The sequence below is a fragment of the Providencia sp. PROV033 genome (assembly GCF_028484855.1).
In the GTDB taxonomy this organism is placed as follows: Bacteria; Pseudomonadota; Gammaproteobacteria; order Enterobacterales; family Enterobacteriaceae; genus Providencia; species Providencia alcalifaciens.
In genome coordinates this window covers 1-57,671 of the sequence record NZ_JAMPSW010000005.1, presented here as the reverse complement: position 1 = coordinate 57,671, position 57,671 = coordinate 1, and the positions used below count along the sequence as shown (strand labels likewise).

Sequence of the window (57,671 nt, the reverse complement as noted above, 5' to 3'; positions counted from 1 at the left end):
ATCGCTCCCTACTATTATCATGATTTGTGATTGAGTTTTGCAAGTAAGTCATCCACATAGTCACTCACAACTTTACTCGCTAAGCCATAATGGCGCTCTTCAAATTCACTTTCTACTTGGCTAGGTTCTAAGTTTAGCTGCACCGTATGAGCCCCTTGCAAACGCGCTTCATGCACAAAGCCCGCTGCCGGATAAACGTGTCCTGATGTGCCTATCGAAATAAACAGGCTCGCTTCCCCTAATGCTTGGTAGATCCTATCCATTTCAAATGGCATCTCCCCAAACCACACGATGTGCGGGCGTAAAGGTTGTGGAAATTGGCAACAGTGACAACGTTCCTCAACCGATAAATCCCCTTTCCACTCCAGAACTTGGTTCGACCAATTACAACGCACTTTGAGTAATTCTCCATGCATATGCACAACACGCTTGCTACCCGCACGCTCATGTAAATTATCAATATTCTGAGTAACGAGCAGAAATCTATCCCCAAGAGCGTGTTCTAATTTTGCTAATGCATAGTGCGCTGCGTTTGGCTGAATATCCTCTTGCTGTAACTGGCGACGACGTTCATTATAAAAACGCTGAACTAATTGGGGGTCACGCGCAAAACCTTCGGGTGTCGCAACATCCTCTACGCGATGCTCTTCCCACAAACCATCTGCTGAACGAAACGTTTGAATTCCTGACTCCGCAGAAATACCCGCACCCGTTAATACAACCACGTTAATATTTTGCATACTCAACAGTTTATTATCAATGTAGTAAGAACGATTACGAAGTCGCTGACGGCGTTTGCATTTGTTTTTACTTGCTTTTTTCATTCTACGGCGAAATCGCAACATCGGAAATTTCCTTTCATCCTTGCAATGAATTTGTCGAAATACAACTCTAGTAAAAAAATCTAATGACAATAATTATGTCATTTATACATAATTTGAATAGTAACATACTAGCATTCATCATCCTCAGCAAAGTAAAACAATTATCCCAATAATCTCGAGTTAATAACTTTTTTATTATCAAAAGGACATTTTTTTCACTTTTTGATGACAAAAAACTTTATCCTCATCACACCTAACCGCTAAAATACCCATCATCTCTCTATTTTTGATTTTTATAATTTGAAGGATTGGCATGGAAAAGTTTTTTGAAAGAATGATGTACGCATCACGTTGGATCCTCGCACCCATCTATTTAGGGCTATCGCTGACATTGCTCGCGTTAACCATTAAATTTTTCCAAGAAGTTTTTCATATCCTGCCAAATATTTTTGCCATTCCAGAGTCAGATTTAATCCTAACTCTGCTCTCACTGATTGATATGGCGCTGGTTGGTGGTTTACTGGTGATGGTCATGTTTTCAGGCTACGAAAACTTCGTCTCGCAGTTAAACTTGTCAGATCATCATGAAAAACTCAATTGGATTGGCACGATGGATGCCACCTCATTGAAAAATAAAGTGGCAGCCTCCATTGTCGCCATTTCATCAATCCACTTATTAAAAATTTTCATGAACCTTAAAAACGTCGAAAACGATAAACTTATGTGGTACGTGATATTACATCTGACCTTCGTGCTGTCGGCGTTTGTAATGGGCTATCTCGATAAAATGACCAAAAAAAACAAGTATTAATCACTAATACAGCTAATAGACAGAAAAGGAAGCCAATGTTAGCTTCCTTTTTGATTAACCTACAGTGTGTCCATTATTTTTTTAAGAATGGCAAAATGTGGCTCATTAATTGCTCAGGACACTCTTCTGTCACAAAGTGACCACATTCACCAAGTATCGTGCCTTGTAACTGAGTCGCCCGCCCTTGTAACGTCTGTTGTGGGGCATCTCGGGTTGCCTGATCTGCCCCTATCGCCAACACCGGCATAGTGAGCTTTTTTTGTGCTCGCAGTTTATTTTGCTCGATCGTCTGTGGAATAGCGCGGTAATAGGCAAAACCAGCCCGCAGCCCACCCGGTGAAGCATACGCATCAATATACGTCTGCGCGGCAACGCGATCACGGCGATAAGCCCAATTATCAAAAATAAAGTTAAGATACTCGCGCTCTCTACCTGCCGTCAGCGTTTCAGGTAAATCTCGCACTTGGTTAAACATAAAATGCCAGAGGAAAATATTCTCCTCAGGATCCACAAAAATCGTTGGTGCTGGCGCTAATCCTGGAATAACCGCTTCTGTTAAGGCTATCTTTTTCACGTCGGCAGGATAATCACTGGCCAGCGCATACCCCACCCACATGCCAATATCATGCCCTATTACCGAATAGTGAGGATGACCCAATTGTTTCATCATTTCGTGCAATGTCGTTGCGGCAGCGCCCGTATCATAGCCCTTGTCTGGCTTATCAGAATACCCTGTTCCCAGTGGATCGACAGCAATCGCGGTATAACCATTAGCAGCAAGTTCTGTCATCACATAACGCCATGTATACCACGTTTGTGGCCAGCCGGGGATCAATAAGACCGGCTCCCCTTCCCCTGCGGTAACATAGTGAAGGCGATGCCCATTCACTTTCACATAGTGATGTTGAAAGCTGGCTTCATTCGCCTCAATGGTTGGAAGCGCAGCACTTTTGACTGTTTGAGTTAGATTTCCTGCTGCTAACGTAGCTGTTGCTTGCAAAGAGAGCGTCATCAGGGAGACGAGCAACACCTTTTTAAATACCGAATTCATATTTGTTCCATACACTTTTATGTGAGTAAAAAGCCACTCATTCACGAGTCGCATCAATTGTTTGTCGATCAACAATAAATAGGTTAAAGGTTTTTTCAATTCTTTGTCAATCGATAAACAATAATTATTTGTCATTCGACAAAGAAGTGATAGTATGAATGCATTATCACTTAGAGGAGCAATTGTTATGGCAGGAAGACCGAGAGAGTTCGACCGTGACGCGGCATTGAATAAAGCTAAGCTTGTCTTTTGGCAGCGGGGCTATGAAGGCACGTCGATGTCTGATTTAGTGTCTGCACTGGGAATTGCATCTGCACGTATTTATGCCGCATTTGGCTCAAAAGAGAATCTTTTTCGTGAAGCTATTGACCTTTATCTTAATCAAGAAGGTGCTTTTGCAGATACTGCCCTGCAAGAACCCAATACCCGTTTCGCTATAGAGCAATTGTTAACCCAAGCCGTAGAAACCTATACCCAGAAAGAGCATCCTCAAGGCTGCATGGTGGTACTTTCACTCACTAACTATGCCAGTGAAAATGAAAATATCATGTCTTGGTTAGCCAGTTATCGACAAGCTCGTACTACGGCTATCATGCAGCGCCTAAAAGATGGCGTGATCGCGGGTGATTTACCTTCTAATACCGACACTCAAGCGTTAGGTCATTATATTGCAACACTATTTCATGGCATTTCCATTCAAGCGCGCGATGGAGTGAGTCAAACACATTTACTGGCCATGGTGAATGTTGCAATGCGTGGTTTTGATTCATTTACAGCAACATCAACACGCTAATTTTAAGCGTGATTTCTAGGATAAAGCACAATGTCACCATTAAATGCATCCGCCCATCATTCATGGGTATGTACATGGCTTTCTACCTCACAACCCACAACGGACGAAGCATTTCCATTTTCTCTGGAAATACCAACATCATTGTGCGAACAAACCTTATACCAAACATTACGTATCACGTTAGGGGGTAACAAACTGCGTTTTGTTTTCTCAAACCGCTATGGCTCTCAACCTTTAGTTCTAGGAGATAACGCCATTACCGTGACACCCCCTTTAGGAGAGTCATGGACGGCTCCTATTCAGTTTAATGGTCAAGCTCAGGTCACTATCCCTGCGGGGCAAGTGATATACAGTGATGAAATAGCGCATCCCATCGCCGATTTATCCGAGATAATATTGCTCAGCTACTTTCCTGAGCTCACTCCCGTGGAAACCTTCCATTGGGATGCTCGTCACTACGCTCAATTAGCATCAGGCAACTGTGTTCATAAAGCCTATCCCAATAACAGTATGCCAATCAGTTCGCGTTTATTATTAGAACGCGTTGATACTCAATCCGATACACATAATCAAACGGTTGTCGTGATTGGCGATTCGATGGTAGATGGTAACGGCGTCGAGATGAATCGTTATCATCGCTGGGTTGATTTCCTTGCCGAGCGTGCCATTTCTCATAAAACCGCCGTAGTCAATGCAGGGCAATCGGGGTCCCGTTTGCTAAAAGATGGCATTGGGATCAGTACATTATCTCGCTTTCATCGCGATGTTATTGACTTGGAGGGCGTCACCACGTGTATCGTTCAAGTCGGCTTAAATGATATTGGGCTCGCGCAAACAGCCCTCGCCCCAATAAACTGTATACCGACTGCCTATGAATTAATCGAAGGGTATCGGCAATTAATTCGCCAAGCTCATGAACATCATATTCGCGTAGTGGGTGTCACGCTCGTTCCATTACGTTCTACAGAAGAATATGGATTAGAAAATTTCTATACTCCCGAGAAAGAAGTCATTCGCCAAGAAGTGAATCAATGGATGCGTAACAGCGGTGAATTTGATGCTGTGATTGATAATGAACAATGGGTTCGCGACCCTCAAAAACCTCAACAATTGGCTTTAGTCTATGATTCTGGTGACCATCTCCACCTTAATTATGCTGGGCATATACTCATTGCCAACGCGATTTCCCTTGATGACATTATTGGTATTTAAAACAGCAAGGCGCGAACACTTCTTCGCGCCTCATTAACTAGCCATTCTTTGATATGGCTTAACATAATCTTCAGTCTCATTATCACCCTTTATGTTACTATGCTCCCACCCTAAATCATCTTGGATAGCGGAATGAGTGAACATTTCGTCGGTAAGTATGAAGCCGAAATTAAATTCATATTGCCCAATTCAGACACATTTCTGGCGCAACTTACCCAGGATAACGCTGAAGTATTTACAGTGAATAATCATGAAGTTGATGATTTTTTTGATTACCCTGATAACCCGTTAGCTACACAAAACATCAGTATGTCGGTCAGAGAGATGACCCCATCAGGAATTAAACTGTGGATTGTCAAAGGACCCAGTTCATCTGAATGTAAAGCGATAGATATCGCAGACTGCCAGCATGTCAAAAATATGCTGACCACATTAGGTTATCAGTGTTACCTCACCCTCGCTAAGCAACGAAGTATCTACTTTTTAGATGATATCCATATCACCATTGACTACTTAGAGGGCATTGGCTGGTTTGCTGAATTTGCGATTATGACTGATGATGAGAGTGAGTTAGACAACTTGTACATAAAGTTACTGTCCACCGCCGAAAAGTACGGTTTTAATGAGGACTTAATTGAAACGCGTAGCTACAAGCAGATCTATCTCGAGTGTATGGCTAAATAATGAAAGGCGGCGCGAATATCATCATCCGCGCCGAATAGATTACTGCCCGCTTAAAATACGGGCTGGGTCTAATTTACTGGCACGTCGTGCTGGGTACCAACTTGCCAATAAACTCAAAATCACTGTCGTGAAGAGAACATAAACCACATCCATCACATGCAGCTCAGAAGGCAAGAAATCAATAAAATAGACATCTCCGGATAAAATAGGATGACCGATAATCACTTCCAATCCTTTAATCAGCGTCGTCAAATTTAACGAAACTAGCACTCCCAACACCATACCGATTAATGAGCCAATCAATCCACCAATCAACCCATACCACAGGAAGATCGCACGAATTTGCCTATCTTTTGCCCCTAATGTCCGTAATACAGCGATGTCGCTACTTTTGTCTTTCACTGCCATCACCAACGTGGAAACAATGTTAAAGCACGCTACACCGATGACTAAAATCATCGCTAAGTACATGACGCTACGTACGACTTGAATGTCATTGTACATATAGCCGTAATCGCCAATCCAGCTTTTCACCACAACGTGATGCATGGTTTTAAGACCCGCGTCATACACCACTTTATCGGCTTCAAAAGGATCTTTAGCTTTAATTTCAAAGCCACTGATACCATTACCATAACCTAAATATTCCTGAGCATCCGCCAGCGGAACGAGAGCAAGTTGATGGTCAAGCAAACCACTTAAACGAAAAATACCCGTGACTTGAACACGAATGCGTCTAGGTTGTTGAATTTTCATGCTGTCATCAGTATTAGGGATCATGATAGTCACCCAATCCCCTACTTTCACATTCAACGAGTTAGCAACCCCTTGCCCCAAAATAATTGATTGTTTCCCCGCCTCAAAGTGTTGCCAAGCATCATTCAAAATAAACTCAGGTAACGCACTCACTTGCGATTCTGTTTCATGGGATACGCCCATAATCTGAATTGCTTTAAGATTGGCCCCTCGCTCAAGTAACCCCGTAAAATTCACATAAGGGCTAACCGCTTGTACACCGGGCGTTTTACGAATGACATTTTGAGCAAATTCCCAATCTTGATAAGGTGCTTCTACCGCATAAATTTGCCCATGCGGTACCACGGAGAGAACTCGGTTATTTAGCTCTCGCTCGAAGCCATTCATGGCACTTAAACCAATAATTAATACCGCAACACCCAATACAATGCCCAGTGTCGACACAATCGACACCAAAGACACCATCCCTGTCCTGCGGCGTCCTCGGCTAAATCGCAATGCCGCTAAAAGCGTCAGTGGCATGTTAATCATTACATTGCCCCCAACGTAATTTCCTGTTGCAGATGGCCATCACGCATTTCTAAACGACGGGATAAACGATTTGCAAGTTTCATATCGTGGGTAACCACCAAAAACGCCGTTTTTTGCTTGCGGTTTAATTCCCCCAGCAATTCAAAAATTGCATCCGCATTACGTAAGTCGAGGTTACCCGTAGGCTCATCTGCCAAGACTAATGCAGGGTCATTCACGAGCGCTCGGGCGATGGCCACTCGTTGACGTTCCCCGCCCGATAGCTCTGATGGGCGATGATTTGCGCGATGCCCAAGCCCTACTGCCGTCAACATTTCAGTCGCTTTCGCTAACGCAGTCGCTTTTGCCACACCACCAATTAACAGCGGCATTGCCACATTTTCTAATGCAGTAAAATCAGGTAATAAGTGGTGAAACTGATAAATAAAGCCTAAGTCTTTATTTCGAATAGCCGCACGCGCATCCGATGAAAGCTGGTTAATATGCTGCCCGCGGAAAATAACATTACCTTGAGACGGTGTATCTAGCCCACCCAGTAAATGTAATAAGGTACTTTTCCCTGAACCTGAACTCCCAACGATAGCCATTGTTTCGCCTTCGTTCATCGTGAAGCTGACATTTTTTAACACTTCTGTGGAGAGTGTGCCTTCTTGATAAATTTTGCTTAAATGTTCACAGACCAGAAGTGGTTGGTTATTCATATCGTAAAGCCTCAGCAGGTTGAACCGCTGCCGCACGCCAAGAAGGATAAAGCGTCGCCAGCAATGAAATCAGCATCGCGCAAAGCGCAATAATTAGAATACCCGGATAATCGAGTACAATCGGGAGTGTAACTCCACGTGGTAATAAGCCAATTAACGGCATAATGACATTTAATTGGCTCGATAGTAGCGTGCCCAGAACAGTACCAATTAAAGTACCAATAATGCCCGCACCTGCGCCTTGGATCATAAAGATAGTCAGAATTTTACTACGCTTTAGCCCTAAGGTTTTCAAAATCGCGACTTCGCCTTGTTTTTCCATCACTAATAACGATAACGACGTAATAATATTAAACGCTGCAACGGCAATAATCAGGCTCAGTAATAGCCCCATCATGTTTTTTTCCATTCTGACAGCTTGGAAAAACTCACCTTTGCGCTCACGCCAATCTGTCCAAACTAAGCCTTCTGGCAGCGTCTGCTTACTTGCCACATCCACTTGTAATGGTTCATCTAGGTATAAGCGCCAGCCTGTAATATTCCCCGCAGGATAACGCAACATACGCGCCGCATCCGGTTGAGCGACGATCAGCTCACTGGTATCTGCTTCCCCATTCGTTTGGAAAATGCCCGCAACCGTGAATAAGCGTTGGCTTGGTATGCGTCCCATTGGCGTGAGTTGACTGACGCCAGGAATGATTAAACGGATTTGGTCACCACGTTTCACACCGAGTGTTTCTGCCAGTCGATTCCCGAGAAAAACGTTATATTCGCCATCAATTAAATCGTGGCGATCGCCGCTGATCAGCTTATCCAGAAGCAATGAGGATTCATCAGAACGAATTCCGCTCATCATCCCCACCCCGACGTTCGTTCGGCTTTGCAAAACCACTTCCGATTGAACAATCGGCTCGATTTTTTTCACGCCGTGTAAATTTTTCAAGTCCGTAATAGGATGTTGATTAGGATCGATATTTCCGGTACTTGAAGTCAATATAGCCTGTGGCATATAAGCAAGTATGCTATCTTGTAACGAACGTTCGAAACCATTCATCACGGACGTTACGGTAATCAATGCCGCAACACCAAGCGTAATGCCAATCGCCGACAAGCTGGACACAAAACGTCCAAATTTATCGACCGCACGCCCACGCATATAGCGTAGACCTATAAAGAGTGAGACAGATTGATGCATGAAAACGTAATGTCCCTGTTGCCAAAGCGAAGTGTTCAGGGATAATAAAGGGTACGATAGATGAATGGAACCACCCAACCGCGCTTTTGTGGTTTTTTTTGTTATTAATACTATTTGTTTAGATCACTTTCAGACTACTCAATGAGTTCTGTGGGTCGTTTAATTAATTTTTAATTGCCTAACTAATCATTAATTAACTAGTTAGCTATGAGAAGCTGAATATTTCTATGTCGTCAAATTATCGTTATGAACTTCCAAGTCGTGCTGGAGATGTCCGCCATTTAGGCTGTTTAATCGGTGCTGCGGGTCCTTTAGAATGTGCAGAGATGATCGAGCGCCATCAAGGACCTGTCGTCATTGTCACCCGTGATATGCAAAATGCATTGCGTGTTCATGATGAACTTCAACAGTTTACCCAATATCCGATCGAAACCCTCTCTGATTGGGAAACGCTACCCTACGATAATTTTTCGCCGCATCAAGAAATCATTTCTCACCGTTTATCCACGCTATACCGCTTACCAACCTTGCAAAAAGGGGCGTTGATTCTGCCGGTCAATACCTTGATGCAGAAAGTCTGCCCTGTCGATTTCCTTGCTGGGCATGCTTTAGTGATGGCAAAAGGCGATAAGCTCTCGCGTGATAACCTTCGCGAAGAGCTGGATAAAGCGGGATACCGCCATGTAGAACAAGTGCTCGAGCATGGTGAATATGCGATTCGCGGGGCTTTGCTTGACCTTTTCCCGATGGGAAGCGATTTCCCCTTTCGTATCGACTTTTTTGATGACGAGATTGACAGCCTGCGCACCTTTGACGTGGATACCCAGCGTACCTTAGAAGAAGTTAATGCCATCAATTTACTTCCAGCGCACGAATTTCCGACAGATAAAGACGCTATCGAGCGCTTTCGTAGTCAATGGCGTGAACGCTTTGAAGTTCGCCGTGACCCAGAACATATTTATCAGCAAGTCAGCAAACAAACACTACCAAGCGGTATTGAATATTGGCAACCCTTGTTCTTTGCGGAGCCATTACCGTCTTTGTTTGAATATCTACCTGCCAATACCCTGTTTGTTTCACAAAACTTACAAGAACCCGCTGAACGCTTCCAACAAGATGCTCAGCAACGTTATGAAAACCGTGGCGTTGACCCAATGCGCCCATTACTTCCGCCAAGCGAATTATGGTTAACCGTTGAACAACTGAATCAAAACTTAAAAAATTGGCCTCGTGTTCAGCTTTCTACGGAAAAACTGCCTAAAAAAGCCGCTAATACCAATTTAGATTATCAGCCACTTCCTGATATTAGCACGCAAGGACAAGGTAAAAATCCGCTAGAAAAGTTGCGACAATTCACCGAACAATTTGATGGCACTATCGTGTTTTCTGTTGAGAGTGAAGGTCGTCGTGAAACGGTCAGTGAACTACTTGGGCGCCTAAAAATTCGTCCTGACATCATCAGCAATTACTTCAGCCAAACTCAAGGTCGATTTGCCATCACCATTGGCGCAGCAGAACATGGCTTCATCCAGCCCGAAAGTCACCGCGCTTTAATTTGTGAAAGTGACTTACTGGGTGAACGCGTGGTGCGTCGCCGCAGTGATCAACGTCGAACTATCAATACCGATACACTGATTCGCAACCTTGCGGAATTACGTCCTGGTCAGCCCGTGGTACATATTGAGCATGGGGTTGGTCGTTACCAAGGTTTAATCACCCTAGAAGCTGGGGGTATTCCTGCAGAATATTTAATTCTTACCTATGCTGGTGAAGATAAACTGTATGTGCCCGTCTCGTCATTGCATTTGATTAGCCGCTATGCAGGAGGTGCCGATGAAAATGCACCGCTGCATAAACTGGGTAGCGATAGTTGGGGACGTGCGCGCCAAAAAGCAGCGGAAAAAGTGCGTGATGTGGCCGCTGAACTTCTGGATATTTACGCTCAACGTGCTGCCAAAGCCGGATTTGCGTTTAAACATGATAAAGAGCAATACCAAGAGTTTTGCCAAGGCTTCCCATTTGAGACCACCCCAGACCAAGAGATGGCAATTAACGCGGTATTAAGTGATATGTGCCAACCGTTGGCGATGGATCGCTTAGTCTGTGGCGACGTTGGTTTTGGTAAAACAGAAGTGGCGATGCGCGCAGCATTCTTGGCTGTCAATAATAATAAGCAAGTTGCGGTACTGGTTCCCACCACATTATTAGCGCAGCAGCATTACGATAATTTCCGTGACCGATTTGCCAATTGGCCTGTGCGTATCGAAATGTTATCGCGCTTTAAAACGGCGAAAGAACAACAACAAATTATTGCTGAAGCCGCAGAAGGTAAAGTAGATATTTTGATTGGCACTCATAAATTGCTACAAAGCGATATTCAATGGAAAGATCTCGGTTTGCTGGTTGTGGACGAAGAGCACCGATTTGGCGTTCGCCACAAAGAGCGTATTAAAGCGATGCGAGCCGATGTCGATATTCTCACCTTAACTGCAACGCCAATTCCACGAACCTTGAATATGGCAATGAGTGGCATGCGTGATTTATCGATTATCGCCACCCCACCAGCTCGCCGTTTAGCCGTGAAAACCTTTGTACGCCAATATGATGATTTAGTCGTGCGCGAAGCCATTCTACGTGAAACTCTGCGTGGGGGTCAGGTTTACTATTTATATAACGATGTCGAAAATATCGAAAAAGCCAAAGCACGCCTTGAAACACTAGTGCCTGAAGCACGATTCGTTGTCGGTCATGGGCAAATGCGTGAACGTGAGCTTGAGCGTGTGATGACCGATTTTCACCATCAACGCTTTAACGTTTTGATCTGCACAACAATTATTGAAACAGGTATTGATATCCCAACCGCCAATACGATTATTATTGAGCGAGCCGACCACTTTGGTTTGGCGCAGTTACACCAATTACGCGGTCGTGTGGGTCGTTCCCACCACCAAGCTTACGCCTACCTGCTCACACCACATCCAAAAGCTATGACAACCGATGCGCAAAAACGTCTCGAAGCAATATCCTCTCTTGAAGATTTAGGTGCTGGATTTGCATTGGCAACTCATGATCTGGAAATTCGTGGTGCAGGTGAGTTATTAGGTGAAGATCAAAGCGGACAAATGACCACGATCGGTTTCACTCTATACATGGAGTTATTGGAAAGTGCGGTCGACGCCCTGAAAGAAGGACGAGAGCCGTCACTTGAAGATCTGACTCATCAGCAAACAGAGGTGGAATTGCGTATGCCAGTGCTACTTCCTGATGAGTATATCCATGATGTAAATATTCGCCTTTCATTCTATAAACGCATTGCTAGCGCCAAAGATCACGCTGAGCTGGATGAACTCCGGACTGAATTAATTGACCGTTTTGGGACATTACCGGATGCGGGTAAATTCTTGCTATCTACAGCAGGCATTCGTTTACAAGCTCAAAAGCTGGGTATGAAGCGTATTGAAGCCCACGAAAAAGGCGGCTTTATTGAATTCAATGAGCGCAATAAAGTTGACCCAATGTTCCTGATTAGCTTACTGCAAAATCAACCTAAAACCTTCCGTATGGAAGGTCCTGTTCGATTAAAATTCTTCCATGATTTATCGGACAGAGCCACTCGCTTAGCATTTATAAAACAGCTTGTTGCTGATTTTGATGAACATCAGCTAGCTTCATAGGCTCAATATTGAACAACAAAAAAGCCATCAATTCATGTTGAATCTGATGGCTTTTTTATACTGTCTGAATGTAATTTAGGTGAGATGATTACTTTTTATTGGAGTATCCTATTGCCTCTAAATGACCGAGCGCATCACTGTTACCTTGCGCCGCCGATTTTAGAAACCATTCCAAAGCTTGATGAGACTCAACCGATAAATGCTCGCTGGTTTCACACATCATCCCCATCATGTATTGCGCTTGTGAGTGCCCTTGCGTAGCCGCTTTCAAATACCATTCAATCGCTTTTGCCTCATCTTCTTCAACCCCTTCGCCTACATCATATAGGGTGGCAATTTGGTATTGTGCTTGCGCATCTCCACTTTTAGCGTTCAGCATTAATTCATTTAACGGTAGCAAGTCCGCTGAGGTAACACCCAAGAACCTCTGTAATTTTTTGAATAGGCTCGTCATTACGTTACTCAAATAACCCAAAGGTATTTTTACCTATTTTGACTTCAAGTATGGTGGACGGTTGATAGGATTTGGGTAGATCGTTAGGCTTCATACAATAGAATGGCAAAATATCTTTTGTACCTTCACGCAACGTTTCACACGCAGCGTTGCTCGAGATGGTTAAATCTAACTGCCCATTTTCATTTAAAGGAATAAACACCGTTGGTTCATACGGCATTCTCACTTTACCAATCGTATCGCCAATACGGTAGATAACATCATAGCCGACTATAATTTGTTCCAAACTTTTGGTGATGACGCAAGTTCTCGGTTCATGACTGGAAAATGGGGGGAATGATTTACCTTGTAAGGATTGAATCATTAAGATGGTTCTACATTCTCGCTGAGCTGGGTGCCAACGGGATAACGACTCTTGCGTAAATGAACCCAAAATCCCCGTCACTGAACAATTTTCATGTTCAATCATTCGCGTCGCACGAATAGGCTCAGTAGATAATACCGTCGCAATTTTCAGTTCATCACTGCGAACAAAAGAGAAATAACCGATAACAATTAAGCAAACGGCAACAAATGCGGCTAGTAACAACTTAATTTTTAGCTTCATTCTTTGCCCTTTGATTGAAAAGTGAATGTGATAGCTATTGTAGCCTATCTATTATCAACTACATTAATAACATACAATAAATATGGTTTTTTAGATTTGTCTGAATAGAAGACTTACATCTTATTTACTTGCGCGTAATAAGTTTACCGTGAATAAGCATAAATAATTAACCAAATCAGTTTCAATATATTACATAATTAGGGGAAAATTACCTACCCATTTGTTTTTAATAAATAAAATTAATTTTACCTATGAATGCGTACAGTGACATTATCCTAATTAATAATATGCTGTTTTTTTGTATTAAATCACACTTAACTCAAACTCATTGAGTTAATTAGCGACGTTTATAGTGTGTGTTTAATGGATAGTAATTAAAATATATGTGTCGTTTTTGATAAACCGCAATAACATATTTTAATATATGTTCATTCAGATTAGATAATGCACACAATTATTCACCAATAATCGTGTGCATTCTTATGATAACGGTACTGAAAATAATCAATAATCGCCGATTAATGTAATTTCAGTTTTGGTCGAATAATGCGGTTAATACTGCCGACAAGCATCATAAGGCCTGTTTTGATATAGCCATGCAGTGCGATCTGGTGCATACGATACAGTGAAATGTAGACAAAACGCGCAATACGCCCTTCTACCATCATATCGCCACGCATTAAGTTCCCCATCAAGCTACCCACGGTACTGAAACGAGATAATGAAACTAATGAACCGTGGTCTTTATAGATATAATTTTTTAATGGCTTATCTTTCATTAATGCCACGATATTGTCATAGCACAGGCTCGCCATTTGATGAGCAGATTGTGCTCTCGGTGGAACAAATCCGCCTTCCGGTTTTGCACAAGATGCGCAATCACCAATCGCAAAAATGTGCTCATCCAGCGTAGTTTGTAGTGTCGGTTTAACCACTAATTGGTTAATGCGGTTAGTTTCTAACCCAGCAATATCTTTCATAAAGTCTGGCGCTTTGATCCCCGCTGCCCATACCATTAAGTCCGCATAAATTTTGCCATCTTCTTTGGTATTTAAACCATCCGCATCGGCACTGGTTACCATGGTTTTTGTTAATACTTTCACGCCAAGTTTGTTCAGTTCTTGATGGGCTGCACTGGAAATACGTGGAGGCAATGCGGGCAAAATACGCTCCCCTGCTTCTACTAAAGTCACATTCAACGCATCTGTATCTAACCCTTTGAAACCATAGCTGGTGAGTTGCTCTACAGCGTTATATAACTCGGCAGAGAGCTCTACACCTGTTGCCCCGCCGCCTACAATCGCGATATTCACTTTCTCTTCAGCATTATCGCGTACTGAATAACGCAAGAACAGGTTCAACATTTCATCATGGAAACGATGTGCTTGGGTTGGGCTATCAAGGAAAATACAGTTGTCTTTGACGCCCGGCGTACCAAAATCATTGGAGGCACTACCCAACGCCATCACTAAAATATCGTAATCAATTTCACGTAGCGGGACTAATAGTTCTCCGTCTTTATCACGCAATTCACCGAGAACGACTTTTTTATTTTCTCTGTCAATATTCGTGAGAGAACCTAATTGAAAATGAAATGCATTATGTCTTGCATGCGCTAAATAGCTAATAGCATCAACACCATCATCGAGCGAACCCGTTGCGACTTCATGTAGCAGTGGTTTCCATAAATGGCTTGGATTACGGTCAATTAGCGTGATATCCGCACGTTTTTTGCGTCCTAACTTACGCCCCAAACGAGTTGCCAGTTCTAAGCCACCAGCACCACCGCCAACAACAACGATTTTAGGTTGAGTTAAGGTCATATGCCCCTCATATAAAATATATTAATGTTATTTAAGGTTTCTAATAACAAAAAACTTAAATAACGCTAATTCACCCTTTTTTATGTTGCTTAGTCGTGAAGAATATCATGCATGGACATTTGGTCATACCAAATGTTGATGCAAATCAATTTAGTTGATTATTATGACAACGATCACAATCGTCAAATCATTTTTTGAAAAAAAAGAAACGAGTCAGCGGAATGTCGATTTAAAACAAAAAAGCCCGAGAATGGCGTTATTCTCGGGCTTGAAACCTAGTATTTTGTGAGGGTATTTTACTTCAGTTTTTTAATACGCTCGTCCGTTGGTAACTGAACTGGCGAGTTATCTTTGAAGTATTTCATCAATGCTTCGTTGTCTGGCAAGCTATAAATACGATCTTTACCTTGTTTAAAGGCTGAGAAGCGGCTACCGCCTGTGGCTAAAAATTCATTTGCTGCAACACGATAGCTTTTCTTCATATCGATTGGCTTGCCATTTAATTTCATCGAGCCTGCAATCACTTTATCGCCTACCGCACGGCTGTCATCCCATTCGTAATAAAAACCGTGGGAAACCGGCATGACTTGCGGACGTTCACGATCCCATTGCTGTTCTAACGCTTGTTTAATTTGCTCACCTGTTAGAGATTGCGTCACCACGACATTTGAGAATGGCTGCACGGTAAAGATATCGCCGTAGGTCAGCTCCCCTGCTTTGAGATCAGCACGAATACCACCGCTGTTCATAAAGGCAATTTGGGCGCCGCCCGCATCTGGGGGGGCTGCGACATATAACTGTGCATCCGCAATAATTTTACCCAGAGTGGAATCTCCCCCAGCAGCTAATTTTTTATCTGCGGGAGCACTTAAGGTGCCCATCACTTGCTCTGCAATCGGTTTTGAGATGCGCTCGTAGTTCTGAATAAAACGGCTTAGTTTCGGGTCTTTACCATAACGGCTGGTTTCAACCGGAATGTTTTTCGCATTAATGCTGACAATGTCTTTGGTTTTTCTATCAATTTCAATATCCAATTGAGACAGCAACGTCCCGTTCGATTGCGCTGAAATGACTTTTTTACCATTGATGTCACAGTTATAGGCTTGGTGTGTATGTCCACTCACGACAAAATCCACATCGGCATCAAGCTGTTTAACAATCTCAACAATTGGCCCTTTGATATTATCGCAACGGTTAATGTCTTTCACTTTGGTATCCACTTGTTGAGTTGCCCCTTCGTGGATCAAGACACCAATACTACGAATACCCTGCGCTTTTAGTAGTTTAACTTGTTGGTTAATGGTCTCAGCTTCATTTTTAAATTCTAAGCCCGCAGTACCACTCGGCGTAACAATGGCTGGTGTTCCTTCCAGCGTTAAGCCAATGAATGCCATTGGCACACCATCAAACTGTTTCACGTAATAAGATGGGAATAATGTTTCACCTGTCTCTTTTACAATCACGTTAGCGGCTAAATAGTTAAAATCAGCCCCCGCAAAGGATTCTTTTCCTACACAGCCCGCCGTAGGATGGCATCCACCATTTTGCTTTCTCAGTAATTCAACTTTACCTTTGTCGAATTCGTGGTTACCCACGGCACTGGTCTCAAGGCCAATTGCGCTCAAAGCCTCAATGGTTGGTTCATCGTAGAACATGGAAGAAAGTAATGGGCTTGCGCCCACTAAATCGCCAGCACCCACAATAATCGTGTTGTCATTTTCTGCTTTTAACTGCTTCACTAATGTCGCAATCGACTCAATACCGCCAAGTTTGCCATCTCCAGGCGCTTGCAATGCGCCATGGAAATCATTAATACCAATGACTTGAACTTTAACCGTATCAGTCTGTTTCGTGGCACAACCTGCTAACAGGGCACCTGAAACCAGCAATGTCACTAAACTTATTTTATGATTCATTTATTAATTGCCTCTAATTACATTTTGAAGCGATAGGTCGTTGTCATCGAACCCGATAAAGAGTGTGCACGACGTGAGTCACCGTCATACAGTTTTGGTGTCGAGTTATCCGATTCTTGCTGATGGTGCCAGCCCATACCGCCACTTAATGAAACAGACAGATTTTCAGTCGGTTTCCAGTAAGTGAATACGCCCACTTGTCCTTGTTTTAAACGTTCGCCAGAATAAGAGAATTCACTGTAGTTGCTGTTTGCACCGACAGACCAAGTAGGGTTAACTTGATATTCGGCTTTTAATGCCAGCATAGTTTCGCCATCACGCACATAGTCGATATCCGCATAAGCTGGTGAGTTAAAACGACCACGTGTGTTACCGATTGGGTTACGGGCAAACTGACCTACACCATTTGTTTTATGTGCCGTCGTATGTGTAATACCCGTCATCAAAGTCCACGGTGTTTCCGGAACGCACCATTCAATTTCACCCGCATAGTGCCATGCACGTTTATCAAAGTTTTGTTTACCGCGTTTGGTGTCTGTCGATGTCCGTTTACCATCGCTACCATACTCATGACCATAAATCTGAGAAGATAATGTGATATCCGAGTTTAGCTTATATTTGATTTCTAAGCCTTGTTGACGGAAAACATCATCGGCTTGACCAATGAAGTAAGACGCTTTAAGTGGTTTCGTATTGTAATTAATCCCACCAGTCACGACATGATTGATGTCGTGACTGACGCCATTTCCGTCACGGAAATACATTCTGTCAATATTTGGACTATCTCGACGCATCACTTTGCCATCAAGATACAGTAAATCTAAGTTCCAATCACTAATGGCGGTATTGGTGTAGTAACCATTATAAGTGTTTAATGACAAACGTTGGGAGTTAGTAAAAATACCCTTGTTTTTCAACGTAAACCAACCTGCTTTACCGTTAAAATTAACAGGCTCTAAATCCAATTTAAATTTTGCATAACGCTGACCTATCTTGTTATAGCCTTTAGCCTCACCGTCATCGTTATATAAAATGGCTCGGGATGCGAAGTCTTTACTTGCCGCCAGTTTGATCGCGCCGTAATAGGATGCATCAAAGCCAATAAAGTCGGCAAAATATCCAGATTGGTAATCTAGTTGAATATTTTGCCCCCAAGCTTGCGCCACTTGCTTTCTGTAACGTTTTTCGTTGGCATCGTAACGATTTTCTGATTTTAGATATTTCCACATATTTCGAGTAGAAAGCTCTAATTCAGAGTCTGCAACAAATGAGTTTTCCATGATGGTATTTTCCCAATCGCCTGCATTAGCCCCAAATGCAACAAAACAAGATGGAAACAATATTAACGCTATTTTTTTGACTTTCATTTGAATTAAACCTAGTCGTGATTATTAGAATATAACTATCCGCATCCAATATTCATTGGATGTTATGACGCCTTACTACTTTCAATACGTAATAATTTATTTAGCTTTAATTACTGCAAGGATTTTTTAATTATTTAATTTGAGTTTCACCTTCTATTCTTTATAGCAAACTTAATTTTTTCGCTATGTAAGAATAAGTTTTAATTATTTTATAAGTCGAAATAATTCATCCAACCACACTTATTTAATTTAAGTTTTTACATGAATTCAAATTTATTTGGACGATATTTAGCCACACCCATCAAAGCGTGTTTGACATTAAATTTCATAATGAAAAGTATGCTAACGTAATTTTGTGTCAATTAATACGATCGATATCACAACAAACTAGATGCCTTGCAAATCAGGTATCATTTGATGTGATATTAATCACTTTATTGCTTGTCCGTAATTAACTAACACGCCATATTTAAACAATTTTTTTGCTAATTTAATCACTCTATATTTAATAGAATCTTCCACAAAAAAGTGAGAAATTCGGCACAATTAGAACAACAATATTTACCCATTATTAAAACAATTAATTTAAATACCTACGACGGTCAATCATTCTGTTCTTAAGCAATATACTCGTCTTAACAGCATAAAAATGTTTATCATTCCCTATACTTTAATATAATTTAATGCTTGAAAAACATTATTTCTAGGAAATATTCCTATAGGTAAAGTTATATTACGCGATATTAATGTATGATTTTCGTACATATCCTTAATGCTACTGCAATATTTCTAATCAAATATCGCAACCTATTTTTTTATTTGCTTTATTTTCCCAAAATGAGGTTACCCGTAACTTATTCAGCCTATTTAAGATAAAAAAAAACCGATGAGATAATCCTCTCATCGGTCTATTTTCAGTGTAATTTAATTAGCGATTACGATGCTCTTGCCATTTTTCATGTAAATCGACTAATTGATGATGACTCTGTTTCCAACGCTCCACTGATTGCAGCTCACTTAATGTATATTGGCGACCACTGTGGTAAAGCTTAGATGCTCGGCTGTCATCTTGTTTTGGTAAATTATCCAGTACGCTCACTGCACCTTCACGATTGTTGCAAACCAAGATCATGTCACAACCTGCATTTAATGACGCTTTTGCTCGCTCTGGGTAACTTCCCATAATAGCAGCCCCTTCCATGGATAAGTCATCCGAGAAAATAACCCCGTTGAAACCAAGTTGTTCACGTAACACGGATTTCAACCAGAACGGAGAGCCACTTGCAGGACGGTCATCCGCTTGAGTGTAAATCACATGGGCTGGCATAATAGCGTCCAATAATTCACGTTGAATAAAGTCTTTAAAAATAGACATATCTTTGCCACGAATTTGCTCTAATGAGCGATCATCTCGAGGTGTTTCTTTGTGTGAGTCCGCTTTAACCGCGCCATGTCCCGGGAAATGCTTACCGGTGGTTTTCATGCCTGCGCTGCGCATTCCTCGAATAAAACGCTCTGCCATCGTCATGGCGATTTCAGGATCGGCATGGAATGAACGTTCACCAATGGCAATACTTTCATGCCCTAAATCCAACACAGGGGCAAAGCTAATATCAATATCCATGGCAATCATTTCTGCTGCCATTAACCAACCAGCTTCTTGTGCTAATTTAGCACCATCCATTTGATTATTCAGTGCGGCAAACGCCTGCGCGGACGGTAATGCAGTAAAGCCGTCACGAAAACGCTGTACGCGACCACCTTCTTGATCCACCGCAATCAATAAACGGTGTCTTGATGCATCGCGGATTTGGCGAACTAATTCCCGCAGCTGCGCCGCATCATGGAAGTTACGGGTAAATAAAATTAACCCGCCTACCAGTGGATGAGCTAAAATTTCACGCTCTTCGTTGTCCAGCTCATAACCCTGAACATCCAGCATTATCGGACCCATAACATGCCTCACTTGATTAATTTTTAACAAATTCTTGTGTATTCACTGATGTTTTCTATTGCCCGATTACAGACCAAAATAGTCTCGTAATGGGGCTGAATCATTTAAAAACTGCGCGTGTTGACGCTGACACCACTGCACTTCATACCACATTAGCGTCATGTATTTAACCCATGGCTCCCATTGCTGGCAATGACGAGCCAAATGATGTTTATCTTTATACGCACCAAACGTTTGGCAATAATGCGTCAAGAAATAATCACGTTGCTCTAGCGTCAGACTATTGAATTGAAAATAAGTTTCTAATGATAAGCCAATATCCGTATTCGCCGCATATTCCCAATCCACTAACATCGTCGGCACTTTTTGCTGACAAAGTACGTTCCCTGAATGAATGTCCATATGTGCAGGTGCAAGTTTGATAACGTTTGGCATCGGGGCGTATAGGAAATGATGATGCAATCGTTTCCATCGCGAAGATATTCTTTTTTTATCAATTCGATAGCCATAATGCGCAATCTCATTACGTAACGGTAATCGGTAGCTTAATAACGTCTGACAATGAAGCTTGGCGACTATCTCTGCCAGTTGGTATTGAAATTTAGAGGAAAGAAATTGTGCGTGGCAAGGATGATCGCCTGCAACCCATTCGAGTAACAACCAATCAGCGTTTCGCCCTATCACATCAGGCGAGTAAGCAAAATGCTTGAGTTGTTTTAAAATACGCGCTTCTTTGCGCCGATTAACAAACAAAGCACTCTGTGCTTGCCCTTCTGCTCGGGCAATTAATTTGATCGTCGAAAACGTTTTCTCGGTTCTAGAAACGGGCTGACTTTCAAGTAAATAACTACCACCGGATAAACCCGCTAATGACGAAACTTCCCAGCATGATGGTAAAATAGCTGGGAAGCATTCACCGAGTAATGCAAACAGAGAGGAACGATTACTCAATACTCTGTTTTCCAGACCAAACAATCTCACCGGTTTGCACTTCCATTAACTGCATTTCAATGCTGCGTTCTTTCGTTGAGCCGGACATCACACTGTAAATCACATATTGTGCTTGAACATAGCGTCCTAACCCAATTGCTTTACTACGCGTCACCAGACTATCATCCTGCGATAATCCTAACGTTTTACGCGCGGCAGCGACAACACCTTGGGGGACGACCTTGAATTTATTGGTTTTCGTTACTTCATTAGTTAATGCCGCTGTCACAGCCTGTGAAGGTAGACTTCCACTGGTATTATTTTTCACGGAATCGACTAACAATACTTTGCCACTTTCAACACCATCATCCGCAACCATTTTATTCACCAATGGTTGTAATGCACTTGCCCAGTCCGTTGTTTGCTGCTTAGGCGGCATAGGTACCGTGTCGGTTGGTGGCGGTGTTAAATCAGGTTGTTTTTCAGGTTGTGTTCCTGGGGTGACGTCCGGTTGTACAGGGACAATAGGCGGTTTAGGTCCTTGCGGGACTGATGGACAACCAGCCAAAATAAATGCTGCCGCTGCGACCAATAAGATCCGTTTCATTGTGACTCTCCAGCCGTTGAAGGTAAGAAAACATAGATACGAGCATTGCGGGCAAGTGGAGATGTTGTCACCTCTTTCAGCATTACTGACGAATTCGCAGGAATCATCTGAGGCTGACTTTTCGTGGAATCCACTCTTAAACCTTGCTCGTCGTACCAAAAAATACGATACAGCACAGTTACCGGTGTTTTTTCAATATTGCTCATATTAATGGTCGTCGTAGCCGTTACGTTTCCCACCTTGACCACCGGTTTTTCTACAATCACTCCTGCCGCTAGCACGGAGGGTTCCATCACCACACGCTGCTGCTCATTAAACGATAACCCTGTTTTTTTGTTCCAAACACAGCCACTTAAAAAAGCGGTAAGTAAGCTGAGTATCGTGGCATATTTTAAGACTAATGCAGCGCGTTTCATGATGAGTTACTTAGCCAATAATGGACCTAATGGACGTCCACCCACTAAGTGCATATGAATATGAAAAACTTCTTGTCCTGAATGTTTATTACAGTTCATGATTAAACGGTAACCATCTTCGGCAATGCCTTCTTCTTTCGCAATTTTTGCGGCAACAGTAAATAAGCGCCCTAATGCTAGCTCGTCATCCACCGTCACATCATTCACTGTTGGGATCAGCTTGTTTGGGATGATTAAAATGTGAGTGGGTGCCTGAGCAGCAATATCACGAAATGCGGTGACGAGTTCGTCTTGATAAACAATCTCAGACGGAATTTCACGTCGAATAATTTTACTGAAAATAGTCTCTTCTGCCATGACAAATTCCTTAATAATTCAATAGTTATCTATTTATTGTCCAACGTGTAAATGAAATAAACGGTTGAAGTTTTGTGTCGTAATTTCCGCCATTTCCTCGACGCTCACTCCTTTGAGCACAGCCATATACTCAACGACATCACGCACATAGGCAGGTTGGTTTTCTTTGCCGCGATGCGGGACTGGTGCTAAATAAGGCGAGTCCGTTTCCACTAAAATTCTATCTAACGGTACAACTCGTGCAGCTTCACGGATCTGTTCCGCATTACGGAACGTAACAATACCGGAGAAGGAGATATACATCCCTAAGTCGAGTAAGTCTATCGCGGTTTGTTGGTCTTCCGTAAAGCAATGCAATACGCCACCACACTCATCCACTTTTTCTTCGCGTAAAATGGTAAGAGTGTCTTCCCGTGCCGAACGAGTATGCACAATAACCGGCTTATTCACTTGGCGACCAATGCGAATATGCTGGCGAAATGACTCTTGCTGCAACGCTGCATTTTCCTGCTGATAATAATAATCTAAACCCGTTTCGCCGAGCGCGACAACTTCTTGACCTGCCGCTAGCTGTGCTAATTTTTCAAAATCATAACCTTCATCCAAATTGAGTGGATGAATGCCACAAGAAAATGCCACATTGTCGTGTTTGCCAATTAGCTGTTTCATGCTTTCAAAGCCCGGTAACGTGGTTGCTACCGCTAACATAAAGCCGACATCTCGTGTGGATGCTTTTGCGATAACATCATCGACGTTAGTATGCAATTTTTCATAATCTAAACAGTCGAGATGGCAGTGTGAATCAACAACAAACATAATCTACTCTTTTTATCTTGAGGGTGAAGCGAATAACGCTTCCCAATGTAATAACTGATTAGCCAGAATCAATTCCTGATTTAATGCAGGTACTGTTAATAATTGGTGACGACAGCCCTGCCACTGGCTATAAACATCTAATAATTGTGAGCTACTCATCGATGTGGCAAGCGCGGTAACACAAGCAATTTTATCTTGGTTAACAAGGAACTGACCTGCTTTTTGTTGCAATTTTATCCCATCCGAAAGCAACCCTAATAACCAACTAATGCATTCTGGTGCATTGTCTGTGTTCAATGCAGGTAAAAGCCTTAAAAAATCCTTGTTCTGCAAGCTGCTCTCTAGCTCACTACACAATAGTTGACGTCGTTGCCATTGCGCCGGCTCAAGTAATTGCAATGCAGCAATCGGTGCGCCTTGGCATAGTCGTAATGCAGTGATTGCATCATCCACAGATAAACCAGTCAGCTGTTTTTGCAGCCAGTATAACGCGACTTGCTGATCGGGAGAGGGTAAAAAGTGGGTCAAGCAGCGACTTCTTAAGGTCGCTAACATGCTTTCAATTTTTTCACAGCCCAACAGGAAATAGGTTTGACTTGATGGTTCTTCCAACGTCTTTAACAATGCGTTAGCGGCGGCATCTGTTAATGCTTGGGCATTTGGAATAGAAACCACTTTTGCACCACTTTGTTGTGCATGACCGCTTAAGGTTTCAGTGAGTTTACGAACGGCATCAACGCTGATTGTCGCTTTACCTTTTTCTACTTCTAAAACATGGTAGTCAGGATGCGTGCCTGCCAGCATTAAACGGCAACTATGGCATTCGCCACAGCTTTTCAGTCCATCTCTATTTTGACAAATAAGCCAACGACTAATGCCATAACTTAAAGCGTCTGCACCATTTCCTTTCATGGAATGGATTAATAATGCATGGTGCCCACGCCCCGCTTGGTAAGCGCTAATTAATTGACGATAAGCCTCATTCAGCCATGGATACCAATTCATTATCAATGCCTTATTTTGCTAACCATGCAAGTAACGTCTTGCGGATATCAGCTTGCACTTGTTCAATATTTTGACTCGCATCGATGGTTAAGATAGATTCATCTGCCGCCGCCAATTCTAAATAGCGGGCCCGTGTGCGTTCAAAAAATGCCAATGATTCTTTCTCAATACGGTCTAACTCACCACGGGAACGTGCTCGTTGTAAGCCTAATTCGGGTGGTAGGTCTAAATAGAGCGTCAATGCAGGTTTAAACCCACCTAACACTAAATCTCTGAGTGACGCCATTAATTGGCGGTCAATTTCCCGCCCGCCACCTTGATAAGCTTGAGAGGATAAATCGTGCCTATCGCCAATAACCCATTTTCCCTCCGCGAGAGCAGGTTTAATAACGGTATCGACCAATTGGACTCGTGCAGCGTACAGCATCAGCAATTCAGCTTTGTCTGTAACTTTATCACCTTCAATACCTTGCTTAATTAGCTCACGCAGTTTTTCAGCGAGTGGTGTGCCACCAGGTTCACGCGTGAATACCATATCGTGAACACCCGCTTGGGTTAATGTTTCAACAACTGTGTTGATTGCCGTTGTCTTTCCAGCCCCTTCTAAACCTTCAATAACAATAAATTGGTTTTTCATTTCGTTTATCAATTCTTTTGCTCAATTTGTCGGTAAACCTTAACGGCACGGTTATGATCATTAAGATTACGACTAAAAGTATGTCCGCCAGTACCGTCGGCGACAAAGTATAAGTAATCTGTTTTCGCTGGGTGCGCAGCCGCTTTAATCGAAGCAAGCCCCGGCATGGCAATGGGTGTTGGTGGTAAACCATCAATTTTATAGGTGTTATACGGAGTATAGTTATCTAAATCGCTGCGATAAATTTTACCACGATAATTCTCACCTAACCCATAGATTACCGTTGGATCAGTCTGTAAGCGCATATTTTTCTTTAAGCGATTGACAAAGACAGAAGCCACTTGCGCTCGTTCATTATCCACCCCTGTCTCTTTTTCAACAATCGATGCCATGATCAACATTTCATAGGCATTCTTATAGGGTAGATCTTTATCACGACCTTTCCACTCGTCTTCAACGATCGATTTCATACGCTTATAGGCACGCTTTAATATCTCAACATCGCTAGTACCCGCAGTGTATAAATAGGTGTCTGGATAGAGCCATCCTTCAAGGTTGTCTCCCTCTTTAAAATCCAACATAGCGTATAGCTCTGTCGGTGTTGCATCTTGCGTTTTGTGCTCCAGATAAGGCGCATCTCGCAAAATGTTGCTCCAATCAGACAGCTTATTCCCTTCGATAAAACGAATATTAAATTGCGCTTCTTTACCACTTGAGATCAGCGCTAATAATTGCTCTACCGTCATGTTTGGCTGTAGCCGGTAAGTCCCTGCTTTGAACTGCGCCAATTCTGGGCGCGCTTTGAGCAGAAGCTGAAAATGATGACCTTCTTCAATGAATTTTTCTTTGATTAATAACCCTTCTAAAGCAACTCGCCCTGTACCAGCAGGTACTGTAAAAATAGTTTCTTGTACGATGTTGATTGGCTTTTTAGCATAATCAAGGATTTGGCGATATTGCAGGTACACAACAACTGCGCCGATAATCGCAAGGACAAAAACAATTAGTGTTATTTTTTTGGCTAATTTCATTATTGGTCACTTAAATGCATTGTTCGTCGATAAACGATAAGAGTGAAATTGTTATCGGATTTAAATTTGTCGCTGTAATAATAAATATTCAAACAGCTCTCTTGATTGGTATCTCACTGTTTTATTTTCTGAAAGTTGAATACTTTTCACCGGTAATATAGGCATTAACGCATTGCAAATAATGACTTCATCACACTGTGTCAAAATTGCGGGAAACCGTTCAACTTCGGTCAAATGGTACTGGCTATCTTTGAGTTTCGCTATGATCTTTTGTCTCATTAATCCATTCACACCAGACTGCTCTAGAATGGGTGTATAAACATCTCGACCGATGCGCCAAAAGATATTCGCGCTACAGCATTCAACCATCACGCCATGGGTATCTAACACGACCGCTTCATCTAGCTTAGCATCATCTATTTCTTGGCGGATCAATACTTGTTCTAAGCGATTCAAATGTTTCATACCCGCTAAGACTGGATTGCGACTTAATGGAATTCGGCTAAGCATCAAAGCTGCGCCTTGGCACTGTAATGTGGCATAGTGCTTAGGAAAAGGGGAAACCATTACCATAATGGTTGGCTGTTTGAAGCCTTGAGAACTGTAGCCGCGACCGCCAGCGCCACGACTAATCATAACCTTCACCACAAATTCATCATCAGTCTGTTGTTCACAAACCTGCTCAATATGCTGTGTCAATTGCTTCCAATCTACTGAAGGCAATTTGAGTCGCATTGAATCTTGCTGTAGACGAAGAATATGCTGTTCTAGCATCTTAGCTTGTTGATTCATACCATGGATAGTCGTAAAGCACCCATCACCAAAGGCGATAGCGCGATCGGTAATATCAATTTGCTGACAAGAAATGCCGTTAACCCAATAAGTCATGATTGTTTCTTATAATAAAGGCTGATAAATCAGACAGTAACATAGTGTTAATATCATAAACCAAAGCAAGGAGTACTGCAAAAAGAAGGCAAAAATAAAGCCCCAGTACCAAAGATACTGGAGCTTAGGAACTCAACGAATAATTGATTATTCTGCGTGATAGCGGCGGAAAATCAATGAACCGTTAGTACCACCGAAGCCAAATGAGTTACACAGAGCATATTCCATGTTCTCGACTTTACGTGCTTCACCCGGTACGAAATCAAGATTACAACCTTCATCAGGATTGTCTAAGTTGATCGTTGGCGGAATAATCTGATCACATAAAGACAGAATAGTGAAGATAGATTCAACCGCGCCTGCAGCACCTAACAGGTGGCCCGTCATCGATTTTGTCGAACTCACTAACACTTTAGTGTCTTCACCAAAGACAGACATAACCGCTTGTGCTTCGGCTAAGTCTCCTGCAGGTGTTGATGTACCATGAGCATTAATATAACCAATATCAGTTGGTTCTATGCCTGCATCGTTTAGCGCATTTTTCATCGCTAATGCAGCGCCTTCACCATTTTCTGGTGGTGACGTCATATGGTAAGCATCGCTGCTCATACCAAAGCCTGCGATTTCCGCGTAAATTTTCGCGCCGCGTGCTTTAGCGTGCTCGTATTCTTCGAGAATAATGATGCCCGCACCATCACCCAGAACAAAACCATCACGGTCTTTATCCCAAGGACGACTTGCAGCTTGTGGGTTATCATTACGCGTTGACAATGCGCGCGCTGCACCAAAACCAGCCACACCTAATGGTGTCGTTGCTTTTTCAGTACCACCCGCTAGCATAACATCCGCATCACCATAGGCTATCATCCGTGCTGCATGTCCAATATTATGAACGCCTGATGTACAAGCTGTCGCAATTGAAATGCTTGGACCACGGAGACCATACATGATGCTTAAGTGACCAGCAGCCATGTTGATGATTGTTGATGGTACGAAGAATGGGCTAACTTTACGAGGACCACCGTGCAACATAGATTCACAGTTATCTTGAATTAATCCCAACCCGCCAATACCAGAACCAATCGCTAAACCGATACGAGTAGCATTGGCTTCTGTTACTTCCAATCCAGAATCTTTGATGGCTTGATAGCCAGCTGCGATACCATACTGAATAAATGGGTCCATCTTCTTCGCATCTTTGCGAGAGATGTCAAAATCTTCGTAATTGAAATCTTTTACTAAGCCTGCAAATTTAGTTGCGTGGTTAGTAGTATCAAAATGATCAATTAGGCTGATACCACTCTGTCCGCCACAAACAGCTTTCCATGATGAATCAACTGTATTGCCGACAGGAGATAACATGCCAAGTCCGGTTACGACTACACGACGCTTAGACACGTATGTCCTCCAAGGAGGGAATTAGTTACATAAGAAACATAGGCGATCGAATGATCGCCTAGATAAGTTTTACTGCTATTACTCAGATGCTTTGACGTAGTCAATTGCAGCCTGTACTGTAGTGATCTTTTCAGCTTCTTCGTCAGGGATTTCGCAATCGAACTCTTCTTCCAGAGCCATAACCAGTTCTACTGTGTCAAGAGAATCAGCGCCCAAGTCATCAACAAATGAAGCTGTATTTACAACTTCTTCCTCTTTAACACCCAGTTGTTCAACGATGATTTTCTTAACGCGTTCTTCGATAGTGCTCATACTATTAAAATTCCTATCAAAACTCGCTTTCGCGATGGTTTTCGTAGTTTATGAAATACAGGAAAAGATACAACCCAATCCCGGCTGTTGAAACCATTATTTTGCATTATTTTGCATTAGATAACACAAAAAAATGCAAATGGTTCCCTCATTTCTTTAGATCATGTACATGCCACCATTGACATGCAATGTTTCACCTGTGATGTAAGCAGCTTCGTCAGAAGCTAAAAATGCTACAGCACTGGCAATTTCTTGTGCATCACCCAGTCTATCCGCAGGAACCTGAGATAAAATGCCTGCACGTTGTTCGTCTGTCAATGCCTTAGTCATATCAGTTTCGATAAAACCAGGCGCTACAACGTTAACAGTGATACCACGAGAAGCGACTTCACGAGCTAATGATTTACTAAAACCGATCAGCCCAGCTTTCGCTGCCGCGTAGTTTGTTTGTCCCGCATTTCCCATCACGCCCACAACAGATGCAATAGAAATAATACGCCCACAACGTTTTTTCATCATGGCACGCAAAACGGATTTAGACAAACGGTAAACGGATGAAAGATTAGTGTCAATAATATCTTGCCACTCATCATCTTTCATGCGCATCAATAAGTTATCACGCGTAATACCAGCATTATTAACTAAAATATCGATTTCGCCAAATTCCGCACGGATCTGGGTCAATGTTTCTTCAATTGATGCTGGATCTGTCACATTTAACGCTAAGCCTTTACCTTTACCTTTACCTTCTAAATAGGCAGTAATCGCTTCCGCGCCTTTTTCGCTGGTTGCAGTACCGATAACAGTCGCGCCGCGTGACGCTAAGGTTAAAGCAATCGCTTTACCGATTCCACGGCTAGCACCAGTGACTAGTGCAATTTTTCCTTCAAAGCTCATTGTCGTCCTCAGATAGTTTCTAAAGCCGAGTCTAATGATACAGGATCATTGACTGCAACGGCAGTTAAATTAGAGACAATTCGCTTGGTTAGACCAGTCAGAACTTTGCCTGGACCCATTTCAACCAATTGCTCAATGCCTTGTTCTGCCATGAATTCGACTGTTTCAGTCCAGCGCACCGGATTATACAATTGGCGCACTAATGCATCACGGATATTTTTTGCAGACGTCTCCATTTTAACATCAACGTTATTAATAACTGGATAGGTCGGCTCACAAAATTCAATTTTTTCTAATGCATCAGCTAATTTATCTGCGGCTGGCTTCATTAATGCACAATGAGAAGGTACGCTAACAGATAATGGTAACGCACGTTTGGCACCCGCTTCTTTACATGCTGCACCCGCACGTTCAACAGCCGCTTTCTCACCCGCAATAACCACTTGTCCAGGAGAGTTAAAGTTGACAGGGGATACAACCTGCCCTTGCGCTGCGTCTTGGCATGCCTTCTCGATAGATTCGTTATCTAAACCGATAATTGCATACATTGCGCCAGTCCCTTCTGGAACAGCTTCTTGCATCAATCGACCACGCAGCTCTACCAATTTGATAGCCTGTTTGAAATCAATCACGCCAGCGCACACTAATGCAGAATATTCGCCGAGGCTATGACCAGCCATTAAAGCGGGCATTTTGCCATTTTTTTCTTGCCAAACACGGAAGATAGCAACAGACGCTGCTAATAATGCAGGCTGAGTCTGCCATGTTTTATTTAATTCTTCTTCTGGTCCATTTTGGACTAATGCCCAGAGATCGTAACCCAATGCTTCAGAGGCTTCAGCAAATGTCTCTTTAACCAGCTGATTTTGTTCAGCTAAGCCAGCTAACATTCCTAAAGACTGGGAACCCTGTCCCGGGAATACCATAGCAAATTGTGTCATGTCTGTTTTCTCAGTAAATTAAAAACGAACGAGTGCAGAGCCCCAAGTAAAACCGCCGCCAAATGCTTCTAATAGCACTAATTGACCACGTTGGATGCGACCATCGCGTACCGCTTCATCTAATGCGGTAGGGACTGATGCTGCAGAAGTATTTCCGTGACGATCCAGCGTAACAACCACTTTATCCATGGTCATATCCAATTTTTTCGCTGTCGCAGAAATAATTCTTAAATTTGCTTGATGTGGCACTAACCAATCAAGTTCTTCTTTTGCAATGTCGTTATTTGCCAATGTTTCATCAACAATGTGGGCTAACTCACGCACTGCAACTTTGAATACTTCGTTACCTGTCATGGACAAGTATGCTTGATCATCTGAACAGCGACTGCGATTTGGTAAAGAGAGCAAATCACCATAACGACCGTCTGCATGTAAATGCGTAGAAATAATACCTGGCTCTTCAGATGCACCAATCACCACAGCACCCGCTGCATCACCAAACAGAATAATCGTCCCGCGATCATTCGGGTCTAAGGTTTTTGATAACGCATCAGCGCCAATCACCAGTGCTTTTTTGGTCATGCCCGTTTTAATAAACTGATCAGCAATACTAATAGCATAGGTGAAACCAGCACACGCTGCTGCAACGTCAAATGCCGCACAGTCATTAATTCCCAACATTTGCTGAATCTGGCAAGCCGCACTTGGAAATGCGTGTGTCGCGGAAGTGGTTGCAACGATAATTAAACCAATTTCACTGCTGTCGACTTGTGCCATTTCCAATGCATTTTTTGCTGCTTGGAAACCCATTGTGGACACATTCTCATCGTCAGCTGAAATTCGTCTCTCTTTAATACCAGTACGCGTTACAATCCATTCATCAGAAGTATCAACCATTTTTTCCAGATCAGCATTGGTACGAACTTGCGATGGCAAATAGCTGCCTGTTCCTAATATTTTACTGTACATAGGTTATTGATCACTCCTGGGTAAAACAATATTAAGTCGAGCTGTTATTCTTTCAGGAACTTGTCGCTCAATAGCCTGCACGGCACGATCAATTGCGGCTTTAAACGCGCTTTCATTCGCTGCACCATGACTTTTGATGACAATGCCTTTTAATCCTAACAGAGTCGCGCCGTTATACTGGTCGGGGTTCATATCCCCAAAACGCTTCATTAGCCGTTTTTTTAACCATTTCTTAGCGAGTTGCATAAACCAACTGCTTTTTTTGTTCTCTTCACCGGCTGATTTCAACAATGAAAGAATGACTCGAATAACACCTTCCATTGTTTTTAGTGAGACATTACCTGCGAAGCCGTCACACACTAATACATCCGTTTTTCCTGTCAGCAATTCATTGCCTTCAACATAACCAATGTAATTAATTGATGCCGTTTCTTTCAACAAAGCGGCGGCTTCGCGGATATTGTCCACCCCTTTACTCTCTTCTTCGCCAATATTGAGTAAAGCGACTTTAGGTTGACTGATGTTGGCAACTTCTTCTGCCATCACTGAGCCCATTACTGCAAATTGCACAAGCATTTCACTGCTGCAATTTACGTTAGCCCCTAAATCGAGGACAACGGTTTTACCTTTCTTTTGGTTTGGCAGAATAGTCATTAACGCAGGGCGTTCAATGCCTTCAATTGATTTTAACATCAATTTAGCCAATCCCATCAGCGCACCCGTATTACCTGCGCTCACGCAAGCTTGAGCTTGACCTGTCTTGACTAACTCCAACGCCACTCGCATTGACGTCCCTTTACTTTGGCGAATTGCGTGAGATGGCTTAGCATCGCTTGCAATAACGTTTTCAGCTGGGATAATTTCGATACGCGAAAGTTGCTCCGCACTTTGTTGTGCAAGCAAAGGATGAATGGCTTCGGGTTGACCGACAAGCAGTAATTTTAATGCTGGATTAGATGCCAGTGCCTGCAATGCAGCAGGCACCGTGACGCGGGGACCAACATCCCCGCCCATGGCATCTAACGCGATGGTTAGACTAGCCAAAGTATCAACAATTACTTGCTGATAACCTTACGGCCACGGTAGTAACCATCTGCAGTCACATGGTGACGCAGGTGAGTTTCACCGGAAGTTTTATCTACAGAAACTAGGGTAGCAGTCAGTGCATCATGTGAACGACGCATACCGCGTTTTGAACGAGTTGGTTTATTCTGTTGTACGGCCATTGACCTTACTCCTTAAGTACTTTTCTTTAAACTGGCTAATACGGCAAATGGATTTGGTTTCTCTACCTCAGGAGGTAGTTCACCATACACCATGTCCGCTTCGGACACTTCACAGTGTTCAGAATCATGAACCGGAACCACTGGTAGGGATAGAATTATTTCATCTTCTAACATTCCCAGCAAATTTATTTCACCAAATTCATCTACATAAACTGGTTCATACTGTTCCGGTAATGCTTCGGCCTTTTCGTCATTGACGACAGGACTAAAACAATACGATACGTAGACATGATGTTTGAAATTTTTTCCGCAACGTTGGCATTGTAGGGTGACATCCACTTCAGAATGCCCCTCTATGACCGTCAAGCGCTGATTATCAATTTTAAATGATAATTTGCTTTCAACATCACTATCTACACTGACTACTGATTCGGCAATTCGTGCTACTTGCTCAGGTGTGTAACTCCCGACATAGTCGAGGTTTTTCTGAGCTGCACGCTGCGCATCGATAGTCAGGGGTAATTTTACCTTTTGCATAAGGCGCGCATATTAACTTTGTAATGAACTATAGTCAAAGAAAAAGGCGGGATAAACTCGCCTTTTCACCAAAAAATCGCCGGTTAAGCGGATATAGTTTAAAATGAGTTAACCCTTTTGGCTACGAGTTTCGAGAAAAATCATGAAATCGATTATTTTGGCATCAACCTCTGAATACCGACAAGCGTTGCTGAAAAAGCTAGGCATCCCTTTTCTAGCGGCGGCGCCCAATATTGATGAAACCCCTATACTACAGGAATCGGCTCAAGCTTTAGTGATACGTTTATCTCACGAAAAAGCCAAGGCGTTGTCTCAACAATACCCTCAACACCTGATTATCGGCTCTGACCAAGTTTGTGTCATTGACGATAAGATCGTCGGAAAACCGCACAATTTTGAGAATGCGTTTAAGCAGCTCAAAGCTGCGTCAGGTCATCGAGTCACTTTTTATACTGGGCTTTGCTTATTAGATAGCACAACGGGTACATTTAATGTTCAGTGTGAGCCCTTCGATGTCTATTTTAGACAGTTAACGGATGAAGAAATCACCCAGTATTTACATAAAGATGAACCGTACCAATGTGCAGGTAGTTTTAAATCGGAAGGGTTGGGTATTAGCCTATTTGATAAGTTATCAGGACGAGATCCAAACACATTAATTGGCTTACCCACAATTTTATTGCTGGAAATGTTACGCCAGCATGATGTGAATCCACTCCTAGACTAGATGACAAGGTTAGCTGACATGTTGATGTCAGCTAATGCTTACACACCATTATTGTGCTTTTTTAGCTCTCAACACTTTGAGACACTGATTTAAATCATTATGCAGTGGCGCAACAACGCGCATTTCTTTCCCAGATTTTGGGTGAGTAAATTTTAGGGCATACGCATGCAGGAATAGACGTTTTAACCCTGTATCGGCAAGTTGACTATCAAACTGTTTATCACCATAACGATCATCAAAAGCAATTGGATGCCCCGCATGTAACGTATGGACACGAATTTGATGAGTACGACCAGTCACTGGACTCGCTTTTACCAACGTCGCGTTTTCAAAACGCTCTTCAACTTTAAAACGCGTTTCAGAAGGTTTACCTTCACTGCTTACACGAACAATACGCTCACCACTTTGCAAAATATTTTTTAATAATGGTGCTTGAACAACTTTCGTGTGCGACTGCCAGTTACCACGAACTAACGCTAAATAATCTTTCTGCATCTGTTTTAAACGCAGCTGCTCATGAAGTGCGCGTAATGCCGAGCGCTTTTTAGCCACCAATAAAATGCCTGATGTATCTCGGTCTAAGCGATGCACTAACTCCAGAAAACGTGCTTCTGGGCGCAACGCTCGCAATCCTTCAATAACACCAAAGCTTAATCCGCTGCCGCCATGCACTGCGGTTCCGGATGGCTTATTGATCACTAAAATGGATTCGTCTTCATAAAGAATACAATCAGCTAACGCCGCCACTTTATCTAATTTTGCTGAAACTGGTGCTGTTTCACGCTCAGCGACACGCACAGGCGGGACACGAACTTGATCCCCTTCCAGTAATTTGTATTCTGGCTTAATTCGCCCTTTGTTGACACGCACTTCACCTTTACGGATGATGCGATAAATCATGCTCTTAGGAACACCTTTTAACTTGCTCAGCAAGAAATTATCAATGCGCTGCCCTGCTTCGTCATCGCTAATATCAATAAATTGGACTTGGTTTTCTGTTTTCATTCGGGAATGCGTTAACTCTAATTGATGAATAAATAGTCTCACTTACGTGGGTATATCATACCGACTCCACGAATTTTTTTATGTTTTTTTTTAAATTGGTCAATTTCTAGATGATCGGCTCAATTTCTTAATAAAATTTCCATATAACTTACGTTGCGCTTGCTATAATGCACTTGGCAATGGAATAATAAGCGCTGCCAAGATGTTTAAAAACGAAAATTGGCTTTGCTATGTTAGCTTTAGGTGTTTTTGCACTTTCAGCTATAATTATTTTTAGCTAGTAGAATACAAGTTAGACGTAATACTGTAGGAATTTATTATTTGATGGCGTAACGATGCTGCAATGGCGTAAGACATCTAACAAGATCAAGTAAATTAGCGAGCAACGAATTTTAGCTTATTGGGTTGGGAGTCTCCGTTTTCTAAGAAATTTACGGCATCCTGATTAAGAACGCTGAATTTTTAATCTAAAAATCAGGTTCACCGAATACTGCGCGTCTCTATACGAACGACTGCCGAGAGGTAGACGGCTTTGTAAAAATCATGAGGCCATCGGTTTACAGTAGCTCTTTCTTTCGCTGCTCTTTATTATTTAAAAAATAATGAGTAAGTAACAACATGAAAAGAATGCTAATCAACGCAACTCAACAGGAAGAGTTGCGTGTTGCCCTTGTTGACGGGCAACGACTCTACGATTTGGATATTGAAAGCCCAGGTCATGAGCAAAAAAAAGCCAACATTTACAAAGGTAAAATTACCCGTATTGAACCAAGCCTTGAAGCTGCTTTTGTTGATTATGGCGCTGAAAGACACGGTTTCCTGCCTATCAAAGAGATCGCTCGCGAATACTTCCCAAGCAATTATCACTCTCAAGGTCGTCCGAACATCAAAGATGTGCTGAAAGAAGGCCAAGAAGTTATTGTTCAAGTTGATAAAGAAGAACGTGGTAACAAAGGTGCTGCCTTAACCACATTTATCAGCTTAGCGGGAAGTTATTTAGTTCTCATGCCTAATAACCCTCGTGCAGGTGGTATTTCCCGCCGCATCGAAGGTGAAGACCGCACAGAATTAAAAGAAGCACTATCTTGCTTAGAAATCCCAGAGGGTATGGGATTAATCGTTCGTACCGCGGGCGTTGGCAAATCAGCAGAATCACTACAACAAGATTTACTGTATCGCTTACGCCATTGGGAAGCGATTCAAAAAGCAGCAGAAAACCGCCCTGCTCCATTCTTAATCCACCAAGAAAGCAACGTTATCGTTCGTGCTTTCCGCGATTACTTACGTCCTGATATCGGTGAAATTCTGATCGACAACCCGAAAGTGGTTGAAATGGCGCGTAACCATATCGAAGCAATTGGTCGTGGTGATTTTGCAAGTAAAATTAAACATTATAGCGGCGATGTTCCACTGTTTAGCCACTATCAAATTGAATCTCAAATCGAGTCAGCGTTCCAACGTGAAGTCCGTTTACCTTCAGGTGGTGCGTTAGTTATCGATACAACGGAAGCCTTAACGGCTATCGATATCAACTCCTCACGTTCAACCCGTGGTGGCGATATCGAAGAAACCGCATTCAATACTAACCTTGAAGCCGCTGATGAGATTGCACGTCAATTACGCTTACGTGACTTAGGTGGTCTAATTGTTATCGACTTTATCGATATGACCCCAGTTCGCCATCAGCGTGAAGTTGAAAACCGTCTACGCGAAGCAGTTCGTCAAGACCGTGCGCGTATTCAAATTGCTCGTATTTCACGTTTTGGTCTGTTAGAGATGTCTCGCCAGCGTCTTAGCCCATCTTTGGGTGAATCTAGCCATCACGTCTGCCCACGCTGTTCGGGTACCGGAACTATCCGTGATAATGAATCGCTGTCGCTGTCTGTACTGCGTTTAATTGAAGAAGAAGCACTGAAAGAAAATACCCATGAAGTGCATGCGATTGTTCCCGTACAAATCGCGTCGTATCTGTTAAACGAAAAACGCCAAGCTGTCACTGAGATTGAACGGCGCCAGCGCAACGTTCGTGTTGTGATAGTCCCTAACGATCAGATGCAAACACCGCATTTCCATGTCATCCGTATTCGTAAAGGTGAAGAAGTTCAGACTCTGAGCTACAACTTAGCGCAATACCATGAAACGGAAACGCTGAATCAAGGCGAAGAGCCAACAAGCGAGCGTAAAGCCCCTGAGCAACCTGCTATTTCAGCATTTGCACTGCAAGAACCTGTTGAAGTGCCTGCACTGAAACAAAAAGAGTCTCCATCTAAAGCGCCAGCCCGTCCAAAAACAGACGAGCAACCTAACGTTGGTTTATTCAGTAAAATCGCAGCTTTCTTTAAAGGTCTATTTGCCGAAGAAGAAAAAGTGGTTGAACAACCAGCGCAAAAAGCGCGCCCAAACAATAATGATCGTCGCCGTAATAATGACCGTCGCCGTAATAACGATCGCCGTAATAACAATCGCCGTGACCGCGATGATAATTACGAAAATCGTGATAACCGCGAAAATCGTAATAATCGTAATGCGCAATCTGAAGATGCAGCAAATCGCAATAAGGGTCGTCATAACAAAAATACGAACCAAGTTGATGAGCAAACGACAGACACTGCAAACCGCGATAATCAACAACGCCGTGAGCAACGTGCAGAACGTCGTCGCCGTCAAGATGAGAAACGCCAACAACAAACAGCGAAAACTCAACAAGATAGCCAACAAGCTGCTGTTGACAATACCGTTGTAGAAAAAGATGAAGAAGAGCAGCGTCCAGTAGCGCCTCGTCGTCAACGCCGTCAGTTAACACAAAAAATCCGTGTGACTGATAATGAGCAAACGACAGAGACTGCAATTGTTGCAGAGATGCCAGCTACGCCAATGGCGGCACTTCCTTCAACCGTTAATGTTGAGAAAAAACACGATAATGTCACGTTGAACGAAGATGACAATTTGGCGGTTAACTCAGAGCAACAGGATGATGAGAAACAAGACACCATTATCCCACGTCGTTCTCGTCGTTCACCACGCCATCTGCGTGTGAGTGGTCAGCGTCGTCGTCGTTACCGTGATGAGCGTCATCTGAATAAATCACCAATGCCTTTAGCGGCGGCTGTAGCCTCCCCTGAATTAGCGTCTGGTAAAGTATTTATTCGTTACCCTGTTGTTCAGCCTCAACAAGAAAGCATGGCTATCATGACCAATGAAGAAATGCTAGAACAACAAAACACGGTTCAGGCTCCAGCTGCAATTCAAGCGCCGGTGGAACAGGTTGAAGTGAAATCAGAACACATTGAAACCCCAGTCGTTACTGAAACTGTCGTTGAGACACCAAAAGTAGAAACAGAGACTCATGTTGTCGCTGAATCTATTGAGACCATTGCCGTAGAAAGCAATACTGTCCTGGAAAGCGTCATTGCTGACGTTACTGAAACAGAAAAAACTGATGTTGTTCAAACGGTTGTTGATACAATTGTTGAAACACCTGTCGTTGAAGAAATCAAAGCGATTTCTGAACCTGCGGTGGCGGATGTCGTCGTTGAAACGAAGATTGCTACGGCAACAGTAGTTGAAACAACAGTGGTCGATGCTGTTTCAACATCAAACGCGCTTAGCTTACACAAATGTCATGCATACTCACCAATGACGAAAGCCCCAGCCCCTGCGGTGATGGCTTCCGACTTTGAAATTAAAGAGTATCAACGTGAGCCATCAACCTTTGAATCTAAAGGTGCAGGTGGTCATGTGGCAGCGAATGTTGCCACATCAGAAATGGCAAAACCAGCTAGTGTCTAATGAGTTAGACATATAATAAATAGCCTCGATAGTATATCGGGGCTTTTTTTTTGCCTCATATTCTTCAATGCTCGTTATAAGAATAAAAAAATGCCCCGCTGGGTTTAAAACATCACAACGAGGCATCTTAAAACTGAATTTTTTAGGGTTTATTTCACATCAATACGTGGTAAATCACCCATCTCTTTAAGCTTCTTAGATATTTCACGGCGTTCTTTAGAAAGCTCCGCATTTTTAATGATGTAATCGTCTACGCGGTCATCATAGTCGCTACGCATATTGGCAATAATAGCTTGGATATCTTCAATAGACATGCCCGGCTTAATATATTCACTAAGGTTATCTAACAGCAAAACACGTTTTTGGTTATCACGAATTTTCTTTTCATTATCCGTGATTTCGCGACGAATTTTATTTTTACGACGAAACATACGCACAAATTCCAGCACATTTTGGAAAGTTGGTTTGTTAGCGTTTTCCATGTTTAAAATCCTCTATTCAATAATCAAAATGTATTGTCTATTAACACAATACCTTCTTCCATGGTCACCTTACAAGTTACATTCACAATTTTATTAATTTGAATTTAATGATTTGCATTACCAATGCGTCTTTAGCCCTTAATTTGCGAGCACACTCAGGGAAGACTGAATTTTATCATCATGAAGATGCTATTGAAGCGTGAATCGGTATCGCACAGTCATCACGCTGACGACGAGAAACGCGCTATCACACTCTATCCCTTGGGATCCAACGTTAAAAACGTGCCGCAGTATGATTCATGCAATAGGAATATCATTTTCTTCACGAGTAACTTCCACATAAGTTTAGATTTTCTGCCAGATGGTTTACCATAGCCTTCAAACGGTTATACGCTTGCATTACTCACCTAAATCGACGATGGACCTCATTTTGAAAAATAATCATAACCAGCCAACCTTCTTTATTCATGACTATGAAACATTTGGTAAGCATCCGGCTCTCGATCGCCCTGCTCAATTTGCTGGTGTGCGAACAGACTTAGATTTCAACATCATCGGTGAACCTGAAGTATTTTACTGTAAACCTACGGATGATTATCTTCCTCAGCCGGAAGCTGTAATGATAACGGGGATTACCCCGCAAATCGCTATGGCAAATGGTGTAAATGAAGCCGAGTTTGCCAAACGTATTCATCAGGCATTTAGCGTGCCGAACACCTGCATTATGGGCTACAACAACATTCGCTTTGATGATGAAGTCACTCGAAATATTTTTTACCGTAATTTTTATGACCCGTATGCCTATAGCTGGCAACAAGGTAATTCTCGCTGGGATTTATTGGATGCATTACGTGCGTGTTTCGCATTGCGCCCTGAAGGAATTAACTGGCCAGAAAACGATGATGGGTTACCTAGCTTACGTTTAGAGCATCTCACCAAAGCCAATGACGTTTCCCATGAAAATGCTCATGATGCGATGTCCGACGTTTTAGCCACCATCAATATGGCAAAATTGTTGAAACAGGCACAGCCACGGATGTTTGACTATTTCTATCAGCTAAGAAATAAAAATAAAGTTAACCAGCTGATTGATATTGTGGATATGACCCCATTAGTACATGTGTCGGGGATGTTTGGTGCCTTACGTTCATACGTAAGCTTAGTGACTCCACTAGCATGGCATCCTGAGAATAAAAATGCGGTGATTATGTGTGACCTCTCTGGCGATATGTCACCACTGCTAACATTAAGTGCTGATGAACTTCGTGAACGCTTGTACACCCCTAAAGCTGAACTCGGGGATGACCTGCCAGTTCCAATCAAATTAGTGCATATCAATAAGTGCCCAATCCTTGCGCCAATCAACACATTACGTACCGTTGATGCTGAACGTACTGGACTGGATCGGGATCTGTGCATGCGTAATTTAGAATTGCTGCGCAAAAATCCGGATGTCCGAAATAAACTGATTGAACTATTTAGCGTAGGTCAACAATTTGAAGAATCAAATGACGTGGATAGCCAAATCTATAATGGCTTTTTCAGTCCTTCAGATCGCTCCACAATGGATATTATTCGCGAAACAGCACCGCAAAATTTACCTGCGTTAGATCTTAGTTTTGAAGATAAACGTATGAAAGAGTTATTCTTCCGCTATAAAGCACGAAACTACCCGTCCACGTTATCCTATGATGAGCAGCAACGTTGGTTGCAGCATCGCCGTGACTATTTTACCGAAGCGCGTTTAACCGACTATTTACAACAGATTCAATTGCTTATGGACGTGCATCATGAAGATGAGAAACGCTGCCAGCAATTAAAAGCATTAGTAAACTATGCCTATGAATTAGCAAGTTAATAACCAGTGATAAAAATAAAAATGGGCAGAAAACCTGCCCATTAAATTGCAATTATTTGATTAGTGGTCGCAACCACAATCCCCTTCCCAATGTTTGCGCTTGGTTGTCTTACCCAACCCTGGATTCATCGTGTTTGTCGGGTCTGACTCTTTGTAGAACGATTTTAGTTGTTCTGGTGCCTTATACAGATGTCCAACATTGTGTTCTGCTGGATACTGAGCGCCACGCGCATCCAGTAATTCCAACATTTTTTGTTTTAACTCTTTTGGATCGACACCTTTTTTCAAGACATAGTCTTGGTGCATTACGTGGCACATAAAGTGTCCGCAATATAGCTTATGCACAATGAGGTTTTCTATCTCTGGCGGTAACTTTTCAAACCAATCACGGTCATTACGTCTCAATGCAATATCTAACGGTAAGACGTCTTCAACATCTTTATTATGTACAGCATGATAGCGTACCGCTGACCCCGCAGCGGCAAATCGATGCAAGAATGCTTTTGCGCCCTCTTCTGGCGTGCATTCAAAATAACCACCATCCGCGGTTGCAAAGAATGATTTCAGCCAAACTTTTGCTTCATCAATCCCATCGCCTGCCATTTTAAGCATCAAATGGTGCTCATATTTATCTCGGAATTGTTTCATTCTAGGCGGTAAATGAGAAGGCCAAAGCTTGCTTAACAGCTGCATAGTTCGGTCAATTAAGTTTGATGGGAGCAATGGAACTTTATTCAGCACAGCGTCCATACGTCCTTTAATTGTGAAGAACGTAGGCATTTTATCTGTGCCAAACTTATCTATCATTAAGAACGTATCTTTGCCGTATATTTCCGCAATATCAAAACAACCGCGATGCATGTATTCACCTGCAACAGGTAAATTTTCAAATTCACTGAGAATATGGCGACGGATATCTTCAAGCACATCGGGATTGTTCGAGCCAATATAGAAAACTTGTGTTGCTTTATCCGCAGGGAACGTGTCTAAACGTACGGCAAACACAGCTAATTTACCGGCGCAACCTGACGCTTCAAATAGTCGGCGCTCATCCGCATTAAAACGAGAAGGTGTATCGGCATCCACATCACGTACCCGCGTTGCGTATTCATGGTCAGATGCTAATTTTTCACTGCTTTCCACATCTTCGCTACTGTAGCGACGATTTTGTAAGTTGGTCAGGATCTCTTCTGGTGTATCACCCAATGCGATCCCTAAATGGTTGACCAATTCAACAGTACCATCTTCATTCACTCGCCCGTATAACGCAAGCTCAGTATAGGCGGGTCCTCGGCGTACTAATGAACCGCCTGAACTGTTGCAAATACCACCAACAACAGAGGCGCCAATGCAAGAAGAACCAATTAATGAATGGGGTTCACGACCCAGCGGTTTGAGAATTTTTTCGAGGTCATAGAGTGTACTGCCTGGCATCGCAACCACTTGGTTAAATTCAGGCAGGACTTGTATTTGGTTCAAACGCAATGTGCTAATAATCACGATATCACGATCATAATCATAACCACTTGGCGTTGAACCTTCAGTTAACCCTGTATTTGCCGCTTGCATAATGACGACTTTATCGGCTTCGACACAGGCTTTAAACACATACCATTGCTCTAATAACGTGGTTGGAAAAACAACAGCAATGGCATCCCCTACACCGGAGCGAAAGCCTTTACGATAACGTTCTGTTTTATGGGGTTCGGTAAGGATATTTTTTTTGCCAACAATGTTCCTGAGTGTGAGTAATAGTCGTTGGTTCTCAGGATTTTTTACATCATTCATCTCATGCCTTCCTGTCAGGGTATTGCCATTAATATCCTTTCACAATATCACATAAGATTAATATGTTAAGAAATTATTAATCCCCTTCAGAAACAAAAACAGCACCCAATGGTGCTGTTTTTATTCGTCTTCAATTTCAGTTCGTAGTTTGCCGTTTGCCGTTTGCCGTTTGCCGTTTGCCGTTTGCCGTTTGCCGTTTGCCGTTTGCCGTTTGCCGTTTGCCGTTTGCCGTTAAATTATTTTGATACTTACATGCATTCAAAATAATTCGTGTTGTAGCTAGGCGGCAAGCAAGCTAGCCCCTAGGAGCATACATAAGTATGTGACTAGGGCTAGCGCGTGCAGCCAACAACGCTACAGCGCGAAGTATGAAGAATTGCTTTCCCTAAATATTTCAGTGCTGTAGCCAACAACGCTACAGCACGAAGTATGAAGAATATATCTAAACGTCGCTCATCTGCGGCATAGGCCTACGGAACATCCGAGTCAACACCGCCATATACACCAAACCAACCGCCGTCCAAATCAAACCATAAACCATTGAATCTTCTTCGATATTCAACCACAGCACACAGACTGTGAGGGTACCGATGATCGGTAATATCAAATAGTTCATGATGTTCTTAAAGCCTTTAATACGGCGTTCACGAATAAAGAACTGGCTGATCACTGAGATGTTCACGAAAGTAAATGCAATCAGTGCACCAAAGTTAATTAACGCGGTGGCGAAATCCATCTCAAACCAGATAGCGCCGAGAGCTAAGAAACCAACTAACAGAACGTTATACGCTGGTGTACGCCATGTTGGGCTTACGTAACCAAAGATTTTCTCTGGGAATACGCCATCACGCCCCATAACATACATCAAACGCGCACTCCCCGCATGGGCAGCCATGCCCGATGCTAATACAGTGACGCAGGAGAACACGAGAATAATCGCTTGGAAGAACGATCCTGCGACAAACCGCATGATGTCTGGCTGTGTTTCGTTAATATTCGCAAAACGTGAAACATCTGGGAAAAATTGTTGTAAGAAGAATGAAACGGTAATAAAGATCACACCACCAATCAGCGCTGTTAGGAAAATAGCACGAGGGATGACTTTACCTGCGTTTGGCGTTTCTTCTGACAGTGAACTTAACCCATCAAAGCCTAAGAATGAGAAACAGAGTATCGTCGCCCCTGCAATCAGTGGGATCAATTCCGTTTTTTCATTCGCAAATGGATTAAATGTCCAGATCTCCCCTGAACCTTCACCATTTGAAACGCCGTGGATCACTAAACCAGTAAAGACGGCCATTACCCCTATTTGGATAATCGCAATAACCGTACTTAGGTTTGCAATTACGTTGATACCCCGTAAGTTAGCAGCCGTCATTAAAATAACTAAGCCAATCACAAAGAACGCAGGTTCAACATTCGGGAAAATATCTTGTAAATAGATTTTCGCCAATAAAATGTTAATCATTGGCATGAAAATGTAGGACAGCAAAGATGTCCAACCCACAAGGAAACCAATATGTGGACTCATTGATTTCTGGGCATAAGTATACGCTGAACCAGCGGATGGGAAGCGTTTTACCAGCTTACCGTAGCTCAGTGCAGTAAACAGTATCGCAGCCAGTGCAATAATGTATGAAGTCGGGACGTGACCACCAGTCTTATCTGATACCATTCCGAAAGTATCAAAAATAGTCATTGGCTGAATATACGCAATACCGATCATGACGACTTGCACAAGTGTTAATGTTTTCGCAAGTTGAACTCGGTTATTGGCGCCAGTTTGGTTGTGGCCGATATCTAAAGGTACGGAATTATTTTGCATGATAAAGCCCTCCCATAACTTTCGATTGAGTACTTCGACTCAATCGACAGTTACTGGGAAGACTTTGCATCTGTCTATAAGCAGAGAAGAACGATGAGAAGTGAAAAAGCGTCTGTGCGAAGCCGGTGTTTGCTCCGTAGTCATCAATGCGGCAACGACGACCGCTCGGCCCTGCTGCCAGTGCAAAAAAGTAAGCCATAAAAGCATTCCTCAAAGCTGTAGCATGAAATATTTGCTACACGTAAATATTTATTTATCTATCCGGCCTGATATCCGGCCCCGTTAAAATGAAAGAACCCTAAAAAGCAAAAAAACCGATGCCGGTTTTTATCAGGCATCAGTCATTTTTTAGTCCGCGCATTTTGCACGTCATACCTGTAAATAGCAAGCCAATTTGTTAACAAAGTGCCCTCTTTTCTATGAGAAATTTTGATAATTTTGGACTTTTTGTTCCACTAACTAATATGACAAGTTTTTATGGGGATTATCGCAATTTAAACCTCTCGGTTAGCCCATACAAAATACTAAACCGGTCTATCTAATTTTGCTGCACTCTTTTCCAAAAGCATATCTAAGCTTGAATGCAATAATTTACTTTTTACCGCCTTCGTTTCAGATTGAAGCTCGCTACCCACTTTATTGTCCATGGTATAAACAGTGACTTTGCCTTCTTGATGGTTATAAATCAGTAAACCATCCACGCCATAATCATACTGATCCTTAAAATTACCTAATACAAGCTGCATACTGTTTCTCGCAGCAACATCACCATTTACCGCTTTACGTAACGTTTCAATCGATAACCCGACAGGAACCGAATAGACATACAACACTTCCACATCAGAATCACCATCATCACTGCCATTACACATAAAACAGGCTTCTCGCTGCACTGATGAGAGTCGTTCCATTTTGCGTAATTCGATTAATAACTTTTGACCATCTTGATACGGTGATTGTGAGATATCGAGGAACACTAATCGGTATGGTCCGGGATCCCCTGCAAGTGCGTAAGAAACGCTACCAATGAATAATAAAACACTCAAACAGCAAGCACTAAAATAGCGGGTAAGTTTGGGCATAATCTGTTCCTACTAGACTCCATAACGGTATGGTAGATTCACTCTATTACGCTCGAATGACTATATCTTTATTTCTGAATTACTGATTTTCTTTTTGAATAATAGTACAAAAAAGCCCTTTGGCGACAAACCAAAGGGCTTACATTGATAAAAAATTAATTATCTAATTAGAAGTTGTAGTTGATACCGATATTATAACGACGACCTTCTAATTCAGCACCATATGTCCCTTTATCGACACGACGATCCAATACGTTATAAACACCACCAACTATATTGGCATTTTTACTCAATTTATAACTCGTACCAAGGTCAAACAGGGCATAAGATGGTGTACCTTTACTCATTTGCTGGCCACGACCTTGATAGTCTGAAGTTTCACTACGGAAATTCATACGACCCCACGTTTGTAAATCTTCCGTTGTATCCCAAGTCAAGGTGGTATTTACCATGTGTTTAGGCTGTTTACTCAACGGTTTACCTTTATTCACCCCACTTTTTTGTTCTGTGTGGGTATAGGTATAGTTCGCTGCAAACTCGAGGTTATCAAGAATTCCCCAGTTGAAGGTCACTTCAACACCTTGCATTCTTGCTTTGTCGACGTTGGCTTTATCGCTAACAAAACGGTAAGGTTTGCCTGGAGTATCCCCTTCACCATCCGCTAAAGTACAATCTCTAATCGTGTCAATGCTGTTATCACAACGTCTGATTTCCGTAATCTTATCTTTGAAATCAGTATTATAAATAGTAACTCCAGCAGTTAGGTTATCTTGGTTATTCCAGATAACGCCAATTTCTTCTGTAATACTTTTTTCTGGTTTTAAGTCAGGATTACCATAAATAATCGCATTCCCTTTATTGCCACCAGTTGCTTGTCCCCAATTTGCAGATGATTCACGTAAGCTTGGTGCTTTATAGCCAGTAGAGACACCACCTTTAATTGTCCACTGCTCATCTGCATGCCAAACACCATATAAACGAGGAGTCCAATGCGCACCGTAGTTTTCATCATTATCCATTCGCAGACCACCAGTTAATGCAAAATCATTTGTCATTAACCATTCATCTTCTGCAAATAATGCCCAGCTGTATCTATCTAGCTCACTATTTCCCGGTAGTTTGTTACTCTGATCTTTTAGCTTTTCTTTACGGTACTGGCCACCAATACTGACACTGTGATCACCCAGTAAAAAAACACTTTGATTACGGAAGACTAAATCTTCTGCCGTCATTTTACGACCTGGGTTTTTCGCTTCATCGTACTGAACATACGTGTCCGTCGATGCAATATCATAAGTACCAGTGTGGGTTAAAGCCATATGAGTCATATCATACTTGCTAAATCCGCTACCATCACCACGAGCCGCGGTATAACCTTCACGATAGTCACGATGCTGATTATCTTTTTTAAAGTCTAAATCAAACGCATTTTGCTCATTTGGGGTCAGTGATAATGTACCACCGCCACTTGTCATAATTTGGCGACCAAATCCATCGATAATTTTATCTTCACTACGGTGTGAATATTGACCTTGTAACTTTACTCCCAATAAACCATCAACTAATGGTCCGGATGTATAGAAGCTACCTTGCCCGGTATTACCCGAATTTTTGCGCTCTGTAATTGTGGTATCGGCACGTAAACTCGTGGTCCACTCTTGTTGAACACGACGAGTAATAATATTGATAACCCCACCCATAGCATCAGAACCATACAGTGAGGACATAGGACCACGTACGACTTCAATACGCTCAATAGCAGGTAATGGTGGTAACCAGCCTTGTTCGATACCTGCACCATCACTATTTGGTCGAATGCTACGTGTATCCACACGTTTTCCATCGATAAGGATCATGGTGTACTTCGCATCCATCCCGCGGATACTAATATCGGAGCTACTCCCCCCTCCTGTGACTAATACACCTGGAACATCTTTCAGCGCATCTGTGACATCGCGGTAAGCTTTAGTCTCTAATTGCTCGCGCGTTACCACTGAAATTGATGCTGGGGCATCTTCAATTTTTTGCTGGTAACCTGATGCAGTCGTTACAAAAATTTTGTCGCTGCTATCATCCGCAAACGCAGGTACTGTAGTCATAGCCGCAATAATGCTAACTGCGATTTTTCTTTTAGTAAAAACAACCATTCCCGACTCTCCAAGAGATTTCTTTTCTTAACAATGAATTTTTATGCTCAGCACTAGGGTTATGCGCCCTATAGGATTATTATTTTTGTCATGATACTTTCTGAGGTTTACCACTTTTGAAGCAAAATCAAATAAGTAATTAGCTCTCATTCGCAGGCGGTAACAATAATGCAAATGGTAATACTTATCAATAGCATCACTAAATAATTAATGAGTTCCAATGACCGATTGTGTGACTTGATTCAAAACTTGAATCTTTTGAAGGGGAATTGGTGGATGTTCAAGCATCTGTAGATAAAAAAAAAGGGTAATGCTGTCAGCGAATTAACTGACTCACATTACCCTATGACGATACTGTTCTTTTAATTATCTTTAGCGCAAAAATTACTTCTCTAAGTTTTCTCTATAAGACGGAAAACTCATCTCTTTATAACGCACAATCGACGTTTTTCTCACTATCTTGTACCCAAACCAGATAGCTAAAAACAGTGGAATACCGATATAGGTCGCAGTCACACCTACCCAGTCAATCTTATCTTCTAAGAAAGCTTGGTAGTTCTGTCCTAACGTGATGACTAAGCACAGAATAAAGGCAAAAATCGGTCCTACTGGGAAGAAGCCTGAACGATATGGCAGGTCATTTAAATCTTTACCTTGGGCGATATAGCCTCTTCTGAAACGATAATGGCTAATAGCGATCCCTAACCACGCAATGAAACCTGTCATCCCCGATGTATTTAATAACCACAGATAAACGGTTTGATTACCAAACATTGAGCTTAAGAAACATAAGCCAGCAACAACGGTTGTCGCTAATAATGCATAGCGCGGTACGCCACCTTTAGACAGCTGAGCAAAAATCTTCGGGGCTTTACCTTCGCGGGCTAAGGTATACAGCATACGGGTTGACGCATACATACCCGAGTTACCCGCCGACAGTACTGCGGTTAAAATAACAGCGTTCATCACAGCAGCTGCTGATAATAACCCTGCGTTCTCAAACACTAGGGTAAATGGGCTTACGCTAATATCTTTGACATCATTACGTAATAAGCTTGGGTCAGTGTAAGGAATGATCAGGCTAATAATTAAAATCGCGAAGATATAGAATAAAAGGATACGCCAGAATACCTTGCGTACAGCACGAGGAATATTTTTCGCAGGATCTTTTGATTCACCTGCAGCAATACCAATTAGCTCAGTACCTTGGAACGAGAACCCAACAATCATTGCCACACCAATCATTGCAGAGAAACCACCTGCAAATGGCGCATCACCAATTTCCCAGTTATGCCAACCTGCATTTTCCGCCCCGTTCATGATGCCAAAAATCATCAATACGCCGACGATAATAAAAATAACCACCGTGGTGACTTTAATCAGGGAGAACCAGTATTCTGCTTCACCAAATCCTTTAACGGAGATGTAATTCAGTAAGAAAATGATCGCTAAGAAGATAGCACTCCAGATCCAGCCTGGGGTATCTGGGAACCAGTAAGTCATAACCAGTTGTGCCGCGACAAGGTCGACAGCAATAGTCACTGCCCAGTTGTACCAGTAGTTCCAACCTAATGCGAAACCAAAGCCTTCATCGACATACTTTGCACCGTAGGTTGCAAAAGAGCCGGAGACTGGCATATAAGCTGCCAATTCACCTAAACTGGTCATTAAGAAATACACCATTAATCCAATAATGGCATAAGAGAGGAGAGCTCCACCTGGTCCGGCTTGTGCTACTGTGGCACCGGATGCCACAAATAAACCTGTTCCGATGGAGCCGCCAATTGCGATCATCGCGAGGTGACGGGCTTTTAGCTCACGACGTAATTTTTGTCCGCCGCCCATAGATGTCGTGGTATGTTGTTCTGCCATCTGTTCCCTGTATTTTATTTTCAGTCAATAACGCGGGGATTCTAACAAACTCAAACGGCAGAACTAAGCAACTCTTTGCTGTTATAAGATACCTTCATAATCCAACGATAATTATTAGCAAAACACGTTATGATGGTTTCATTTAGTGACAGTAAGCCAGCAAATTAGTAATCGCATTAGAAAGATGCTTCTGACGGTGATAAATCAGATATAACGTACGCTCAAGTTGCAGTTCTTCAACTTCAAGCTCCACCAGCGTGCCATTTTCTAATTGTTCTGCAATCACTCGTCGAGATAAACAGCTAATCCCCATCCCAAAACGTACTGCGTGTTTGATCGCTTCTGAATTGCCAAGCTCCATTAAAATCTGGAAACCAGGAAGATGAGCAAATAGCAGTTGATCCAAGACATCTCGCGTACCCGAACCGCGTTCACGTAAAATCCATGGCGCGTCTTTCAGATCTCTCACGGTGACTTTTTTCTTCGCTAATGGGTTACTTGGCGCTGAAAACACCACTAATTCATCTTTTAACCACGGTTTTGATATTAATTCAGGGCTATGACATACCCCTTCAATCAATCCCACATCGGCTCTAAACTCCATGACGCCTTTAATGACTTCTTCAGTATTACCAATAAATAATTCCAGTGGAATTTCAGGATTATCATGGCGATATCCAGCTAAAATCTCTGGCAACATATAGTTCCCAATGGTCGTACTCGCCGCCAAGCGAACGGCGCCCATCTCTTTTTTAAACAGTTGCTCAACTTCAAACGCCTGTTCTAATAGCGCTAATGCTTTTGGATAAAGAAGACGCCCATGTTCATTCGTAACAAGCCGTTTACCTACTCGGTCAAAAAGTTGTACCCCTAATTGCCCTTCCAAATCAGTGAGTGATGCACTCACTGCGGACTGAGATAACGCCAATAATTGCGATGCTTGCGTCGTGGAGCCACTTTTTAATACTTCCGTGAAAACCTCAAGTTGCCTCAGTGTAATACGCATACAGAAAGCTCCAGCTTGATTATCTAGTTGTAATAATATTGTTAATATTAATCATTTATTAGCAATATACCAGAAGAAACTATTAACCTGTTTATTAGATAAATAATACAAAAACAATCAATTTAGATTATTACATTTTTTGTTATATGCTTATTCCAACTTAATCTAAGTCGTCATTAAAGAGTGTAGTCATGGATAAAACAGGAACCAAAGCAATAACACAAAATCATTCGTTTCCTATTCTCAAACTTATCCCAGGGATCATTTTAGCGGGAATTTTAACTGCCGTTGCAATCTACCTTGGTGAACAGTCTTGGTTTATGGATATCGGATTAGGTGCACTCACCCTCGCTATCCTTCTTGGTATTTGCGTGGGCAATACCATTTACCCTGCGATCAGCACAAGTAGTGATGCTGGGATCAAATTCGCAAAACACTATTTTCTCCGTGCCGGTATTATCCTGTATGGGTTCCGTTTAACATTTCAGCAAATTACTGATGTAGGTGCCACGGGGCTAATTATTGATGCACTCACCTTAATCACCACTTTTTTATTGGCTTACTGGTTAGGTAAAAAAGTGTTTAAACTTGATGATGAAACAACAATGTTAATTGGTGCTGGTAGCAGCATTTGTGGTGCTGCCGCGGTCATGGCAACAGAACCTGTCGTGAAAGCATCCGCAAGTAAAGTCGCTGTGGCAGTATCAACGGTTGTTATCTTCGGTACCATTGGTATTTTCGTCTATCCGTGGTTATATCAGCTAAATGCTCACTTCGGATGGATCCCTGCGACTCAAGAAAGCTTTGGGATTTATATTGGTTCAACCGTTCATGAAGTCGCACAAGTGGTTGCTGCAGGGCACACAATTGGTCCCGATGCTGAAAATGCGTCGGTGATTGCAAAAATGTTACGTGTCATGATGTTAGCACCATTTTTAATCATTTTGTCTGCATTTATTAGCCGTAAAAGTGCTGCAAATACCCAAGATGGCGCACAAAAAAGTAAAATCACCATTCCTTGGTTTGCTGTGATTTTTATTCTGGTAGCTGCATTTAACTCATTCAATTTACTACCAGAGCAGCTGGTTAAACACATTATTACGTTAGATACCATTTTATTAGCGATGGCAATGGTGGCTTTAGGGTTAACGACCCACGTTAGTGCTATTTGCCAAGCCGGTATCAAACCATTGCTGATGGCCGCTATTTTGTTTGCTTGGTTAATTTTTGGTGGCATTGTGATTAACGTCGCTATTCAGTCTCTATTTTAACCCGCATTTTTTACTGGCTAAGTTTAGCGCCTTTGAGCACCTCCGATTGCCGCTTTTATGAGCGGCTTGAGGTTGCTGACAAAGAGGGATAAAACAGGGTTTTTCCCTCTTTGTGTTATCGGGGGAAAATCAATAAATTGATTTAAAAGCACCATTTTCAGGACCCTAGGGTTGAAAATGGTCTATTGCCGCTTTTATAAGCGGCTTTTTTATTGGTTTCATTTCTTTAGTTATTAATGGCATACTCCTGAAAAAAGGAGTCAATCATGAAATATGTTGGAGCACACGTCAGCGCCTCTGGCGGCGTTGACCAAGCAGTTATTCGCGCCCATGAAATTGGTGCCACCGCATTTGCTTTATTTACGAAAAATCAACGTCAATGGAAAGCCGCCCCACTTAGCGACGAAATGATCAAAAGCTTCAAACAAAATTGCGTTAAGTATGGCTATGGTAAACACCAAATTTTGCCCCATGATAGCTACCTCATTAATTTAGGGCACCCAGAATTTGAAGCTTTGGAGAAATCCCGTACCGCTTTCATTGATGAAATGCAGCGCTGTATGCAATTAGGTATTGACTTGCTCAACTTTCACCCAGGTAGTCATCTCAAGCAAATTGAGGTGGATGACTGTTTAGCCCGTATTGCTGAATCTATTAATATCGCCTTAGCCGAAACCGAAGGTGTGATTGCTGTGATTGAAAATACCGCAGGTCAAGGCACTAATCTGGGCTTTGATTTTACGCATTTAGCCAAAATCATTGAACGCGTTAAAGACCAAAGCCGTGTCGGCGTATGTATTGATACTTGCCATGCTTTTGCTGCAGGCTATGATCTACGTACAGAAGAAGATTGCGAGAAAACCTTCCAGCAATTTTCCGATATCGTCGGCTTTGAGTTTTTGAAAGGTATGCATCTTAATGATGCAAAAAGTGAATTTGCTAGTCGTGTTGACCGCCACCACAGCTTAGGAGAAGGTAATATTGGTTACGCGCCTTTTCGCTATATCATGAAAGATGCACGCTTTGATGGTATTCCCCTGATTTTAGAAACGATTAACCCCGATATTTGGCCACAAGAAATTGCATGGTTAAAATCGCAACAAAATAGTTAACTGAGTGACGCAACAAAAAGGCAGCCTTCTCTGAGCTGCCTTTTTATGGAATACCTGCAATATTAATTCAATAATTACAGTGATTTCATCTCAATTTTCGCCATCATATCCGCCAGTTTATTTCGGTTTTTCAAGCCTACATCAGGCTGTGAAACAGACAATGCAGAAATTGCCGTTGCCATACGTAATGTATGTTCGCTAGTTTCACCATTCAATAAACCATAAGCGAGCCCAGCCACCATCGAGTCTCCAGCGCCAACGGTACTGACCACTTCACATTGAGGCGGTTTTGCTAACCAAGAACCTGATGCATTTACCCAAAGCGCCCCTTCTTCTCCAAGGGAAATCACCACGTGGGAAATGCCTTTATCACGCAGTTCATGAGCCGCCGCAATCACCTCTTTTAAGTCTGGTAATTTACGTCCGACCCATGTTTCTAACTCTTGGCGATTCGGTTTAACTAACCATGGGGATGCTTTAAGCCCTGCTTTTAAAGCTTCACGGCTACTGTCAAAGATAATGCAAGGACATAATTGGCGCAGACGGGTCATCCAACGAGTAAATTCTTCTGGCTCAATCCCGTTAGGTAGGCTGCCGCTTACCACGACCATGTCGAAATGACCTAACCAATTTAGAGATTCCGTTGAAAAACGGTTCCAATCTTCTTTGCTGACATCAAAACCAGAGAAATTGAAGTCTGTAGACTCACCGTTATTCTCTGTAAGTTTAACATTAATGCGCGTTCGACCAGGCACCATACTAAAACGGTTAGCCATGCCATTTTCGCTAAAGAAGTGTTGGAACTCTTCTTGGTTATCTTTACCCATAAAACCACTAACGGTGATATCAATACCAAGGTCACGCAGGACTTTTCCTACGTTGACGCCTTTGCCTCCGGCATTAAGACTAGCGGTCTTAACTAAATTGACTTCACCGACTTCGATTGAAGGGCATAGCCCCACAAGGTCATAAGCAGGATTTAATGTAATTGTAGCAACCCGGCGAGTCATAACCACTTATCTCCCTTATCATTATTGTCTTATCACACGATTTTCAGGGCATAGTTATAACATTAATAACGCTTGATTTCAGTGATATTTGTATTTTTTGCTGATTGTAATTTAAACCCAACGTGGCAAAATTCTTTCCCGTAAAAAGACAAGAAGAAGGAAAAATAATGTCGAATCCTCAATATGTTGTTGTTGGTGTCGGGGTGCTTATCACTAACAGGCAAGGACAAATCCTAGTCGGTAAACGTAGCAGCAAACATGCGCCTTATTGGTCCATTTTTGGTGGTCATGTTGATCCAGGGGAGTCTTTTGAAGCTTGTGCAATCCGCGAAATAAAAGAAGAAATTGGGATCGATATCACATCCCCTACTGTATTTGGTATCAGTAATAACGTTGAAACTTTCCGACAAGAAGGCAAACACACAGTATCTATCTGTATGCATGTGGAATATAACGGAACTGTTGCACCGCAAATTATGGAAACCGATAAATGTGAAAACCTGTTATGGATTTCCCCTACAGACCCCTTACCTGAGCCCCATTTTGAAGCTAGCCGTAATGCAATTGACCTCTGGCTAACTCAACGCTTTTATCACCAACCTGTATAAACCACGCCATATGCACAAATATCACCCCATTTGTGCATATAACAATCACATCAGACTATTTTTTATTTTATTATCTTTTATATGTTTACATTATTTCACGCCTAATGTATCGTTCAGCTAGTACAGTGAAACAATCATTCAGGAGTCATCATGGAAGCTGATGTTATAAAACCACCAAAACGCCCCTCTATTTTAGGCGGCTCAATGATCATCGCAGGTACCGCTGTTGGTGCCGGTATGTTTTCTATTCCAATGGTGACTTCAGGTGTGTGGTTTTCCGGCTCAGTCGTGTTATTAATCTACACATTTATCTGTATGTTATTGTCAGGATTAATGATTCTAGAAGCAAATATGAATTATCCGGCAGGTGCCAGTTTTCATACGATGGTCAAAGATCTATTAGGCTCAAGCTGGAATACCATTAACTCTTTATCTATTACCTTTGTTTTGTATATTTTAACGTATGCATACATTTCAGCAGGTAGCTCTATCATTACTGAAAACGTGTCGAAATATGCTCAAGTTCCACAAGCAATTTCAGGTCTCGTTTTTGCCTTAGTGATTGCATTTTTTGTTTGGTTATCAACTCGAGCGGTTGATAGGCTAAGCACCATTCTCATTGGTGGGATGGTTATCACATTTGTGATGTCAATTGGTGGAATGGTGACAACGGCATCACCGATGGTTCTCTTCGACCAATACGACAATAATAACAGTGAATATTTACCATATGCATTAGCGGCTCTCCCTTACTTACTCACCTCTTTTGGTTACCACGGTAACGTACCTGGGTTAGTGAAGTACTATAATAAAGACAGCCGCAGTGTCATGCTGAGTTTGGTATATGGCGCAGGGATCACTGTCACTATCTATATATTATGGCAGTATGCTATCCAAGGTAATATTCCTCGTTCATCCTTTATTGAAATCAGAGAAAACGGTAACAATATTGGTGCACTACTGAACCAAATGAATATTTCCGCCCAGAGCAGCTTTATTTCACAATTTTTAACACTGTTCTCGTATATGGCGCTAGCAAGTTCATTTTTGGGCGTTTCCCTTGGCTTATTTGATTTTATTGCGGACTTCTTTAAGTTTAATGATAGCCATCAAGGGCGTTTCAAATCCGTTATCATCACCTTTTTACCACCCACAATTTTAGGCTTGGTGTTCCCTAACGGCTTTATTTATGCCATTGGATTTGCGGGTCTCGCAGCAACCATTTGGGCGGTGATTATTCCAGCCTTGATGGCAAGAGCAAGCCGTAAACGTTTTCCAAATAATAGCTATCGAACACCGGGTGGAAGCTTTGTCATTGGATTTGTGATCTTATTTGGTTTGATTAACGCAACCGCACATATTCTCTCTCTGTTGGGGCTTCTCCCCGTCTACTAAGTTACCCGCAAGCTAACATTGATTAAAAAGAGATCCCTAGTGTGAAAACTAGGGATTTTTTTGATGTTAACATCTTGCCTAATCCCTTATCTGCGAGTAATTTTGTCGAACTCTTTTTGACAATAACAAAGAAGGTTATTTATGGCCAAGGCCAACGAAATCAAACGTGGTTTTGCAATAAACTACAATGGGAAATTACTGCTGGTTAAAGACATTGATATCCAATCGCCAAGCGCTCGTGGAGCAAGCACACTCTACAAAATGCGTTTTACCGATGTCAAAACTGGCCAAAAAGTTGAAGAACGCTTTAAAGGCGACGATATTTTAGACACTATCTCATTAACACGTCGTGCGGTAAGTTTTTCTTATATCGATGGTGATGAATATGTGTTCATGGATAATGAAGACTATACGCCTTACATCTTTAAAAAATCAGATATTGAAGAAGAATTGTTATTTATTCCTGAAGAAGGTTTACCAGGAATGCAGGTGTTAACAATGGATGGGCAAGTTCTTGCTCTCGAGTTACCGCAAACTGTTGATATGGTCATTGTTGAAACCACTCCTGCGATTAAGGGGGCTTCTGCAAGTGCACGAACCAAACCAGCAACAATGCCGACTGGATTAACAGTTCAAGTTCCTGAATATTTAACGACAGGCGAAAAAATCCGTATTCATATTCCAGAACGTCGTTATATGGGTCGTTGCGATTAATTATCCTGCACTATTTTCTTGTCTTGAAAATAAGCTTACATTACCTATGGGCACTTCGCCCATAGGCGTCATTATAAATAAACATCACTAATTCATCCTAGAAAAGCATTCCATTTAACATTCAAAATTTAATATAAAAATGACAATTTAGTTATTAATCATAGATAACCGTGTAAACCCCTATTTTATTTTCCTTATTAATCCATTTAAATGTTTGAGTTCCTTTGTGATTTGGAAGCACAGTCCCTTTTTCAGTCAATTTATTAATTTTCATTGATGTTGTTTTTACTTTTCCATCATCATTCCAACATTTTGTATCAATATTCTGCTCAATACTCGTGATAACGCAAGGTGATGCGACAATTGCGCCGACAAAGTGGATAGTACCTGATGCAACGGGTTTTGCTTCGCTATGTGTAGAGGCTTTAGCATGCATACCGAATGTTAATGCCATTAAAGAAAACACTGCTAATGTTATTTTTTTTACTGAGTGATCCATAAGAATTTCTCCGCTTAAAATTAAAATATCGTCAATTATCAAAATTTATTTACATCTATTTGATGAGTTATTTAATAAATTTCGGCAGAGAGCTTAATTTGCGGGGAAAAATAGTTATTTCACTTATAGTCGCTATTTTTTATTTTCATCAATCAAAACAC

General features: G+C 42.2%; 51 protein-coding genes. 13 read left to right on the top strand and 38 right to left on the bottom strand.

From position 1 onward, the window contains the following. Positions 1–17: 17 nt before the first annotated feature. Positions 18–845 (bottom strand): Sir2 family NAD+-dependent deacetylase, encoded by an 828-nt coding sequence (cobB, locus tag PSF16_RS02355; RefSeq protein WP_412033750.1) that lies wholly within the window; start codon positions 843–845, stop codon positions 18–20. A 292-nt stretch (positions 846–1,137) separates the two neighbouring features. Between cobB and PSF16_RS02350 the strand changes: the two genes are divergently transcribed. Beyond that, entirely contained in the window at positions 1,138–1,635 is a 498-nt protein-coding gene (locus PSF16_RS02350; protein ID WP_006661450.1) for a TIGR00645 family protein, read from the top strand. Between the two features lie 73 nt (positions 1,636–1,708). On the opposite strand, the gene PSF16_RS02345 is transcribed toward PSF16_RS02350, so the two are convergent. Further along, positions 1,709–2,686 carry an alpha/beta fold hydrolase gene (locus PSF16_RS02345; protein ID WP_272688714.1) on the bottom strand — a complete coding sequence of 326 codons (978 nt, stop codon included), beginning with the start codon at positions 2,684–2,686 and terminating at the stop codon, positions 1,709–1,711. Positions 2,687–2,873: 187 nt separating this feature from the next. Here PSF16_RS02345 and PSF16_RS02340 point away from each other — a divergent pair, with 187 nt between their 5' ends. The 3 genes from PSF16_RS02340 (at position 2,874) to PSF16_RS02330 (ending at position 5,375) form a co-directional block, all read left to right on the top strand. Next, positions 2,874–3,479 carry a TetR/AcrR family transcriptional regulator gene (locus PSF16_RS02340; protein ID WP_036961329.1) on the top strand — a complete coding sequence of 202 codons (606 nt, stop codon included), beginning with the start codon at positions 2,874–2,876 and terminating at the stop codon, positions 3,477–3,479. A gap of 30 nt (positions 3,480–3,509) precedes the next feature. Beyond that, complete coding sequence (locus PSF16_RS02335; protein WP_272688713.1) at positions 3,510–4,691, top strand: SGNH/GDSL hydrolase family protein; 1,182 nt, start codon at positions 3,510–3,512, stop codon at positions 4,689–4,691. A gap of 132 nt (positions 4,692–4,823) precedes the next feature. Further along, positions 4,824–5,375 (top strand): class IV adenylate cyclase, encoded by a 552-nt coding sequence (locus PSF16_RS02330; protein ID WP_006661446.1) that lies wholly within the window; start codon positions 4,824–4,826, stop codon positions 5,373–5,375. Positions 5,376–5,414: 39 nt separating this feature from the next. Here PSF16_RS02330 and lolE read toward each other — a convergent pair whose 3' ends face one another. From lolE to lolC, 3 genes are read right to left on the bottom strand one after another with little or no spacing between them, the layout of a single operon-like run. After that, the gene (gene lolE / locus PSF16_RS02325) at positions 5,415–6,662 is read right to left on the bottom strand and encodes a lipoprotein-releasing ABC transporter permease subunit LolE (protein ID WP_272688712.1); all 1,248 of its coding nucleotides are present in this window, start codon (positions 6,660–6,662) and stop codon (positions 5,415–5,417) included. Further along, complete coding sequence (lolD, locus tag PSF16_RS02320; protein WP_006661444.1) at positions 6,662–7,363, bottom strand: lipoprotein-releasing ABC transporter ATP-binding protein LolD; 702 nt, start codon at positions 7,361–7,363, stop codon at positions 6,662–6,664. Before lolD ends, lolE begins: the two co-directional genes overlap by 1 nt. Further along, positions 7,356–8,558 (bottom strand): lipoprotein-releasing ABC transporter permease subunit LolC, encoded by a 1,203-nt coding sequence (lolC, locus tag PSF16_RS02315; RefSeq protein ID WP_036975479.1) that lies wholly within the window; start codon positions 8,556–8,558, stop codon positions 7,356–7,358. Before lolC ends, lolD begins: the two co-directional genes overlap by 8 nt. A 227-nt stretch (positions 8,559–8,785) precedes the next feature. Here lolC and mfd point away from each other — a divergent pair, with 227 nt between their 5' ends. Continuing rightward, positions 8,786–12,232 carry a transcription-repair coupling factor gene (gene mfd / locus PSF16_RS02310; protein WP_272688711.1) on the top strand — a complete coding sequence of 1,149 codons (3,447 nt, stop codon included), beginning with the start codon at positions 8,786–8,788 and terminating at the stop codon, positions 12,230–12,232. Between the two features lie 88 nt (positions 12,233–12,320). Here mfd and PSF16_RS02305 read toward each other — a convergent pair whose 3' ends face one another. The 23 genes from PSF16_RS02305 to yceD all read right to left on the bottom strand — a co-directional run bounded on the left by PSF16_RS02305 (position 12,321) and on the right by yceD (position 33,320). Continuing rightward, complete coding sequence (locus PSF16_RS02305) at positions 12,321–12,686, bottom strand: tetratricopeptide repeat protein (protein WP_006661441.1); 366 nt, start codon at positions 12,684–12,686, stop codon at positions 12,321–12,323. 4 nt (positions 12,687–12,690) lie between these two features. Next, a complete protein-coding gene (umoD, locus tag PSF16_RS02300) occupies positions 12,691–13,293 on the bottom strand; it encodes a UmoD family flagellar biogenesis regulator (RefSeq protein WP_272688710.1) in 603 nt (200 codons plus the stop codon). A 518-nt stretch (positions 13,294–13,811) separates the two neighbouring features. Further along, positions 13,812–15,116, bottom strand: coding sequence for an NAD(P)/FAD-dependent oxidoreductase (locus PSF16_RS02295; RefSeq protein ID WP_006660822.1), 1,305 nt, complete (start codon positions 15,114–15,116; stop codon positions 13,812–13,814). Positions 15,117–15,412: 296 nt separating this feature from the next. Further along, positions 15,413–17,032 carry a bifunctional metallophosphatase/5'-nucleotidase gene (locus PSF16_RS02290; protein ID WP_272688709.1) on the bottom strand — a complete coding sequence of 540 codons (1,620 nt, stop codon included), beginning with the start codon at positions 17,030–17,032 and terminating at the stop codon, positions 15,413–15,415. 17 nt (positions 17,033–17,049) lie between these two features. Further along, positions 17,050–18,399 (bottom strand): OprD family outer membrane porin, encoded by a 1,350-nt coding sequence (locus PSF16_RS02285; protein ID WP_272688708.1) that lies wholly within the window; start codon positions 18,397–18,399, stop codon positions 17,050–17,052. Positions 18,400–19,327: 928 nt separating this feature from the next. Continuing rightward, positions 19,328–20,365: a beta-N-acetylhexosaminidase gene (gene nagZ / locus PSF16_RS02280; protein WP_392397801.1), complete on the bottom strand. Its 1,038-nt coding sequence runs from the start codon at positions 20,363–20,365 to the stop codon at positions 19,328–19,330. Between the two features lie 54 nt (positions 20,366–20,419). Continuing rightward, positions 20,420–21,304, bottom strand: coding sequence for a thiamine kinase (locus PSF16_RS02275; protein ID WP_272688707.1), 885 nt, complete (start codon positions 21,302–21,304; stop codon positions 20,420–20,422). Beyond that, a complete protein-coding gene (gene lpoB, locus PSF16_RS02270) occupies positions 21,297–21,890 on the bottom strand; it encodes a penicillin-binding protein activator LpoB (RefSeq protein ID WP_006660816.1) in 594 nt (197 codons plus the stop codon). Before lpoB ends, PSF16_RS02275 begins: the two co-directional genes overlap by 8 nt. Next, positions 21,887–22,306 carry a YcfL family protein gene (locus PSF16_RS02265; RefSeq protein WP_272688706.1) on the bottom strand — a complete coding sequence of 140 codons (420 nt, stop codon included), beginning with the start codon at positions 22,304–22,306 and terminating at the stop codon, positions 21,887–21,889. The genes lpoB and PSF16_RS02265 overlap by 4 nt, the downstream gene beginning before the upstream one ends. A gap of 6 nt (positions 22,307–22,312) precedes the next feature. Then, positions 22,313–22,663 carry a purine nucleoside phosphoramidase gene (gene hinT / locus PSF16_RS02260; protein ID WP_006660814.1) on the bottom strand — a complete coding sequence of 117 codons (351 nt, stop codon included), beginning with the start codon at positions 22,661–22,663 and terminating at the stop codon, positions 22,313–22,315. 33 nt (positions 22,664–22,696) lie between these two features. Then, complete coding sequence (locus PSF16_RS02255) at positions 22,697–23,479, bottom strand: metal-dependent hydrolase (protein ID WP_272688705.1); 783 nt, start codon at positions 23,477–23,479, stop codon at positions 22,697–22,699. A 12-nt stretch (positions 23,480–23,491) separates the two neighbouring features. Next, complete coding sequence (gene holB / locus PSF16_RS02250) at positions 23,492–24,484, bottom strand: DNA polymerase III subunit delta' (RefSeq protein WP_006660812.1); 993 nt, start codon at positions 24,482–24,484, stop codon at positions 23,492–23,494. Between the two features lie 10 nt (positions 24,485–24,494). Then, positions 24,495–25,121: a dTMP kinase gene (gene tmk / locus PSF16_RS02245; protein WP_006660811.1), complete on the bottom strand. Its 627-nt coding sequence runs from the start codon at positions 25,119–25,121 to the stop codon at positions 24,495–24,497. An 8-nt stretch (positions 25,122–25,129) separates the two neighbouring features. After that, positions 25,130–26,152 (bottom strand): endolytic transglycosylase MltG, encoded by a 1,023-nt coding sequence (mltG, locus tag PSF16_RS02240; protein WP_272688704.1) that lies wholly within the window; start codon positions 26,150–26,152, stop codon positions 25,130–25,132. A 60-nt stretch (positions 26,153–26,212) separates the two neighbouring features. Further along, positions 26,213–27,040, bottom strand: a complete 828-nt coding sequence (gene pabC, locus PSF16_RS02235) for an aminodeoxychorismate lyase (protein ID WP_272688703.1) — start codon at positions 27,038–27,040, stop codon at positions 26,213–26,215. Between the two features lie 147 nt (positions 27,041–27,187). After that, positions 27,188–28,438: a beta-ketoacyl-ACP synthase II gene (gene fabF / locus PSF16_RS02230; protein WP_272688702.1), complete on the bottom strand. Its 1,251-nt coding sequence runs from the start codon at positions 28,436–28,438 to the stop codon at positions 27,188–27,190. Between the two features lie 78 nt (positions 28,439–28,516). Then, positions 28,517–28,750 (bottom strand): acyl carrier protein, encoded by a 234-nt coding sequence (acpP, locus tag PSF16_RS02225; RefSeq protein WP_006660807.1) that lies wholly within the window; start codon positions 28,748–28,750, stop codon positions 28,517–28,519. Between the two features lie 156 nt (positions 28,751–28,906). Then, the gene (gene fabG / locus PSF16_RS02220) at positions 28,907–29,647 is read right to left on the bottom strand and encodes a 3-oxoacyl-ACP reductase FabG (protein ID WP_272688701.1); all 741 of its coding nucleotides are present in this window, start codon (positions 29,645–29,647) and stop codon (positions 28,907–28,909) included. 8 nt (positions 29,648–29,655) lie between these two features. Beyond that, positions 29,656–30,588, bottom strand: a complete 933-nt coding sequence (gene fabD / locus PSF16_RS02215) for an ACP S-malonyltransferase (protein WP_006661429.1) — start codon at positions 30,586–30,588, stop codon at positions 29,656–29,658. Positions 30,589–30,606: 18 nt separating this feature from the next. Next, positions 30,607–31,557: a beta-ketoacyl-ACP synthase III gene (locus PSF16_RS02210; protein WP_036966030.1), complete on the bottom strand. Its 951-nt coding sequence runs from the start codon at positions 31,555–31,557 to the stop codon at positions 30,607–30,609. A 3-nt stretch (positions 31,558–31,560) separates the two neighbouring features. Beyond that, a complete protein-coding gene (gene plsX / locus PSF16_RS02205) occupies positions 31,561–32,601 on the bottom strand; it encodes a phosphate acyltransferase PlsX (RefSeq protein ID WP_272688700.1) in 1,041 nt (346 codons plus the stop codon). 11 nt (positions 32,602–32,612) lie between these two features. After that, the gene (gene rpmF / locus PSF16_RS02200; protein WP_006660802.1) at positions 32,613–32,783 is read right to left on the bottom strand and encodes a 50S ribosomal protein L32; all 171 of its coding nucleotides are present in this window, start codon (positions 32,781–32,783) and stop codon (positions 32,613–32,615) included. Positions 32,784–32,795: 12 nt separating this feature from the next. Next, positions 32,796–33,320: a 23S rRNA accumulation protein YceD gene (gene yceD, locus PSF16_RS02195; protein ID WP_006660801.1), complete on the bottom strand. Its 525-nt coding sequence runs from the start codon at positions 33,318–33,320 to the stop codon at positions 32,796–32,798. Positions 33,321–33,462: 142 nt separating this feature from the next. On the opposite strand from yceD, the gene PSF16_RS02190 reads away from it, so the two are divergent. Beyond that, positions 33,463–34,047, top strand: a complete 585-nt coding sequence (locus PSF16_RS02190) for a Maf family protein (RefSeq protein ID WP_006660800.1) — start codon at positions 33,463–33,465, stop codon at positions 34,045–34,047. A gap of 48 nt (positions 34,048–34,095) precedes the next feature. Here the strand turns inward: PSF16_RS02190 and rluC are convergent, their stop codons facing one another. After that, a complete protein-coding gene (gene rluC, locus PSF16_RS02185) occupies positions 34,096–35,052 on the bottom strand; it encodes a 23S rRNA pseudouridine(955/2504/2580) synthase RluC (RefSeq protein ID WP_272688699.1) in 957 nt (318 codons plus the stop codon). A gap of 618 nt (positions 35,053–35,670) precedes the next feature. Here rluC and rne point away from each other — a divergent pair. Beyond that, positions 35,671–38,841: a ribonuclease E gene (rne, locus tag PSF16_RS02180; RefSeq protein ID WP_272688698.1), complete on the top strand. Its 3,171-nt coding sequence runs from the start codon at positions 35,671–35,673 to the stop codon at positions 38,839–38,841. A 149-nt stretch (positions 38,842–38,990) separates the two neighbouring features. Here the strand turns inward: rne and tmaR are convergent, their stop codons facing one another. Beyond that, positions 38,991–39,323 (bottom strand): PTS system regulator TmaR, encoded by a 333-nt coding sequence (gene tmaR, locus PSF16_RS02175; RefSeq protein WP_006660797.1) that lies wholly within the window; start codon positions 39,321–39,323, stop codon positions 38,991–38,993. A gap of 418 nt (positions 39,324–39,741) precedes the next feature. Between tmaR and sbcB the strand changes: the two genes are divergently transcribed. Further along, positions 39,742–41,181, top strand: coding sequence for an exodeoxyribonuclease I (gene sbcB, locus PSF16_RS02170; protein ID WP_272688719.1), 1,440 nt, complete (start codon positions 39,742–39,744; stop codon positions 41,179–41,181). Positions 41,182–41,241: 60 nt separating this feature from the next. Here the strand turns inward: sbcB and dld are convergent, their stop codons facing one another. The 6 genes from dld to yieE all read right to left on the bottom strand — a co-directional run bounded on the left by dld (position 41,242) and on the right by yieE (position 50,901). Further along, complete coding sequence (gene dld / locus PSF16_RS02165; RefSeq protein WP_006661425.1) at positions 41,242–42,969, bottom strand: D-lactate dehydrogenase; 1,728 nt, start codon at positions 42,967–42,969, stop codon at positions 41,242–41,244. 442 nt (positions 42,970–43,411) lie between these two features. After that, on the bottom strand, positions 43,412–44,794 hold the full coding sequence (locus tag PSF16_RS02160; protein WP_006660794.1) for an APC family permease: 1,383 nt from the start codon (positions 44,792–44,794) through the stop codon (positions 43,412–43,414). A gap of 524 nt (positions 44,795–45,318) precedes the next feature. After that, positions 45,319–45,876 (bottom strand): hypothetical protein, encoded by a 558-nt coding sequence (locus tag PSF16_RS02150; RefSeq protein ID WP_006660792.1) that lies wholly within the window; start codon positions 45,874–45,876, stop codon positions 45,319–45,321. Positions 45,877–46,043: 167 nt separating this feature from the next. Beyond that, complete coding sequence (locus PSF16_RS02145) at positions 46,044–48,023, bottom strand: ligand-gated channel protein (protein WP_006660791.1); 1,980 nt, start codon at positions 48,021–48,023, stop codon at positions 46,044–46,046. A 384-nt stretch (positions 48,024–48,407) separates the two neighbouring features. Further along, positions 48,408–49,895 (bottom strand): amino acid permease, encoded by a 1,488-nt coding sequence (locus PSF16_RS02140; protein WP_006660790.1) that lies wholly within the window; start codon positions 49,893–49,895, stop codon positions 48,408–48,410. 142 nt (positions 49,896–50,037) lie between these two features. Continuing rightward, positions 50,038–50,901, bottom strand: coding sequence for a DNA-binding transcriptional regulator YeiE (yieE, locus tag PSF16_RS02135; RefSeq protein WP_272688697.1), 864 nt, complete (start codon positions 50,899–50,901; stop codon positions 50,038–50,040). A 191-nt stretch (positions 50,902–51,092) separates the two neighbouring features. Here yieE and PSF16_RS02130 point away from each other — a divergent pair, with 191 nt between their 5' ends. Both PSF16_RS02130 and nfo read left to right on the top strand, forming a co-directional pair. Then, entirely contained in the window at positions 51,093–52,172 is a 1,080-nt protein-coding gene (locus tag PSF16_RS02130; RefSeq protein ID WP_272688696.1) for a YeiH family protein, read from the top strand. A 266-nt stretch (positions 52,173–52,438) separates the two neighbouring features. Continuing rightward, positions 52,439–53,284: a deoxyribonuclease IV gene (gene nfo / locus PSF16_RS02125; protein WP_006660786.1), complete on the top strand. Its 846-nt coding sequence runs from the start codon at positions 52,439–52,441 to the stop codon at positions 53,282–53,284. Between the two features lie 74 nt (positions 53,285–53,358). On the opposite strand, the gene fruK is transcribed toward nfo, so the two are convergent. Further along, positions 53,359–54,294 (bottom strand): 1-phosphofructokinase, encoded by a 936-nt coding sequence (gene fruK, locus PSF16_RS02120; RefSeq protein ID WP_006660785.1) that lies wholly within the window; start codon positions 54,292–54,294, stop codon positions 53,359–53,361. 167 nt (positions 54,295–54,461) lie between these two features. Here fruK and PSF16_RS02115 point away from each other — a divergent pair, with 167 nt between their 5' ends. From PSF16_RS02115 to yeiP, 3 genes are all read left to right on the top strand, one after another. Next, entirely contained in the window at positions 54,462–54,902 is a 441-nt protein-coding gene (locus tag PSF16_RS02115) for a nucleotide triphosphate diphosphatase NUDT15 (RefSeq protein WP_036966046.1), read from the top strand. A gap of 150 nt (positions 54,903–55,052) precedes the next feature. Next, positions 55,053–56,297, top strand: coding sequence for a tryptophan permease (gene mtr, locus PSF16_RS02110; protein ID WP_006660783.1), 1,245 nt, complete (start codon positions 55,053–55,055; stop codon positions 56,295–56,297). Positions 56,298–56,438: 141 nt separating this feature from the next. Then, positions 56,439–57,011, top strand: a complete 573-nt coding sequence (gene yeiP, locus PSF16_RS02105) for an elongation factor P-like protein YeiP (protein ID WP_006661420.1) — start codon at positions 56,439–56,441, stop codon at positions 57,009–57,011. 154 nt (positions 57,012–57,165) lie between these two features. On the opposite strand, the gene PSF16_RS02100 is transcribed toward yeiP, so the two are convergent. Then, positions 57,166–57,552 carry a hypothetical protein gene (locus PSF16_RS02100; protein ID WP_272688695.1) on the bottom strand — a complete coding sequence of 129 codons (387 nt, stop codon included), beginning with the start codon at positions 57,550–57,552 and terminating at the stop codon, positions 57,166–57,168. Positions 57,553–57,671 lie beyond the last annotated feature (119 nt).

Bases quoted from the DNA above. Each gene is read 5' to 3' on its own strand.
- yeiP (WP_006661420.1), top strand. From the start codon at position 56,439: ATGGCCAAGGCCAACGAAATCAAACGTGGTTTTGCAATAAACTACAAT.
- rluC (WP_272688699.1), bottom strand. From the start codon at position 35,052: ATGAAAACAGAAAACCAAGTCCAATTTATTGATATTAGCGATGACGAA.
- tmk (WP_006660811.1), bottom strand. From the start codon at position 25,121: ATGAAAAACCAATTTATTGTTATTGAAGGTTTAGAAGGGGCTGGAAAG.
- mltG (WP_272688704.1), bottom strand. From the start codon at position 26,152: ATGAAATTAGCCAAAAAAATAACACTAATTGTTTTTGTCCTTGCGATT.
- PSF16_RS02210 (WP_036966030.1), bottom strand. From the start codon at position 31,557: ATGTACAGTAAAATATTAGGAACAGGCAGCTATTTGCCATCGCAAGTT.
- umoD (WP_272688710.1), bottom strand. From the start codon at position 13,293: ATGAAGCTAAAAATTAAGTTGTTACTAGCCGCATTTGTTGCCGTTTGC.
- PSF16_RS02350 (WP_006661450.1), top strand. From the start codon at position 1,138: ATGGAAAAGTTTTTTGAAAGAATGATGTACGCATCACGTTGGATCCTC.
- fruK (WP_006660785.1), bottom strand. From the start codon at position 54,294: ATGACTCGCCGGGTTGCTACAATTACATTAAATCCTGCTTATGACCTT.
- rne (WP_272688698.1), top strand. From the start codon at position 35,671: ATGAAAAGAATGCTAATCAACGCAACTCAACAGGAAGAGTTGCGTGTT.
- sbcB (WP_272688719.1), top strand. From the start codon at position 39,742: ATGGACCTCATTTTGAAAAATAATCATAACCAGCCAACCTTCTTTATT.
- PSF16_RS02335 (WP_272688713.1), top strand. From the start codon at position 3,510: ATGTCACCATTAAATGCATCCGCCCATCATTCATGGGTATGTACATGG.
- PSF16_RS02330 (WP_006661446.1), top strand. From the start codon at position 4,824: ATGAGTGAACATTTCGTCGGTAAGTATGAAGCCGAAATTAAATTCATA.
- PSF16_RS02305 (WP_006661441.1), bottom strand. From the start codon at position 12,686: ATGACGAGCCTATTCAAAAAATTACAGAGGTTCTTGGGTGTTACCTCA.
- PSF16_RS02130 (WP_272688696.1), top strand. From the start codon at position 51,093: ATGGATAAAACAGGAACCAAAGCAATAACACAAAATCATTCGTTTCCT.
- PSF16_RS02150 (WP_006660792.1), bottom strand. From the start codon at position 45,876: ATGCCCAAACTTACCCGCTATTTTAGTGCTTGCTGTTTGAGTGTTTTA.
- PSF16_RS02340 (WP_036961329.1), top strand. From the start codon at position 2,874: ATGGCAGGAAGACCGAGAGAGTTCGACCGTGACGCGGCATTGAATAAA.
- PSF16_RS02295 (WP_006660822.1), bottom strand. From the start codon at position 15,116: ATGACCTTAACTCAACCTAAAATCGTTGTTGTTGGCGGTGGTGCTGGT.
- PSF16_RS02190 (WP_006660800.1), top strand. From the start codon at position 33,463: ATGAAATCGATTATTTTGGCATCAACCTCTGAATACCGACAAGCGTTG.
- nfo (WP_006660786.1), top strand. From the start codon at position 52,439: ATGAAATATGTTGGAGCACACGTCAGCGCCTCTGGCGGCGTTGACCAA.
- acpP (WP_006660807.1), bottom strand. From the start codon at position 28,750: ATGAGCACTATCGAAGAACGCGTTAAGAAAATCATCGTTGAACAACTG.
- mfd (WP_272688711.1), top strand. From the start codon at position 8,786: ATGTCGTCAAATTATCGTTATGAACTTCCAAGTCGTGCTGGAGATGTC.
- PSF16_RS02140 (WP_006660790.1), bottom strand. From the start codon at position 49,895: ATGGCAGAACAACATACCACGACATCTATGGGCGGCGGACAAAAATTA.
- lolD (WP_006661444.1), bottom strand. From the start codon at position 7,363: ATGAATAACCAACCACTTCTGGTCTGTGAACATTTAAGCAAAATTTAT.
- holB (WP_006660812.1), bottom strand. From the start codon at position 24,484: ATGAATTGGTATCCATGGCTGAATGAGGCTTATCGTCAATTAATTAGC.
- tmaR (WP_006660797.1), bottom strand. From the start codon at position 39,323: ATGGAAAACGCTAACAAACCAACTTTCCAAAATGTGCTGGAATTTGTG.
- yceD (WP_006660801.1), bottom strand. From the start codon at position 33,320: ATGCAAAAGGTAAAATTACCCCTGACTATCGATGCGCAGCGTGCAGCT.
- PSF16_RS02290 (WP_272688709.1), bottom strand. From the start codon at position 17,032: ATGAATCATAAAATAAGTTTAGTGACATTGCTGGTTTCAGGTGCCCTG.
- PSF16_RS02345 (WP_272688714.1), bottom strand. From the start codon at position 2,686: ATGAATTCGGTATTTAAAAAGGTGTTGCTCGTCTCCCTGATGACGCTC.
- mtr (WP_006660783.1), top strand. From the start codon at position 55,053: ATGGAAGCTGATGTTATAAAACCACCAAAACGCCCCTCTATTTTAGGC.
- lolC (WP_036975479.1), bottom strand. From the start codon at position 8,558: ATGCATCAATCTGTCTCACTCTTTATAGGTCTACGCTATATGCGTGGG.
- PSF16_RS02115 (WP_036966046.1), top strand. From the start codon at position 54,462: ATGTCGAATCCTCAATATGTTGTTGTTGGTGTCGGGGTGCTTATCACT.
- PSF16_RS02145 (WP_006660791.1), bottom strand. From the start codon at position 48,023: ATGGTTGTTTTTACTAAAAGAAAAATCGCAGTTAGCATTATTGCGGCT.
- pabC (WP_272688703.1), bottom strand. From the start codon at position 27,040: ATGACTTATTGGGTTAACGGCATTTCTTGTCAGCAAATTGATATTACC.
- rpmF (WP_006660802.1), bottom strand. From the start codon at position 32,783: ATGGCCGTACAACAGAATAAACCAACTCGTTCAAAACGCGGTATGCGT.
- PSF16_RS02160 (WP_006660794.1), bottom strand. From the start codon at position 44,794: ATGCAAAATAATTCCGTACCTTTAGATATCGGCCACAACCAAACTGGC.
- yieE (WP_272688697.1), bottom strand. From the start codon at position 50,901: ATGCGTATTACACTGAGGCAACTTGAGGTTTTCACGGAAGTATTAAAA.
- fabD (WP_006661429.1), bottom strand. From the start codon at position 30,588: ATGACACAATTTGCTATGGTATTCCCGGGACAGGGTTCCCAGTCTTTA.
- cobB (WP_412033750.1), bottom strand. From the start codon at position 845: ATGTTGCGATTTCGCCGTAGAATGAAAAAAGCAAGTAAAAACAAATGC.
- PSF16_RS02255 (WP_272688705.1), bottom strand. From the start codon at position 23,479: ATGTTTGTTGTTGATTCACACTGCCATCTCGACTGTTTAGATTATGAA.
- dld (WP_006661425.1), bottom strand. From the start codon at position 42,969: ATGAATGATGTAAAAAATCCTGAGAACCAACGACTATTACTCACACTC.
- PSF16_RS02265 (WP_272688706.1), bottom strand. From the start codon at position 22,306: ATGAAACGCGCTGCATTAGTCTTAAAATATGCCACGATACTCAGCTTA.
- fabG (WP_272688701.1), bottom strand. From the start codon at position 29,647: ATGAGCTTTGAAGGAAAAATTGCACTAGTCACTGGTGCTAGCCGTGGA.
- PSF16_RS02285 (WP_272688708.1), bottom strand. From the start codon at position 18,399: ATGAAAGTCAAAAAAATAGCGTTAATATTGTTTCCATCTTGTTTTGTT.
- lolE (WP_272688712.1), bottom strand. From the start codon at position 6,662: ATGATTAACATGCCACTGACGCTTTTAGCGGCATTGCGATTTAGCCGA.
- hinT (WP_006660814.1), bottom strand. From the start codon at position 22,663: ATGGCAGAAGAGACTATTTTCAGTAAAATTATTCGACGTGAAATTCCG.
- lpoB (WP_006660816.1), bottom strand. From the start codon at position 21,890: ATGAAACGGATCTTATTGGTCGCAGCGGCAGCATTTATTTTGGCTGGT.